Consider the following 57062-nt stretch of genomic DNA (forward strand, 5'->3'; position numbering starts at 1 on the left):
CCCGTCATGCGACAGGCGCTCCTATCCGGTATTAGACCCAGTTTCCCGGGCTTATCCCAGAGTCAAGGGCAGGTTACTCACGTGTTACTCACCCGTTCGCCACTAATCCACCCAGCAAGCTGGGCTTCATCGTTCGACTTGCATGTGTTAAGCACGCCGCCAGCGTTCATCCTGAGCCAGGATCAAACTCTCCGTAAAAAATTACAGAACGACACCCCGACGGCCGGAAATAACCATCAGGACATCCATTCGATTACCTGGCAGACCAGGTGCACAACGCACGGGGGTGCGGGCACGCTGGTCAACCAATGTGTTAAAACAATTGGCATCAAAAAACTTGGCACACTATTGAGTTCTCAAACAACAGACGCTTCCGGCTTCAGCACCGCTCATTCGCGGCGTTTCGCTCCGGAGCAACTTCTCCATTCTAGACCATCTGATTCAGACTGTCAACCCCGTCACCAGGATCGATCTCGAACCGTGATCCGTCATCGGAAGGCTTCACAACCTTACCACGTTCACGATCCGTGTCAACTCCGTTTCCGCAGTCGACACCAGCTGTTCATATCAGTGGGCCATCAGACCCTACCACACGATCCCAGCCAGTTGAACCAGATCATCTCTTCAGAAATACCGCTCCCCTCCCAAAGGAAGGAACCGGATGCCGTGGTGAACCCTGCCAGAAGAACTGCGATCATGCGCCAGATTCCCTAGCCTGTGGTCTGCTCACCGCGCCGCCCGTGTCACCGGACCGCGCCTCAGCACGAGAAAGAACTCTACACACCCTCCGGCCCCCACACCAAATCGAGAGTGCCCTCCGACGACGACGGCCCCGAGATCCGCATGTCCACGCGGATCCCGCGGCCTCGAGAGGGACCCGGTGGCGGCGTTCACCGACAGGACACCGCCATGACGTGGGTCACACTCAGGCCTCGTCCTCCCCCAGGCCCGTCAGATCGGCGGCCGCCATGTTCCTCTTGCCGCGGCGCACCAGCAGGTGTCGGCCGGCCAGGGCGTCCTCCCGTGTGTAGACCTGCTCCGGGTCCTGCACCTTCACGTTGTTCACCGAGGCGCCGCCCTCCTTGACGGTCCGACGGGCCTCCGACTTCGAGGACACCAGGCCCGTGGACACGAGCAGCTCGATCGCGCTGACGCCGTCCCCCTCCCCCGACCACTGGGTGCGGTCCGCCTGGGGCAGCTCGGCGAGCACGGCGGCCAGCACCTCGCCGTCGACCTCGGCGAGGTCTCCCCCGCCGAACACGGCCGCGGACGCGTCGATCACCTTCCGGGTGGCCTCCTCGCCGTGGGCCAGGGAGGTCACCTCCCACGCCAGGCGCTTCTGGGCCTCGCGGCGGAAGGGCTCCTCCGCCACCTTCCGCGCGTACCCCTCGATCTCGGCACGGGTCAGGAAGGTGAACACCTTGAGCCGGTCCACCACGTCGGCATCGGCGGTGTTGAGCCAGAACTGGTAGAAGGCGTACGGCGAGCACATGGCCGCGTCCAGCCAGATCGCGTTCCCCTCCGACTTGCCGAACTTGGTGCCGTCAGCATTGGTGATCAGCGGCGTCCCCAGCGCATGCACGTGCGCCCCCTCCACCTTCCGCACCAGCTCGGTGCCGGAGGTCAGGTTGCCCCACTGGTCCGAGCCGCCGGACTGCAGCGTCACGCCATGGCGCCGGTACAGCTCCAGGTAGTCGTTGCCCTGCAGCACCTGGTAGGAGAACTCGGTGTAGGAGATGCCCTCCTCCGAGTGCAGCCGCTTGGCGACGATCTCCTTCTTCACCATGGTGCCCACGCGGAAGTTCTTCCCGACCTCGCGGAGGAAGTCGAGGGCGGACATCTGGGCGGTCCAGTCCAGGTTGTTCACCATCCGCGCGGCGCTGTCCCCCTCGAAGGAGAGGTAGGGCTCTATCTGTGCCCGCAACGACTCGACCCACTCCTGCACGACCTCACGGGAGTTCAGCACACGCTCGGAGGTCTGCCGCGGGTCGCCGATCAGTCCCGTCGCCCCGCCGACGAGCGCCACCGGTCGGTGACCGGCCAGCTGGAGGCGCCGCATGAGCAGCAGCTGGACGAGGTGCCCCAGGTGCAGGGACGGCGCGGTCGGGTCGAAGCCGCAGTAGCAGCTGATCGGCTCCCCCGCCAGCGCCTCCTCGAGCGCGGCCGGATCGGTGGACACGTGGACCAGGCCACGCCACGTCAGCTCCTGCCACACGTTCTCGAAGGAGGGGTCGTTCGCCTGCGCGTGCAGGCGCTCTGCTCGGGGTTCGGTCTCAGCTGCCACCCGGTCAGCCTACCGAGCGCCACCATCGGGCGCGCGAGGACGCGCGGGCCGGCGTCGTCCTCTCCGGCACGACGCCGGCGCCGCCGCTCAGGCGGGGACGGGCACCAGGCCCGCGGGCAGCTCCGCCTCCGCGGCGGCGCTGACCACGCGGACGGACTGCGTGCAGCGGGTCAGGGCCACGTAGAGGTCGCCCACCACGCCCTCGGCGTCCGCCACGATGCGCTCCGGGGAGACGAGCACCACGCAGTCGAACTCGAGGCCCTTCGTCTCCCGGGCCGTGACGACGACGACCTCGACCCCGGGCACCGGCGTGCGGTCGGCGCGCTCCCCCCAGCGGGCGCGCTGCGCGTCCAGGTGCGCGGCGACGTCGTCCACGGGGACGATCACCGCGAGGAGCCCCTCGGGCACGCGGGCACGCTCCGCCTCCACGGCGGCCACGGCGAGCTCGGTGACGGACGCCCCCGGGACGACCGTCAGCTCCGGGGCGTGCTCGCCCTCGCGCACGGCCTCCGGGCTGCTGATCTCGAGTCCGGCGGCCCGCGCCACCTGCGCGGCCCAGCGGGTGATCCGGGCCGGCGAGCGGTAGTTCACCGTGAGTTCCTCGAGACGCACGCGGTCGCCGAAGTCCGGGGCCAGCACCTCCTGCCACGAGCGGGCGCCGGCCCGCCGGGAGGCCTGGGCGATGTCCCCCACCACCGTGAACGACTTCAGCGGGCAGCGCCGGGCCAGGAGGCGCCACTGCATCGGGGAGAGCTCCTGCGCCTCGTCCACCACCACATGGCCGAAGGTCCAGGTGCGGTCGTGCGCGGCCTGCTCGGCGGTGCTGCGGCGCACCCCGCGCACCTCGTTCGCGGCGGCCAGCTGCTCCGCGTCCACCACGCCGTCCACCCCCATCTCGAACAGGGTCTGGTGCATGTTCTCCAGGGACGCCCGCGCGTTCTCCAGGTTGCGCTGGTGCTGGGCGTCGGACTCGCCCACGCGACGCGGCGCCTCGAGCTCGCCGAGCAGCTCCGCCGCCTCGTCCAGCAGCGGCACGTCGGCCTCGGTCCAGGCGTCGGGATCCGTGCGCAGGAGGGCGGCCACGTCGTCGTCCGACAGCCACGGCGCGGCGGCCCGCAGCAGGGGCTCCCGGGTCAGCAGGTCCCCCACCAGCTTCTGCGGGGTGAGCGGCATCCAGCAGAGGTTGAGCGCGATCCGCACGTCCCGGGAGGTCCGCACGTCCTCCAGCAGCAGGTCCCGCTGGACCGGGACGCCCGAGGACTTCTCCAGCTTCTTCTTGAGCTTGTCCGCGAGCTCGCGGACGAGGATCTTGACGAACGTCACGCGGGCCTCGTTGTGGGGCTTGCCCGTGGCCCGGGCCCGATCCCGCGCCCGGCGCACCATGGCCGGCTTGAGCTTGACCGTGGTCCCCTCGATGTCCACCTGGCGCGTCTCCACGAGCAGACGCTGGCGCTGGGCGACGGCGTGCGCCACCACCTCGGCCATCTCCCGCCGGCCCTTGACCTCCGCCGCACGGGCGGAGCGCTCCGGGGTCGCGTGCACCCCGGGCATGAGGGTGCCGAGGGACGCCATCACGACGCCGGTCTCGCCGAGGGAGGGCAGGACGCGCTCGATGTACCGCATGAACGCGTCCGAGGGTCCCACCACCAGCACGCCCGACTTCGCGAGCCGGTCCCGGTGGGTGTAGAGCAGGTATGCGGCGCGGTGCAGCGCCACGGCTGTCTTGCCGGTGCCCGGACCGCCCTGCACCACGAGCGCGCCCGAGGTGTCCGCGCGGATCACCTCGTCCTGCTCCGCCTGGATGGTGGCCACGATGTCCCCCATCCGCCCGGTGCGGGCTGCCGTCACGGACGCGAGCAGCGCCCCCTGCGCCTGCGGACGGGCGTGGCCGCCCTCGAGGAGTCGCGGATCGAGGACGTCGTCCTCGAAGTCGCGGACCTCACGGCCACGCAGCAGCAGGTGACGACGCCGGCCCACGCCCTGGCGGTGCGCCGCCGTCGCCTGGTAGAAGGCACCGGCCTCCTGCGCGCGCCAGTCCACGAGGAGCCGGTCCTGGTGTTCGTCCGTGAGGCCGATGCGTCCGATGTAGCGCTCCTCCACCTGGCCCTCGGCGTCCGGGTCCAGGTCCAGCCGCCCGAAGACGAGGCGTTCGTCCACCGCGGTGAGCTGGGCCAGCCGATCCTCGTAGAGCGTGGCGAAGGCGTCCCGTTCCGAGTGGTTCTGCACCGACCCCTGCAGCCCGTCCCGGCGGACCCGGCGCAGCTGCTCCTCCTTCTCCGCCCGCAGCGCGTCCAGGCGGGCGTACCGCACGGCCACGCGCTCCCGCTCCAGCTCGAGCTCTGACTGACGGGCGGACACGGTGTCGGTCATCGGCGAGAACCTCGGGGAGCGGATCGGGGCACATCCTGGGAGGCGGCGTGCCGGGCGGAAGGGACCACCCATCGTATAGCCGGTGACATGAACGCGGCGTGTCCGCCAGGTGACCGGACCGAGGCGACGGTCAGCGCGCGTCCACCACCGACCCGGGGGTGTCGGCGAAGACCCGCAGCGGCTCGAGTGCGGCCTGCAGCGCCGAGAGCTGCTCGGCCACCGCATCCGGGGCGGTTCCGCCCTGGCCGCGACGGGCGTTCAGCGAACCCTCCGTGCTGAGGACCTCACGCACGCCGGGGGTGAGGTGCTCGGAGATCGAGGCGTACTCCTCGTCGGTGAGGTCCCACAGCTCGACGCCACGGCCCTCGGCGAGCTGGACCGCCTCCCCCGAGAGCTCGTGGGCCACCCGGAACGGCACCCCCTGCCGCACCAGCCACTCGGCGATGTCCGTGGCGAGGGCGAACCCCTGCGGGGCCAGCTCCGCCATGCGGCCCGTGTGGAAGGTGAGCGTGGCAATCATCCCCGAGACGGCCGGGAGCAGCAGCTCGAGGGTGTCGGCGGCGTCGAACACCGGCTCCTTGTCCTCCTGGAGGTCCCGGTTGTAGGCCAGCGGCATGGCCTTGAGCGTGGCCAGCAGACCGGTGAGGTCGCCGATCAGGCGGCCGGACTTGCCGCGCGCCAGCTCCGCGACGTCCGGGTTCTTCTTCTGCGGCATGATCGAGGACCCCGTGGAGTAGGCGTCGTCCAGGCGCACGAAGCCCGCCTCCTTGGTGGCCCAGAAGATGACCTCCTCGGAGATGCGGGAGAGGTCCACGCCGATCATCGCGGCCACCCACGCGAACTCGGCGTAGACGTCCCGGGCGGCGGTCCCGTCGATCGAGTTCCACACCGCGGAGGAGAAGCCGAGCTCGTGCGCGACGGCGTTCGGGTCCAGGCCCAGCGTGGAGCCGGCCAGCGCGCCGGAGCCGTACGGCGACACCGCGGCGCGCGCGTCCCAGTCCACGAGCCGCTGCAGGTCGCGGGCGAAGGCCCACGCGTGGGCGAGCAGGTGGTGGGACAGGAGCACCGGCTGCGCATGCTGCAGGTGGGTGCGGCCCGGCATCGGGGCGTACGGGTGCGCCTCGGCCTGGGCGATCAGCGCGTCCACCGTGGCGAGCACCCCGCGCGCGACGACGCGGGCGTGGTCCCGCAGGAACATGCGGCCGAGCGTGGCCACCTGGTCGTTGCGCGAGCGGCCGGCGCGCAGCTTGCCGCCCAGGTCCGCACCCGCGCGCTCGATCAGCCCGCGCTCGAGGGAGCCGTGCACGTCCTCGTCCGTGGCGGAGGGGACGTAGGCCCCCGAGCGCACGTCGGCCTCCAGGCGGTCCAGGGCGTCGATCATGCCGTCCCGCTCGGCGTCGGTGAGCAGGCCGGCCGTGTGCAGCACACGGGCGTGGGCGCGGGAGCCCGCGATGTCGTACGGGGCGAGCCGCCAGTCGAAGTGCGTGGACTTGCTGAGCGCCGCGAGGGCGTCGGACGGGCCGCCGGCGAACCGGCCGCCCCACAGCGCACCCTCGTTGGTCCCGTGGTGCTGGGTGCTCTTCTCGGTCACGTGGGTCTCCTCGGTCGGATGGTCGGGCGGACGACGGCGGCCCGGCCAGGAGAGGGGCCGGGCCGCCGCCGTCCCGTGGAGGGCGGCGCGTCAGTCGTTGGACAGGCGGGCGACGTCGGCGAGGTCCGCTCCGCCGTCCAGCCGCTGCTCCCGCTCGGACGCGGTCTTCGCGGAGAGCCCGTAGATGTCGATGAAGCCGCGGGCCGACGACTGGTCGAACGAGTCGCCCTCGTCGTACGTGGCGAGGTTGAAGTCGTACAGGCCGGTCTCGGAGCGGCGGCCCTGGACGGTCGCGCGTCCGCCGTGCAGCTCGAGGCGGATCTCACCGTTGACGTACTGCTGCGTGTCGTCGATGAACGTGTCCAGGTTCTTCTTCAGCGGCGAGTACCACTGGCCGTCGTACACCAGCTCGGTCCACCGCTGGTCGACGTGCTTCTTGAAGCGGGCCTGCTCGCGCTCCAGGGTGACGTTCTCCAGCTCACGGTGGGCGGCGATCAGCGCCATCGCGCCCGGAGCCTCGTAGATCTCCCGGGACTTGATGCCCACGAGGCGGTCCTCCACGATGTCGATCCGGCCGACGCCCTGGGCGCCGGCACGGCGGTTGAGCTCCTCGATGATCTCGAGCGGGGAGAGTGTGCGTCCGTCCAGCGCCGTGGGCACACCCCGCTCGAACGCGATGGTGACCACGTCCGGGGCCGGCGGGAAGGCCGGGTCGTCGGTGTAGTCATACACGTCCTTGGTGGGACCGTTCCAGATGTCCTCGAGGAAGCCGGTCTCCACGGCGCGGCCCCACACGTTCTGGTCGATGGAGAACGGGTTCTTCTTGGTGGTCGCGATCGGCAGGTCGTTGCGCTCCGCGTACTCGATGGCCTTCTCGCGGGTCAGGGCGAGGTCGCGGACCGGGGCGATGCACTTGAGGTCGGGGCCGAGGGTCTGGATGGAGACCTCGAAGCGGACTTGGTCGTTGCCCTTGCCGGTGCAGCCGTGGGCGACGGTCGAGGCGCCGAACTGACGGGCCGCGGCCACGAGGTGACGGGAGATCACGGGACGGGAGATCGCGGAGACGAGCGGGTACGCGTCCATGTAGAGGCCGTTGGCCTTGAGGGTGGGCATGCAGTACTGCTCGGCGAACTCGTCGCGGGCGTCCGCCACGTAGGCCTCCACCGCACCGCAGTCGAGGGCGCGCTGGCGCACGGTCTCGAGGGACTCGCCTCCCTGGCCCACGTCGACGGCGACGGCGACGACCTCGGCGCCGGTGGCCTCGCCGATCCAGCCGATGGCGACGGAGGTGTCCAGACCGCCGGAATAGGCGAGGACGATGCGTTCCTTCACGAGCTTCTCCTTATGTGCGGATGCGCCGGCGGGGTCGCGGACCCGCTCCTGCGGCGACCGGGCCACCTCGGCGGGGGCGTCGTGGCGATCCTAGCCGCACGTCGCATATCTATGCAAAGCGCCGAATATGAATCGAAGAGTCACGTCCGTGGTGCGCGACCTCACGCCCGACTCCTGCACAGCGGGCCTGAGCCCCTGCCTTCACAGTTTTTTCATTGCCATTTCGTGCCATTGCCACCGACCATCACGGTGGATCACGGACGCCCGGTCGGCCCCGTGTCCTCGGAGATACCGGACGGTAGATGACGTCTGGTAGAACCTGATGGCAATACGTCCACCGCGCGCGACTCGTCACTGGACATAATGGCAGCGACCCGCGTCAGGGGTGGGGTGTCACCGCGTCATCCACACCCCGATTTGACGGATCCCCTGACGGCGGCGTTGACTCTCTCGTAGCCGATTCGTGACCCAACCGTTATCGAGCACCGAGGACACCTCAGGAGCCCGTGACGATCGGACCGCGAACCGAAGCTCCATCGGGCGCCCGTCGAGGGTCGTCCCGCCCCGCTGGAGTCTTTGACCCGACCAAGGAGTGGACGACCGAACGGAACGCGCACCGCGTGGGCCGCAGACGGGATCTCGACACCTCTCTTCGATCATGACTCTCTTCTCTTCTTCTTCCCGCCGTGCCACCGCCTCCGTCGTGACCGGCATGACCCTGGCAGGCGCCGCCGCCGCCTTCGCCGCCCCGGCCCAGGCCGCCTCCGTCGAGACCTGGGACGCCATCGCGTTCTGCGAGTCCACCAACCGTTGGGACATCAACACCGGAAACGGCTTCTACGGCGGCCTGCAGTTCACGCTGTCGTCCTGGAAGGCCGTGGGCGGCGAGGGCTACCCGCACCACGCCTCCAAGGCCGAGCAGATCAAGCGCGCCGAGAAGCTGCAGGACCTGCAGGGCTGGGGCGCCTGGCCCGTGTGCTCCAAGAAGCTCGGGCTCTCCGGCGCTGACAACGCCCCCGACGCCTACGCCGCCGCTCCGGCCGCCACGGTCGAGCGTCAGTCCACCACCGACTGGGCCGCCGAGAAGCGCGCCGAGGAGGAGCGTGCCGCCGAGCGCGCCGAGGCCCAGCGTGCCGCCGCCGCCGCCAAGGTCTCCCAGACCGAGCTGGCCGCCGCCGAGAAGGCCAACAAGAAGAACGCCGCCGAGCTGGACCGGGCCGAGGACACCCTCTTCGTGAAGCCGGGCGACTCGCTGTGGAAGCTTGCCAAGAAGCACGACGTGCAGGGCGGCTGGCAGGCCCTCTACGAGGCCAACCAGGACATCATCGATGATCCGACGCTCATCTACATCGGCCAGGAGCTCGTGCTGCCCACCGCGTGATGTGCGCCCCAGCGGTCCCCTGACCGCCGGGAACGGCCCTCGACCTCGCGGTCGGGGGCCGTTCCGTGCATCCGGGAGTGGAGGGGCCGGTGCCTCCGCCGGTGGCCACCGGGCTCAGCCGGTGAGCGCCAGCAGGTGGGCGGCCACACCCGGGGCGTGCGCGCTGCCTGCGACGATCAGGAGGATGGTGTCGTCGCCTGCAATGGTGCCCATCACATTCTCCACGCGCGCCTGGTCGATCACCGAGGCGAGGAACTGCGCCGCCCCGGGTGGCGTCCGCAGGACGACGAGGTTCTCCGTGGGCTCGGCCGAGATGAGCAGCTCGCGGGCCATCGTGGCCAGCCGGCTCGCGTGCGCCTCCGTGGTGCGTCCGGGCACGCCGTCCTCCCCCTCGACCGGAACGGCGTAGACCATGCCGTCCACGCCGCGCATCCGCACGGCGCCGAGGTCGACGAGGTCGCGCGAGAGGGTCCCCTGCGTCACGGACAGGCCCCGCTCGTCGAGGGCTGCGGACAGCTCGGCCTGCGAGCGGATGGGCCGCGTGGCGAGCACGTCCCGGATCGCGGCCTGGCGGGCCGTCTTGGTGGTGGGAGCGGCCATCAGCGGGGGTCCTCCGCGAGTCCGGAGCGGTAGAGGAGCCACGCGATCAGGGCCTTCTGCGCATGCAGCCGGTTCTCCGCCTCGTCGAAGACCACGGACTGCGGCCCATCGAACACGTCCTCCGTGACCTCGTAGCCGCGGTACGCCGGCAGGCAGTGCAGGAAGATCGCGTCGTCCGCGGCGCGGGCCATCGCGGCTGCGTCCACCCGGTAGTCCGTGAACACCTCGAGACGCTCGGCCTTCTCGTCCTCCTGTCCCATGGACACCCAGGTGTCCGTCACGACGACGTCGGCGCCGTCCAGGGCCGCGGCGGCGTCCGTGGTGACGAGGACGGAGCCGGCCGTCTGCCGTGCGCGCTCCTCCGCGGCGTGGACGACGGCCGGGTCCGGCAGGTGGCCCGCCGGGCCGGCGATGCGCACGTGCATGCCGGCGGTGACGCCGGCCAGCAGGTAGGAGTTGGCCATGTTGTTCGCCGCGTCGCCGAGGTACGTCATCGTCAGGCCCTGCGTCCGGCCCTTGTGCTCACGCACCGTCAGCAGGTCGGCGAGCAGCTGACAGGGGTGGTAGTCGTCCGAGAGGGCGTTGATGACCGGCACGGAGGCATGCTCGGCCATCTCCTCGAGCCCGGCCTGCGCGAAGGTGCGCCAGACGATGACACCGACCATGCGCTCGAGCACGCGTGCGGTGTCCGCGACGGTCTCCTTGTGCCCCAGCTGCGACGCGCCCGGATCGACGATGAGGGGACTGCCGCCGAGTTCCGCGATGCCGACGGCGAACGACACGCGCGTCCGCGTGGAGGTCTTGTCGAAGAACACGATGCCCGTCCGGGGACCGGCGAGGGGGCGGTGCCGGAAGCGGTCGGCCTTCATCTCGGCCGCCAGGTCCAGCACCTCCGCCTGCTCGTCGGGGCTGAGGTCGGTGTCCACGAGGAAGTGGCGGACGGGCTCGGCGGCCCGCGCGGGTGCGGTCATGGGGTCTGCTCCTTCGGAACTGCGCGGGTCGTGGGGGCCGCGACGCCGGAGGAGACGGGCCCTCCGACCATGGCGGCGTGCACGAGGCCGGGGAGGGCCTCGGCGAAGCGGTCGAGATCGGCAAGGTCCACCACGAGCGGCGGGGCCAGGCGGAGCGTGCACGGACCGGTGGCGTTGAGGATCCAGCCGGCGTCCAGGCCGGCGCGGACGACGGCGGGCGCGAGGCCGCCCTCGACGGCACCGACGTTCCTGGGGACAGCGAGGTCGACGCCGATCCACAGGCCGTGGGCGCGCACCTCCGCGACCTCGTCCAACGCCGCCAGGCGCTCGGCGAGGCGGGCGCCGGCGGCCCGGACGTGCTCGAGCAGCCCCTCTCGGTCGATGGTCTCCAGGACGGCCAGACCCGCCGCCGTGGCCACCGGGTTGCCGCCGAAGGTGGTGCCGTGCTGGCCGGCGGTGAGGAGGCGGGACGCGCCGTCGCCGACACAGACGAGCGCGCCGATCGGCAGGCCGCCGCCCAGGCCCTTGGCCAGGGTGAAGGCGTCCGGCACGACCGGATCGTCCTGGCCGGTGACGGCCGGGTTCTGGAACGCGAACCACGTGCCGGTCCGGCCGATGCCGGACTGGACCTCGTCGAGGACCATCAGGGCCCCGGCCTCGCGGGTGGCCGCGCGGACGTCGGCGAGGTAGCCGGCGGGCCATCCGTGCACTCCGGCCTCGCCCTGCACGGGCTCGAGGACCACCGCGGCCACGATGCGCCCCTCGGCGTCGGGGGCGAGGGCGGCGCGCAGGGCCTCGGCGTCCCCGCCGGGGACGAACTCGACACCGCCCGGCAGGGGCTCGAACGGGGCCCGGTAGGCCTGCTTGTGGGTCAGGGCCAGCGCGCCCATCGTGCGACCGTGGAAGGCGTGCTCCATCGCCAGGACGCGGGTGCGCCCGCCCGAGGGGTCCTCTGCACCGTGCCGGCGCGCGAGCTTGAAGGCGGCCTCGTTCGCCTCGGCACCGGAGTTCGAGAAGAACACCGTGGAGCCCTCCGGCACGCCGGCGCGGTCCAGCAACGCCTCGGCGAGCCGGATCTGCGGCGCGGAGGTGAAGAGGTTGGACACGTGGCCGAGCGTGCCCAGCTGCGTGCTCACAGCAGCCACGAGCGCCGGATGGGCGTGCCCCAGGGAGTTGACGGCGATCCCGGCCAGCAGGTCCGTGTACTCGCGGCCGTCCGCGTCCCACACGTGGGCGCCCCGGCCCGCCACGAGGGCGCGAGCGGGTGCGCCGAACACCCCCGTCAGCGCGCCCGCGTAGCGGTCCAGCAGCGCCTGCTGCGGGGTCGGTCCGGCGCTCATGCGCTCCCCTCCTCGGGCCCGGAGGCGGACGGCCCGGGGCCGGGCACCACCTGGGTGCCGACACCGGCCGAGGTGAACACCTCGAGCAGCATCGAATGGGCACGGCGGCCGTCGACGACGTGCGCGCGCTCGACGCCGGCCGTGACCGCGTGCAGGCAGGCGGCCATCTTGGGGATCATCCCGGACTCGAGGTCCGGGAGCAGCCCGCGCAGCTGGTCCGCGGTGAGCGAGCTGATCAGGGAGGACCGATCCGGCCAGCGGGCGTAGAGCCCCTCGACGTCCGTCAGGAGCACGAGCTTGGAGGCGCCGAGGGCCACGGCGAGGGCCGCGGCGGCGGTGTCCGCGTTGACGTTGAGCACCGCACCCGTGGGCCGCCCGTCCGGGCCGATCTCGGGGGCGACCGAGGAGACCACGGGGATGCGCCCGGCATCGAGCACGTCCTGCAGCGCGCGGGGGTCCACGTCCGTCACCTCGCCCACCAGGCCGAGGTCGACCTCCTCGCCGTCCACGACGGTCCCCGTCCGCCGGGCACGGAACAGGCCGGCGTCCTCGCCGGAGGAGCCCACCGCGTAGGGGCCGTGGGAGTTGATGAGCCCCACGAGCTCGCGGCCGACCTGTCCGGTGAGCACCATGCGGACCACGTCCATGGACTCGGGGGTGGTGACGCGCAGACCGCCGCGGAACTCGGACTCCAGGCCCAGGCGGTCCAGCATGGCATTGATCTGCGGGCCGCCGCCGTGCACCACGACCGGTCGCACGCCCACGTGGCGCAGGAACACGACGTCCTCGGCGAAGGCCCGGCGCAGATCATCGGACACCATGGCGTTGCCCCCGTACTTGACCACCATGGTGGTCCCGGCGAAGCGGCGGATCCACGGCAGCGCCTCGATCAGCACCTCCGCCTTGGCGGCGGCGCTCTCGAGGCGTTCGGCGGTGGAGAGCACGGGCACGGAGGCCGTGGCGGGGCCCTCGGGAACGGCGGGGACGGTCATGGCGGTCACCTCAGGTGGAGTAGGCGGAGTTCTCGTGCACGTAGTCGTGCGTCAGGTCGTTGGTCCACAGCTCGACGACGGCGTCCCCCGCATGGAGGTCGATCTCCACCGTGACCTCGCGGCCGGAGAGGTCGACGCCGTCGCGGGGGTCCCCGACGCCGGCGGAGCGGCACACCTGCACCCCGTTGAAGGAGACGTCCAGGGCGTCGGCGTCGAACGGGGCGACGTCCTCGGGGACGGTGCCCACGGCGGAGATGACGCGACCCCAGTTGGGGTCCTGCCCGAAGATCGCGGCCTTGAAGAGGTTCGAGCGGGACACGGCGCGCGCCACGGCCTCCCCCGCCTCCTCCGACGACGCGTTCACCACGCGGATGAGCACGTCGTGGGCGGCTCCCTCGGCGTCGGCGACGAGCTGCCGCGACAGGTCCGCGCACACGGCGTGCAGGCGCTCCGCGAAGACCGCCGGCTCCGGCGCCGCGCCGGATGCGCCGGAGGCCATGAGCACCACGGTGTCGTTGGTGGACATGCAGCCGTCCGAGTCGACACGGTTGAACGTGGTGCGCACGGCCTCAGCGAGGGCCTCCTGGAGGGCCTGGGCCGGAAGGTCGGCGTCCGTGGTGATCACGCACAGCATGGTGGCCATGCCGGGTGCGAGCATCCCCGCGCCCTTGGCCATCCCGCCCACGGTCCACCCGTCCCCGGCGGAGACGGCGGTCTTCGCCACCGAGTCCGTCGTCTTGATGGCCACGGCGGCGTCCTGACCTCCGTCGGCGGACAGGGCCCGCACCCCCGCGTCCACGCCCGCCAGGAGCGTGTCCAGCGGCAGGCGCTCGCCGATCAGACCCGTGGAGCAGACCACGACGTCACCGGCGGAGACCCCGAGGGCCGCGGCCGTGTGCTCGGCGGTGCGGTGGGTGTCCTGGAACCCCGCGTGGCCCGTGGCCGCGTTGGCACCGCCGGAGTTGAGCACGACGGCGTCCGCACGCCCGTCCGTGAGCACCTGACGGGACCACAGCACGGGGGCCGCGGCCACGCGGTTCGCGGTGAACACGCCGGCGGCGGCGCGGGAGGGGCCGTCATTGACCACGACGGCCACGTCCGGCGCACCCGACGGCTTGAGGCCGGCGGTGACGCCGGCGGCGCGGAAGCCCCGGGCTGCGGTGACGCTCACGGTGCGACCCCCTGGATCTCGAGCCCGGTCTGCTCGGGCAGGCCCAAGGCGATGTTCATGGACTGGACGGCCCCGCCGGCGGTGCCCTTCGTCAGGTTGTCCAGGGCCGCGGTGACGATCACGCGGCCGACGTGCGGATCCACGGCGAGCTGCAGGACCACGTGGTTGGAGCCGAGCACGGCCTTCGTGGTGGGCCACTGCCCCTCGGGGAGGACGTGGACGAACGGTTCGTCCGCGTACGCCTCCTCCCACGCCGCGCGGACGCGGGCGGGCTCGACGTCGGAACGCAGCCGGGCGGTGGCGGTGGCCAGGATCCCACGCGGCACGGGCGCGAGCGTGGGCGTGAAGGAGACCTCCACGGGCTCCCCCGCGGCCTGGGAGAGGCCCTGCTCGATCTCCGGGGTGTGGCGGTGCCCGCCGCCCACGCCGTAGGGGCTCATGCCGCCCATCACCTCCGAGCCGAGCAGGTGCGGCTTGGCCGCCTTGCCCGCGCCCGAGGTGCCGGAGGCGGCCACGATGACGACATCCCGCGGCTCGAGCACACCGGCGGTGAAGCCCGGGGCCAGGGCGAGGATCGAGGTGGTCGGGTAGCAGCCCGGCACGGCGATGCGTCGCGCGCCCGCCAGGCGCTCCCGCTGGCCCGGCAGCTCCGGGAGTCCGTAGGGCCACGTCCCGGCGTGCTCCGACCCGTAGAAGCGCTCCCACGCCTCCCCGGACTCGAGGCGGTGGTCCGCCCCGGCGTCGATGACGAGGGTGCCCGGCGTGCGCTCCTCGAGCTCGGCGGCGAGTGCCGCGGAGGCCCCGTGCGGCAGGGCGAGCACCACGACCTCGTGCCCCGCCAGGACGTCCGCCGTGGTGGCCTGCAGGACGCGGTCCGCGAGCGCGGGCAGGTGCGGCTGCAGCGCCCCGAGGCGCTCGCCGGCGTTCGCATGGGCCGTGACGGCCCCGATCCGGACCTCGGGGTGGCCCGCGAGCAGGCGCAGGACCTCCCCTCCTGCATAGCCGGTGGCTCCGGCGACGGCGACGGCGTGTGTCATGCAGGTCATCCTATCCCATGTATTCCACTCTCGGAATATGTATGCATCTCGGAGCCCCCGGCCGCGCCCGGCCACCGGCTCGTAGAGTGCACCCATGAGCTCCCCCGCACCGACGCCCCGCACCCATCACGCCGTCGTCGCCGAGACCACGGGCGGCCCCGAGGTCCTGCGCTGGACGGAGGCGGAGGTCCCCCGCCCGGGGCCCGGGGAGGTCCTCGTGCGGACGGCGGCGGCGGGGCTGAACTTCATCGAGACGTACCAGCGCTCCGGCGTGTACGACGTGGCGCGCCCGTTCACCCCCGGCACGGAGGGCGCGGGCACCGTCGTCGAGGTCGGGGACGGCGTGGACGCCTCCCTGCGCGGCGCGCGGGTGGCGACGGCGGCCGGGCGCGCCACGTACGCCGAGTACTTCCTCGCCCCCGTGGACGGGCTGCTGGCGGTGCCGGAGGCGGTGGACCTCGCGGACGCCGCCGCCCTGCCGCTGCAGGGCATGACCGCCCACTACCTGTGCCGCTCGACCTTCCCCGTGCAGGAGGGTCAGACGGTGGTGGTCACCGCCGGCGCGGGCGGCGTCGGCCTGCTCCTCACCCAGCTGGCGGCCGCGCACGGCGCGCAGGTGGTGACCGCCGCCTCGACCGAGGCCAAGCGGAACCTCTCCCGCGCGGCGGGCGCCGCCGCATCGGTCGACTACACCGAACTGCGGGACGCCGTGGCGGACGCCACGGGCGGTGAGGGAGCGCACGCGGTCTTCGACGGCGTCGGCAAGGACACCTTCGAGGACTCCCTCGCCGCGCTGCGGGTGCGCGGCATGCTGGTGCTCTTCGGCGGCGCATCCGGTCAGGTGCCGCCGTTCGACCTGCAGCGCCTCAACGCCGGCGGCGCCCTCTTCGTGACCCGGCCCTCGCTCATGCACTACACGCGCACCGCCGAGGAGACCCGCTGGCGGGGGGAGGAGCTGTTCGGCGCGTGGGCGGACGGCCGGCTCGACGTGCGCATCGGCGCGCGGGTCCCGCTCGCCGAGGCCGGGCGGGCCCATGCGTCCCTGGAGTCCCGGGCGACCACGGGCAAGGTGCTCCTCACCCTGGACTGACGTCGCGGGTGCCCCCCCTGCGGCCCCGGGAGCAAGGTGAACAGCAGGTGAACTAGACTGGACCGGCTCGGCACCCGTGTGCCGGTGATCCGTCCGCTCGCCCCTCGCCCCACCGTCCTCGGAGGTCCCGTGACCGCACCGACGTCCCCCGTCCACCCGCCCCAGCTCCCCGGATCCGACCGCACGCCCCCGCCGCGCACGCTCATCGACGTCCTCGAGACCACCGTCCGGGCCCATCCGGACGCGCCGGCCCTCGACGACGGCGCCGCGGCGCTGACCTACGCCGACCTGCAGGAGCGGGTCTTCGCCTCCGCCCGCTTCCTCGCCGACCACGGCATCGGCGCGGGCGACCGCGTCGGCGTGCGGATCGCCTCGGGGACGGCCGGCCTCTACGTCTCGATCCTGGCCGTGCTGGTCGTGGGCGCCGCCTACGTCCCCGTGGACGCGGACGACCCCGACGAGCGCGCCCGCCTGGTGTTCGGCGAGGCCCGCGTCGCCGGCGTCCTGACGGGCGAGCGGCGTCTGGAGGCGCCGGAGGCCGCCGCCGGAGGGACGGGGACGACGGGCGCGGCCGACGGCCCCTCCGAGGCCCGGCCGCCCCGCCTGGACGACGACGCCTGGATCATCTTCACCTCCGGCTCGACCGGCACCCCCAAGGGCGTGGCCGTCTCCCACCGCTCCGCCGCGGCGTTCGTGGACGCCGAGGCGCGGCTCTTCCTCGCCGAGGACCCGCTCGGTCCCGGCGACCGCGTCCTCGCCGGACTCTCGGTCGCCTTCGACGCCTCGTGCGAGGAGATGTGGCTCGCCTGGCGGCACGGCGCGTGCCTCGTGCCCGCCCCCCGGGCGCTCGTGCGCTCCGGCATGGACCTGGGCCCGTGGCTCGCCGAGCGCCGCATCTCCGCGGTCTCCACCGTGCCCACCCTGGCCGCGATGTGGCCCACCGAGGCCCTGGAGAACGTGCGCCTGCTGATCTTCGGCGGCGAGGCGTGCCCCCCGGAGCTCGCGGCCCGCCTGGCCGTGCCCGGGCGGGAGGTCTGGAACACCTACGGACCCACGGAGGCCACCGTGGTGGCGTGCGCCGCGCCGCTGACCGGCCAGGGCCCGGTGCGCATCGGTCTGCCCCTGGACGGCTGGGACCTGGCCGTCGTCGACCCCGCCACGGGTGTGCCCGTGGCGGCCGGGGAGAGCGGCGAGCTGATCATCGGCGGCGTCGGGCTCGCCCGCTACCTCGACCCGGCGAAGGACGCGGAGAAGTACGCCCCGATGCCCACGCTGGGCTGGGACCGCGCCTACCGCTCCGGGGACCTCGTGGTGCACGACCCCGCCGGGCTCGTGTTCCTCGGCCGGGCGGACGACCAGGTCAAGGTCGGGGGCCGCCGCATCGAGCTCGGCGAGGTGGACGCGGCCCTGCAGAACCTGCCCGGCGTCCAGGGCGGCGCCGCGGCGGTGCGGACCACCCCGGCCGGCAACCAGCTGCTGATCGGCTACCTCAAGCCCACCGGCCCCCTCGAGGACTTCGACCTGGACGCCGCCCACGAGCGGCTGGCCGAGGAGCTGCCCGCGGCGATCGTCCCGCGCCTCGCGCTCGTGGACACGCTGCCCACCAAGACCTCGGGCAAGGTGGACCGCCACGCCCTGCCGTGGCCCCTGCCGGGCACCGCGGCGGACGCCGCCGACGCCCCCGACGAGAAGACCCCGGGCGGCTGGGTCCTGGCCCAGTGGGCCGCCGTGCTGGGTGCTGCGCCGGTCTCCGGCGACACCGACTTCTTCTCCGCGGGCGGCGGCTCCCTCGCCGCGGCCCAGCTCGTGGCCCGCCTGCGCGGCCGCCACCCCGCCGTGACCGTCCAGGACGTGTACCGCCACCCCACCGCGGACGGCCTCGTGGCCGCCGTCCTCGGGGACGACGCCGGCGGAGGCCCCCGCCTCGAGGTCCACGAGCGGGAGGTGGCCGCCACGCGCCGACGGACGCAGTGGACGCAGACCCTGGTCGGCCTGCCCGTCTTCGTGCTGCCCGCGCTGCGGCTGGGCGTGTGGACCGGCGTGGCGGTGAACCTCATCGCCCTCTCGGGGCTCATCCCCGGCCTGCCCACCGTGTCCTGGTGGGCCCTGCTGGCGGTCGGCCTCCTCGTGGTGGCCGCCCCCGGCCGGATGCTACTGGCCGCCCTGGCAGCCCGCCTGCTGCTGCGCGGCGTGGGCCCCGGCGCGCATCCGCGCGGCGGGCGCGTGCACCTGCGCCTGTGGCTGGCCCAGCAGGTCACCGACCTCGTGGACCCCTACTCGCTCGCGGGGGCCGGATGGATCCCCGCCTATGCACGCCTGCTCGGCAACGAGATCGGCCGCGACGTGGACCTGCACACGATCCCGCCCGTGACCGGGCTGCTCTCGGTCGGTGACGGCGCCTCGATCGAGCCCGAGGTCGACCTCTCCGGCTACTGGGTGGACGGCGACGTGGTGCGCATCGGCCGGATCCGCATCGGCGCGGGCGCCGTGGTCGGCTCCCGCTCGACGCTCCTGCCGGGCGCCCGGGTGGGCGCGGGCGCCCACGTCGAGGCCGGCTCGACCGTGGTCGGGCGGCTGCGCGGCGGACAGCGGCACGGTGGCTCCCCCGCCGCGAGGACCGGGAAGGTCCGCCGGGACCGGGGCGTCGAGGCCGCCCCGCCCCGGAGCCCGGGGTGGAGCGTGCTCTCCACCCTGGCGTCGACCGTCCTGGCCCTGCTGCCCCTGGTCGCCACGGCGGCCGCCGGCGGCGTGGGGCTGTGGTCGCTGACCTGGTGGCCGCCGGTGACCGGCGGGACGTCCGCCCCGGACGCCGTCGGCATCCTCACCGGCCGCCTGCTGGCGGCCAGCCCGCTGATCGCCGGCGTCTGGTTCGCGGCGCAGCTGCTGCTCGTGCTCGCGGCGGTCCGGCTGCTGTCCCTCGGCGTCACCGCCGGCCGGCACCCCGTGCGCTCGCGGATCGGATGGCAGATCTGGGCAATCGAACGGATCCTCGACGCCGCCCGGGACCAGCTGTTCCCGATCTACGCCTCCCGGCTGACCCCCACCTGGCTGCGCCTGCTCGGCGCGCGGATCGGCCGGGACGTCGAGGCCTCCACGGTGGTGCTGCTGCCGACCATGACGCAGGTGGGCGACGGCGCGTTCCTCGCGGACGACACGATGATCTCCTCCTACACGCTCGAGGGCGGCTGGATGCACGTGGCTCCCGCCAAGGTGGGGAAGCGGTCGTTCGTCGGCAACTCCGGCATGGTCCCCGGTGGCCGCACGCTGCGCCGCGACTCGCTCGTGGCCGTGCTGTCCACCGCCCCGGCCAAGACTCAGAGGGGCAGTTCGTGGATGGGCTCCCCGCCCGTGCGCCTGCGCCGCACCGAGGTCGACGCCGACGCGTCCCTCACGTACGCCCCGCCGGCCCGTCTCAAGGCCGCCCGCTCGGCCTGGGAGGCGCTGCGCGCGATTCCGGTGTGGCTGCACGTCGCCCTCACCATCGCCGTCGGCGGCGCTCTCGCGGGGCTCGCGGCCCTGGGCTCATGGTGGCTGGCCGCGCTGCTCGGCGGCGCCGTGCTGCTGCTGGCGGGCGCGGTGGCGGCACTGATCACGGTGGCGGCCAAGCGCCTGTTCGTGGGCCGCATCCGCGCGGGCGAGCACCCCCTGTGGTCCTCGTTCATCTGGCGCAACGAGGTGGCGGACACCTTCACGGAGTTCCTGGCGGCCCCGTGGTTCTCCCGCGCGGCCGCCGGCACGCCCGCCCTCGTCTGGTTCCTGCGCGCGATGGGCGCGCGGATCGGCAGCGGGGCCTGGGTGGAGTCCTACTGGCTGCCGGAGGCGGACCTCGTGACCCTGGGCGACGGCGCCACCGTGAACCGCGGCTGCGTGGTCCAGACGCACCTGTTCCACGACCGCGTCATGGCCCTGGACGAGGTGGTGCTCGACGACGGCGCCACGCTGGGTCCGAACTCCGTGGTCCTGCCCGCCGCGCGTCTCGGTGCGGGCACCACCGTGGGGGCCGGGTCGCTGGTGATGCGCGGCGAGCACCTGCCCGGCGGCACGTGGTGGCTGGGCAACCCCGTCTCCCCGTGGCGCCGCCCCGGCCGGACGCCCGGTGCCCGGCCCGTCGGGACCGGGTCCACGGCGGCCCCGCCGGTCGCGGACGACGCGTCCCCCGCCACCACCGACCCCACCACCGAAGGAGCCGACCGATGAGCACCGACCCCTACCTGCCCGGCGTCGGCACGGCCGCGGCGACCGTGGAGCACCTGCGGGTGGAGCTCGACGTCCGGCTGGCGGCGAACCGCGTGGCCGGCACGGCCGTCCTGCACCTGCGCCTGCTGTGCCAGACGGCCGAGGTCGAGCTGGACCTCCACCGCCTCGCCGTGGACGAGGCCCGCGCCGCGGTGGGCGGGCGCACCCTGCGCGTGCGGGCCACCCGTCCGCGGTCCCGCCCGCACCGGGTGGTGGTGGCCCTCGGCGAGTCGTTGCCCGCGGGCACCGCGGTGGAGCTGACCCTGCGCTATTCGGGCCACCCGGTCCCGCGCCGCAGCCCGTGGGGCACGATCGGCTGGGAGGAGCTGACGGACGGCGTGCTGGTCGCCGGCCAGCCCCACGGCGCGTCCACCTGGGTGCCGTGCATCGACTCCCCCGCTGTGCGCCAGACGGCGGACATCACCCTCACCACGGACGCCGGCTACCTGCCGCTGGCCAACGGCCGCGGGGAGCGGGTGCGCGCGCGCGGCTCCCGCGAGACATGGCGCTGGGTGCTGGACCGGCCCGTCCCCGCGTACCTGCTGACGGTGCAGATCGGCCGCTACCGTCAGGTGACCGCCCCGGGCAGCTCGGCCGCCCCGGGCGTGCCCCCGCTGCGGCTCGTGGTCTCCCCCCGCCACCAGGCGCGGGCAGAGCAGGCGATGTCCGCCCAGGCACGCATGATGCAGACGTTCGTGGCGGCCTACGGGCCGTACCCGTTCGCGGACTACGCGGCCGTGGTGGCCGACGACGTCCTGGAGATCCCGCTGGAGGCGGCCGGGCTGTCCCTGTTCGGCACCAATCACCTGGACGGCTCGTGGGAGTCGGAGCGGCTGATCGCCCACGAGATGGCCCACCAGTGGTTCGGCAACGCCGTCACCCTGGGCCGCTGGTCCGACCTGTGGCTGCACGAGGGCTTCGCCTGCTACTCGGAGTGGCTGTGGGCTGAGGCGACCGGCCGGTCCTCCGTGACGTCCATGGCGCGGCGGGCCTGGCGCGGCCTGCAGGCGCAGCCGGAGGACCTCGTCCTCGCCGACCCCGGACCCGAGCGCATGTTCGACGACCGCGTGTACAAGCGGGGCGCCCTGACCGTGGTGGCGCTGCGGCGGCTGCTGGGCGACGCCGCCTTCGGCGAGGCGGTGCGCGACTGGGTGGCCCGGCACGCGTTCGCCACCGTGGACTCCACGGGCCTGCGCGCGCACCTGCACGGCTGGGCGCCCCGCGCCGGGGTCACGGTCGGCGACGTCGACGCCGTCCTCGACGCCTGGACCCTCCGCCCCGAGCTGCCCGCCTTCCCGGGCTGAGCTCGGGCGCCGCCGGGCTCAGCGGCTCGGGACGCGCAGGGCGAGCGCCCCGAGCACGGCCGGCGGCAGCCCCGCGGCCCGGAGGACCTCCGCCGCCAGGTCGGCGACGGCGGCCCCCGGCACCGGCGTGAGCGCCGGCACCTGTGCCGGATCCGCGCGGAAGCCCGTCCCGGCGGCCTTGACCAGGGCCTCCTTGCGGGTCCAGAGCCGCGCGCGGGCGGCGGGCCGCGCGGCCGCGGCGTGGCGTTCGACCCACGCGAGCTCGTCCGCGGCGAAGCCGACCTCCCCCAGGGACTCCGACCCGGCGAAGGCGGAGGCGTCCGCACGCTCCACGTCGAGGCCCAGTCCCGCGACCGACGGTGCCGGGGCCGGTCCGCCCCCGCGCCGCCACGGACGAGGCGCGGGACCGGCCGGCCCGGCCCCCGGACCGGGCGTCCACCAGGCGGCCGCACGCAGGGGCGCGCCGTCGTCGTCGGCCACGCCGGACAGGGAGATCAACGCCTGCCGCCCCGCGGGCAGGCCGGTCAGCCGCGGGGCCCCGTGCTCCCCGGAGCCGCACGCCGGGCACCGCCGCGCCAGCCCGAGGGCGCCCGGGTCCTGACCCCACACCGCGGACAGGGCCGCGCGCACCCGGTCCAGGAGGACGCGGTCCCCCGCGGCGCGGCCGTCGTCCCCGCCTGCGGCGACGCCCGCCCCCGCGAGGGCGGGGACGGCCGTCGTCAGACCCCACACGCCCGGCAGGGCGTCGGCGGGGCGGGCGGTCATGCTCAGCGCTGGACGGCGCCGTGGCGCTCGGCCGCGAGCGCGGTGGCGGCGGCGCGGGCCTCGGACGCCTCGTCCGCGGTGAGCGTGCGGTCCGGCGCGCGGAACCGGAGGGTGAACGCGAGGGACTTGTGGCCCTCCGGCACGCCCGTGCCCTCGTAGACGTCGAACAGGGCGACGTCCTCGAGCAGGTCCCCGGCGCCCTCGGCCAGGGTGGCGCGGACCTCGCCCGCCACCACGTCCGAGGCCACCACGAGCGCGACGTCCTGGGTGGAGGCCGGGTAGGTGGACAGCGGGCGGGCCACCACGCGCTCGGCCGAGGCGGCCAGCACGGCGTCGAGGTCCAGCTCGAAGGCGCCCGTGCGCGCGGGCATGTCCGCGGCCTCGAGCCACGCGGGCAGCAGCTCGCCCGCCACGCCCACCGCGGTGCCGTCCGGCAGGGACAGCTCCGCGGTGCGGCCCGGGTGGAACGCCTGGTGCGCGCCCTGGGACACGGTCAGTTCCACGCCCACGGCACGGCCCACCGCGAGCGCCGCGGCGATCGGGTCCTGCCAGTCGAAGGCGCGCGGGGTGAACCCGGCGCCCGGGGCGGCCTCGTGCCCGGCGAACGCGCCGGCCACGTGGCGCGGCTGGTCCGGGATGCCGGCCTGCAGGCCGTCGAGGGTCTCGGCCGAGGGCTGCACCCCGATCGGCTCATTGGAGGGCGACCCGAGGGTCTGCCCCGGCAGGAACACGGCGCCCACCTCGTACAGGGCCACGTCCTTGAAGCCGCGGGAGGCGTTGCGCCGCACGGCCTCCAGCAGGTTCGGCAGCAGCGAGGTCCGCAGCCAGCCGAACTCGGAGGAAATGGGGTTGGCCAGGCGCACCATCCGCTGGGCCGCGCCCTCGGCCTCCGTGGCGGATCCGAACAGGCGGTTCTGCGCCTCGGACACGAACGGGTACGTCAGCACCTCGGTGAGACCGCCGCCGGCCAGCACGTCCGCCACGCGGCGGCGCTGGGCCTGGGCGCGGGTCAGTCCGCGCCCGGGCGGAGCGACGGGCAGGGTGGCGGGGATGCGGTCGAAGCCGTCCAGGCGGGCGACCTCCTCCACGTAGTCCTCGGGCACGCGCAGGTCGTGCCGCCACGAAGGCGCGGTCACGCGCAGCACGTTCCCGGCGTCCTCGACCTGCGCGCCGAGCATCTCCAGGAGCTCGACGACGCGCTCGCGCGGGTAGTCCACGCCGATGCGTCGCGACGGGTACTCCGGGTCCAGCTCGACGACGACGGGCGCGGGCCGCTCGCCGACGTCGGTGACGCCCGCGGCCGGCGTTCCGCCGGCGAGCTCGACGAGGAGCTGCACGGCGCGCTCGGCGGCCTCGTCGGCGATCTCCCAGTCCACGCCGCGCTCGTTGCGCTTGGAGGCCTCGGAGGGCAGGCGGTGGCGGCGCCGGGTGCGGGCGATCGACACCGGGTCGAAGTGCGCGGACTCGATCAGCACGCGCGTGGTGGTCTCGGAGACCTCGGTGGCGGCGCCGCCCATGACGCCGGCCAGCCCGATCGCGCCGGACTCGTCCGCGATCACGAGGTCCTCGGGGTCGAGGGTGCGCTCCTTGTCGTCCAGGGTGCGCAGGGTCTCCCCCGCGGCGGCGCGGCGCACCGTGATCCCGCCGGTCAGGCGGTCCGCGTCGTAGAAGTGCAGCGGCTGGCCGAGCTCCCACATCACGTAGTTGGAGACGTCCACGGCCAGGGAGTGCGGACGGATGCCGGCCAGGCGCAGGCGCGCGGCCATCCACGGCGGCGTGGCCGCGGCCGGGTCCACGCCCTCCACCACGCGTGCCACGAAGCGGTCGCACCCGTCGGTCCCGTAGATCGGGGCCTCGTCCGCGAGCGTGACGGACGGGCCGGCGTCGTCCGCGGCGGGCGGGGTGACGCCGGCGGCCGGGTCGGTGAACGCGGTGCCGGTGGCGTGGGAGTACTCCCGGGCCATGCCGCGGATGCTGAACCCGTACGAGCGGTCCGGGGTGACGTTGACCTCGGCAGCCTGCTCGCGCAGCCCGAAGAGGTCGAACACGTCCGTGCCGACCTCCGCGTCCAGGCCGAGGTCGGAGAGCACGATGATGCCCTCGTGGTCGTCGCCGAGGCCGAGCTCGCGCATCGAGGCCATCATGCCGGCCGACACGTGGCCGTAGGTCTTGCGCGGGGAGATCCGGAAGTCGCCCGGCAGCACGGCGCCGGGCAGGCACACGACCACCTTGTCCCCGGCCTCGAAGTTCTGCGCGCCGCACACGATGCCCTGCACGCCGGAGGGCTCCACGCCCTCGCCCGTGAGCGTCTGCTCGGCGCCCTCGGGCACCACGCGGACCTGGCACCAGTTGATGGTCTTGCCGTTCTTCTGCGGCTCGGGCTCCTTGGACAGCACCTGGCCGACGACGAGCGGGCCCGTGAGCCCGTCCGCGGGACGGTGCACGTCCTCCTCTTCGAAGCCGACCGTCACGAGGTCGGCGAGGACGTCCTCGGCGGTGGCGTCGGCCGGGACCTGCGCGAACTCGCGCAGCCAGTCAAGCGGGATACGCACGGGAAGATCAGAGCTCCATTCCGAAGTGCTGGGAGAAGCGGACGTCGCCTTCGATCATGTCCCGCATGTCCGGGACGTCGTTGCGGAACATGAGCGTGCGCTCGATGCCCATGCCGAACGCGAAGCCGGAGTACTCCTCCGGGTCGATGCCGGCCGAGCGCAGCACGTTCGGGTGGACCATGCCGCAGCCGCCCCACTCGATCCACTGCGGGCCGCCCTTGGCCTGGGGCTGCCACACGTCCATCTCGGCCGAGGGCTCGGTGAACGGGAAGAAGTTCGGACGCAGGCGGATGCGCGCCTCGGGGCCGAACATCTGCCGGGCGAAGGACTCGAGGGTGCCGCGCAGGTCCGCCATGGTGAGGCCTCGGTCCACGGCCAGGCCCTCGAACTGGTGGAACACCGGGGTGTGGGTGGCGTCCAGCTCGTCCGTGCGGAAGGTGCGGCCCGGGCAGAGCACGTACACCGGGGCGCCGCGCTCGAGCATGGAGCGCACCTGCACGGGCGAGGTGTGGGTGCGCAGCAGGAGGTTGGACTCGCGGGGCTCCACGAAGAAGGTGTCCTGCATCTCCCGCGCCGGGTGGTCCGGCGGGAAGTTCAGGGCGTTGAAGTTGAACCAGTCGTGCTCCAGCTCGGGGCCCTCGGCGATCTCCCAGCCCATGCCCACGAAGATGTCCGAGACGCGCTCCTGCAACAGGGACAGCGGGTGGCGGGCGCCGGTCAGGCGACGCGCGGCGGCCGCCGTGACGTCCACGGCCTCCTCGCGGAGCATGCGCTCGGCGTGCTCGGCCTCGAGGACCTCGGTACGGGCGGCGAGGGCCTTGGTGATGCGGCCGCGGGCGGCGCCCATGGTCTTGCCGGCGGTGGCCTTCTGGTCCTTCGGCAGGGTGCGGATGGACTTGTTCGCCAGCGTCAGCGGGGCGCGGTCGCCGGTGTGCGCCAGGCGCGCGGCCTTGAGCTCGTCGAGGTCCGCGGCGGCGGCGAACGCGGCGAGCGCGGCCTCCACGGCCGCGTCCACGGCGGCGGCGTCCACGGGGGAGATCTGCGGCGCGTCCACGGACGCGCCCGACTCGGGGCTGGATGTCATGGGTCAACGACCTTCACGGTGGGGGACGTCGGGCGCCGCCGACACCGGGGCGACGCGCGGCGCGCGCTCACCCGCACGTGCGGCGGCCTGCGGGCCAGTCTAGTGTCCGGCGTGGACGCCGGATCCGTAGGCTGTGCGGCATGACGGCCCCCTCCTCCGCTCCCCCGCCTCGGCCGTCGGGCGCCGCGGCCGCCGACGGTCCGCGCGTGCGCGGCGTCGACCTGGACCCGCAGACCCGGTGCGCCCACTGGCACACCGCGCTCGACGTCGTCGCCCTCCGGCTCGCCTGCTGCGAGCACTACTGGGCGTGCCGCGACTGCCACGACGCGCTCGCGGGCCACCCCGCGGTCCCCGTGCCGCGGGCGGGTTTCGACACCCCGCACGTGCTGTGCGGCGCCTGCCGGGCGGAGCTGACCGTGCGCGAGTATCGGACCGCCATGGCCGAGGACCGACCCGCGTGCCCGCGGTGCGGCGCCGGGTTCAACCCCGGATGCTCCCGCCACGACCACCTGTACTTCGCCCCGGGCGGTGCCCGGTGAGCGCCCTGGACCGGGCCCGGGGCCTGGGGAACCTGCTGAACCTGTCCACGCCGCTGGGGGTGGCGGGCGCCGCCGTCGCCGGATGTCCCCTGAGCCCCGGGCCCCACGGGCTGGTGCGGGCCGAGGGCTGGCGGCATGCGTTCCCGGGAGGGGCGGCGTTCACGGTCGGCGACGTGGTGTTCACCCGGCCGGGGCTCGAGATGACCGAGCAGCTGTGGCGGCACGAGCGCACGCACGCCGCGCAGTACGCCCTGTGTCTCGGCGTGCCGTTCCTGCCCCTGTACGGGCTGGCGGCCGCGTGGTCGACGTGGCGCACCGGCGATCCCGCCTCCCGCAACCCCTTCGAGCGGGGGGCCGGGCTGCTGCGCGGCGGGTACGTCCAGCGGGCCGTGCGCCGGGGCCCCGGGCGGGGTCGCGTGCGCGCCGCCCTCGGGGACCGGCGGGATGCGGCCCGGACCGCCCGGGGCGGCGGGGCCGCCTGACGGACCCGCCGCCCCCGGGCGTCAGTGGAGCGCGCCGCCGGGCACGGCGAGGTCGGGGTCGTCCTCGAGGGCGGCGAGCGCCGTCTCCGCCACCGCCCGGGCGAGCGCCTCGGCCGGCAGCGACGGCGTCGCGGGGTCCGGCCGGTGCTCCTCGTCCCACGGGACGTGCACGAACCCGGCGCGGCGAGCGGCGCCGGGGGCGTCCAGGAGCGCGTACATGACGTGATTGCACACGAACGTCCCGGCGGACAGGGACAGCTCGGCCGGCACCCCGGCCGCGCGCACTCGCGCCAGGGCCCGCTTGACCGGCAGGGTGCCGAGATGGGCGGCGGGCCCGTCCGCGCGCACGGGGAGGTCCACGGGCTGGGCTCCGGCGTTGTCCGGGATGCGGGCGTCCTGGATGTTGACCGCCACGCGCTCGAGGCGCACCCGCTCGGTCCCGCCCGCGAGCCCGACGGCGACGACCACCTCCGGCCGCGCCTCCTCGAGGGCCGCGAGCAGGGCCGGCCCGGACCCCGCGAAGGTGCACGGCAGCTCCACGGCGCGGGCGGGAACCCCACGCTGGGCGAGGAGGGCGGCGGCGTCACGGGCGGCGACGATCGAGGGGTTGTGGGGGTCGCCGCCGAAGGGCTCGAACCCCGTGAGCAGCACGCGGGCGGATGTGGTCATGGGGCCAGGGTAGGCGCGGTGACACGGTGGCCGCGGGGATTGCCGGCCGTTCGAACACCTGTTCTAATGGAGCCCTGCGATGGGAAGCGCAGAACCCGCGGCCGGGGGCGGAGCCGTGTGGGCGGGGTCCGGCACGCCGGCCGGACCACCCGCCCGTCGCCGCCCCCGGCCCCGCGGGACACCGGACCGCTCAGAGTCCGGTGCGCCCCGTCGCCACGAGGGCCAGGAGGGCATCGACGATCGGCCGGTCGGCCGGGATCCACCGCAGGGCATGCAGGTCCTCGCGCACGAGCGCCGTCCAGGCCAGCAGGTCGTGGTCCTGGAGCGGGCGCGGATCGGCGTCCGGAGCCACCAGCGCCCCGAAGAACACGCGCATCCGGGCGCCGTTGGCGAGCACCCACCCCTCCGGGTCCGCGGCGGCCACCTCGGCGCCCAGGCGCACCGCCACGCCCAGCTCCTCACGCACCTCGCGGACCAGCGCGTCCCGCGGCTCCTCCCCCGGCTCCACCTTCCCCCCGGGGAACTCCCACAGCCCCGCGAGGGCCGCGGGGGCGGACCGTCGCGCCGCGAGCAGCGACGTCGGCCCGGCCGGGGCGTCCAGGAGGGCCACCCCGACCACGGAGCGGGGGGCACGGAGGGCCGGTGTGTCGGAGCTCATGCCGCCAGCCTAGTCAGGGGCGCAGGGCAGACCCACCGCGCTCCGTAGGCTGGGTCGGTGTCCCCGCCGAGCCCCCTCCGTGACCCCCGCCCCCTGCCCGCCTCCCCCTCCGGCGCCGCCTTGCTGACCGACGGTCGGGGCACGCGCCTGCTGCCGGCCATCCTCGCGCTGGCGCTGGGCAGCTTCGCGATCGGGACCACCGAGTTCGCCATCATGGGCCTGCTGCCCGAGGCCGTGGCCGAGCTCGGCGTCGACCTCCAGGCCGGCGGTGTCCTCATCTCCATGTACGCGCTCGGCGTGGTGGTCGGCGCCCCCGTGCTGGCCGCGGGCCTGGCCCGCGTGGACCGCCGCACGTCCAGCATCGTGCTGATGGCGCTGTTCCTCGTGGGGCACGCCGGCTCCCTGATGGCCCCGACACTGGGCACGATGATGGCCGCCCGGTTCGTCTCCGGACTGCCCCACGGGGCGTACTTCTCCGCTGCCGCCCTCGCGGCCGCCCACCTGGCCGGCCCCGCCCGCCGGGGCCAGGCGGTCGCCTGGGTGATGGCCGGCCTGTCCGTGGCCAACGTGCTCGGCGTCCCCGCGGCCACCGCCCTGGGCCAGGCCGCCGGCTGGCGCTGGATGTTCGTGATCGTCGCCGGCTGCGCCCTGGCGTGCATCGTGGCCACCGTGCTGCTCGTGCCCCGGGTGCCCGCGCCGGAGGGGGCCTCGGTGGCCCGCGAGCTGCGCGGCCTGGCCTCGGGCCGCCTGTGGGCCACCGTGTCGATCGGGGTGATCGGCTTCGCCGGCATGTTCGCCCTCTACACCTACATCGCCCCGCTGCTGACGGACGTGGCCGGACTCGAGGCCCGCTGGGTGCCCGCCGTGCTGGCCCTCTACGGGACGGGCATGGTGATCGGCACGCTGGTGGGCGGCGCACTCACGGACCGGGACCCCGTGGCCACGCTGCGCCTGAGCTTCGCCGTCAGCGCCGCAGGGCTCCTGGGCGTCGGTCTCACCGCACCGTGGTGGCCCGCCCTGCTGGCCTGCATGCTGGTGGTGGCGCTCGCTGGATCGGGGATCGCCCCCGCCCTCCAGGTCCTGCTGGTGGACGCCGCGCCCGGCGCGCCCCAGCTCGCCGGCGCGCTCAACCACTCGGCCCTCAACATGGCCAATGCCATGGGCGCCTGGGTCGGCGCGGCGGCCATCGGGGCAGGCGCCTCCCTGCAGGCGCCCCCCCTGCTCGGCGCCGGGATCGCCGGCCTCGGCGTCCTGCTGTCCATCCTGCTCCTCCGCCGCGCATGACTGACGTCACCCGTGGAAACCCCTTGCAAGGCCTCACGTCGTCCCGGTAAGTTCAGGGCACGACCCTGTCATCACTCGAAAGGAACACCACCATGGGCTTCATCGGTTGGATCATCCTCGGCCTCATCGCCGGTGCCATCGCTCGCGCCATTCTCCCGGGCGACCAGGGCTCCGGCTGGCTCGGCGCCCTCGTCACCGGCATCCTCGGCGCCCTGCTGGGCGGCTGGCTCGCCTCCGCCCTCCTGGACATCAACGTGAACGAGCAGTTCTTCGACCTCGGCACCTGGATCTCCGCGATCATCGGCGGCGTCATCGTGGCCTTCATCTGGCAGGCCATCGCCGGCCGCCGCGGCACCCGCGTCTGATCGGCGACCGGCTCCTCTTAAGGAGCCGACCGCACCGAGAGGGGCGGGACATCGGTTCATCCGATGTCCCGCCCCTTTCGCATGTCCCGCCGTCGGACGCGGGGGGCGCCCCCGCCGCGGGGTCACCCGCGCCGCGGGGCGGCCATGGCCGACGCGTAGAGGCACACCGTGGCCGCCGTGGCCACGTTGAGGGACTCCGCCGCACCGTACAGGGGCACGGCCACCCGCCGGTCGGCCAGGGCGAGCTCCGCGTCGTCCAGGCCCTGGGCCTCGTTGCCGAAGAGCCAGGTGGTGGGTGCGCCGACGACGTCCCCCGCCAGTCGGTCGAGGCGGTCCGTCCCGTAGCCGTCCGCCGCCCAGACCTGCAGCCCCGCGGATCGCGCGTCGTCCGCGGTGCGGCCGACCTCCGCCCCGGTCAGCACGGGCAGGTGGAACAGGGACCCCGCCGTGGATCGCACCGCCTTCGGCCCGAACGGGTCGGCCGACCCCGCCGTGAGCACCACGACGTCGGCGCCGGCAGCGTCCGCCGCGCGCAGGACGGTCCCCGCGTTGCCGGGGTCCTGGACACGGCAGAGGACCGCGGCCAGCCGGACGTCCCGCCAGAGCTCCTCGGCCGGCACCGGCTCGGGGATCCGCGCCACCGCCACGATCCCCTGGGCCGTCACCGCGTCCGTCATGGCCGTCAGCACCTCGTCCGCGGCCTCGCGGACAAGGAGCCGGTCCTCTCCCTCGAGGTCGTGGGCCCGGGCCACGAGATCCCCCAGCTCCGGGTCCCGCCGAGCCAGGTCGGGGGACACGAACACCTGCGTCAGGACACGCCCACGACGCCACTGCCGCCGGGCCCGCTCCGGCCCCTCCCCCAGATGGGCGCGGAGGGCCTCGCGGCAGCCCTGCGGGCCCTCGACGAGGAAGGTCTCGGACCGACGCCGGGCCGTCCGGCCCGCCAGCGCGGCGACGGCGCGCACGCGCTCGGCGCGGGGGTTGTCCATGACGTCGGACGGTGTGAACGGACGGGTGTCGCGGGGCATGGCGGTCCTCCAGGGTCGGGGGCGACGAGGTGGGGCGGCGGAGGCCCGGTGACGCGGCGGCGTCGCCACGGGCACGACGAAGGGGCGGGCCCGTACGGGCCCGCCCCCTGCGGTCACGGCGCGCTCACGCGCGGCCGGTGGCTCAGCGCGAGGCGGCCGGGGCGTTGACGTCCGCCGGCAGCGCCGTGCGGGCGGTCTCGACGAGTGCCGTGAAGGTGGCGGCGTCGGAGACGGCGATCTCGGCCAGCATGCGGCGGTCCACCTCGACGCCCGCCAGCTTCAGGCCCTGCATGAAGCGGTTATACGTCATGCCGTTGGCGCGGGCGGCCGCGTTGATGCGGGTGATCCACAGGCGACGGAAGTCACCCTTGCGCTTGTGACGGTGCTGGTAGTTGTAGACGAACGAGTGGAGCAGCTGCTCCTTCGCCTTGCGGTACAGGCGCGAGCGCTGACCGCGGTAGCCCGAGGCGCGGTCCAGGATCGTCCGGCGCTTCTTGTGGGCGTTGACCGCCCGCTTCACACGTGCCACGTGTGTTCTCCAATCTGTGAGGTCCCCGGCGGCGCTGCACACGGCCGCGGCGGGAGGAAGGTCGGGACCGGCCCTGCGGGCCGGACGGGATCAGATGCCGAGCATCCGCTTGATCGTCTTGATGCTGCCCTTGGAGACGGCCTTGTCCCCGGCCAGACGACGCGTCAGGCGAGAGGACTTGTGCTCCAGGTAGTGGCGACGGTTGGCCTGCTGGCGCATGATCTTGCCGGAGCCGGTCACGCGGAAGCGCTTCTTGGCGCCGCTGTGGGTCTTCATCTTCGGCATGGCAGCCGTTCTCCTTCGTGGTCAGCTGCCCGCGCCCGTCGGACGCAGGTCAGTGCTGTTCGCGCCCGCCCCGTGCGGGGCGAGCCGGTCTGGGACCCGACGCGCGGTGCGCGCCGGGGTGGTTCAGCCGCGCTGGCCGGGCTTCGGCGCCCCCTTGCGGGGGGTGGCCGGCTTGGGCGGGGCGGGCATCGGCTTCGGCACCGGGGTCGGCTTGGGGGCCGCCGCGGGCTTCGGCGCGGAGGTGGGGGCCGCGGTCGGCTCGGCGGCCGGGGCCTGGGGGGCGGGCGCCGTGGGGGCAGCCGGGATCTTCGGAGCCGCCTGGCGGGGAACCGGCGCGGCCTTCTTCTCCACCGAGGCCGCCTGCTGCGGCGCCTCGGGGGCCCGCTTCGACTCCGCCGGAGCAGTGGCCCGACGCTCGGCCTCCTCGGCACGCTCGGCCGCGAAGGACCGCAGCTGCTCCGGGAAGGCATCGCCCACGGAGTTCTTCACCGGCGCGGCGTTGGCCTCGGCCTTGGCCGCCGCAGCGGCCTTGGCCTCTCGCGCGGCCTGGTCGCGGCGGGAACCGCCGCCCTTGCGCTCGCGCTGAGGGGCGGTGTCCTTGACCTGGTCCTCGCGGGCGTCGGCCTTGGTGCGCACCGGCCCGATGACCATCACCATGTTGCGGCCGTCCTGCCGCGGCTGGGATTCGACCGTGCCGAGCTCGGCCACGTCGGCGGCGAACTTCTCGAGCAGGCGGATGCCGAGCTCGGGACGCTGCTGCTCGCGGCCGCGGAACTGGATGATGGCCTTGACCTTGTCACCCTGGCTCAGGAACTTCATGGCGTGGCCGGTCTTGGTCTCATAGTCGTGCGAGTCGATCTTCAGGCGGAAGCGGACCTCCTTGAGGACCGTGTTCACCTGCTTCTTGCGCGACTCACGGGCCTTCACGGCCGCCTCGTACTTGAACTTGCCGAAGTCCATGAGCTTGCACACCGGAGGCTTGGCCGTGGGGGCCACCTCCACGAGGTCCAGATCGGCCTCGCCGGCGAGGCGCAGGGCGTCCTCGATGCGGACGATGCCGACCTGCTCGCCGTTCGGGCCGACGAGTCGGACCTCCGGAACGCGAATACGCTCGTTGATGCGGGGATCGCTGATGGTGCCACTCCTGTTTGCTGGACGATGGGGTCCCGCGCGGGCCGGAGCAGCCTCCATGAAGAAGGCCTCCCCTGCGTCACGCAGTCGGGAGGCCTCGAAACGGTCCCGGGACGGGACCCTTCGCCATGGGCGCCGGCTTCGCCGGTGTCGCGAGGACACCGGACGGCCGCCGCTCACGCGGTGACCCGGCAACTCGGCCCGGGGCTGCCGGGCATTCTGCTGACGCGGGTGGGAGGAGGCCTCCTCTTTCTGTCCCTCCGGATTGCACGACGAGGCGCCGACCGAAAGGGGTCTGTGAGAAGCTTACCACCATGACCGCAGAGAACCGCCACCCCCACGACGCCCCCGAGGCGCCCCCCCAGATCCGGGAGATCCACGAGGTCCCCGCTGCCGAGGTGATCACCACCACCGCCGTCCACCTGATGACCGCTTCCGCCGTGAAGGTCGGCCTGGCAGACGGCCCGGACGCCCGCGAGCTCGTCGACCTGGACGAGGCCCGCAAGCTGATCACGGCCCTCGCCGGCCTCGTCACGGCGGCGGCACCCGAGATCGGGAGCCAGCACGCCGGGCCGCTGCGCGACGGTCTGCGCTCCCTGCAGCTGGCCTTCCGCGAGGCCTCCCCGTTCCCGGACGGCCCGGGCAAGGGCCCGGGCGAGAAGTTCACCGGCCCGGTCAACTGACCCGACGGCGTCGGGCAGCTCAGCCCTCGGCGTCGGCCTGCCGCAGATGGGTGGACGCCGAGCGCGTGAAGACGGCGAGCAGGCCCGCCGTCGACACCGCCAGCAGCCCCACGCCCAGGGGCCCCGCGCCGATGCTGACCAGCCACCACCCGAGGACGGCGCCGAACAGCTGGACGGCCACCGCCGCCCCCCGGCTCCAGCCCCGGCCCCGCAGCATCCCCGCCGCGGCGGCGCCGACCCAGGCCGCCAGGATCAGGTAGATCGCCACCAGGAAGACCCGGGCGCCGAGCGGCAGGCCGCCGGAGCCGAACTGCAGGACCGCGTCCACGGCGAGGAGGAGCAGGGCCGCCGCCTCGAGCGCGAGCGCACCCGCGGCCACCAGGACGGCGGCGGGCAGGCGACGGCGTGGACGGCGGCCGCGATCCGGGGCGGACGGGCGGACGGGCGATGGGGTCATGGGCGGCCTTCCGGACGGGTCAGGGGGCGGTCGAGGGGCGGGTCGAGGCCGTCACGGGCACTCGCCGCCGCGGTCACGATGGCCCACGCTACGCGGCCGGCCGGAACGCTCCGACTGTGACGAAGGACTCACGCAGGGACCGATGATGTGATCCATTCATCCCTTGTTCACGTTACAAGCGCGTGCGAGGATCACTACAGATCAGTTTCACGCGGGGACCGTCTCGACCGATGCGGTCCCCGTTGCATTGTGACCCGGTCGTCCGCATCCCGGGACGGCGGCGCGTCGCGCGCCCCCGTGCCCGCCGCGGCCGCGACGGCCAGCATCCGGCGGCCCCGAGCCCCGCAACAGACACAGGAAGCGAGCATCACCATGGACTGGCGCAGCAAGGCCGCCTGCCTCGACAAGGACCCCGAGCTGTTCTTCCCGGTGGGCAACACCGGCCCCGCCCTCCTCCAGATCGAGGAGGCCAAGGCGGTGTGCCGTACGTGCGAGGTGATGGACACGTGCCTCAAGTGGGCCATGGAGTCCGGCCAGGACTCCGGCGTGTGGGGCGGCATGAGTGAGGACGAGCGCCGCGCCATGAAGCGCCGCGCCGCGCGCGCCCGGCGCTCCGCCTGACCTGTCCCTCCCCTCCGCGCTCCTCACTCCACCGGGATCCGCACCGACGCCCGCGTGCCGCCGTCGGACAGCCGCCGCCAGCGCAGGGTGCCGTGCAGGTCCCCGGTGACCAGGGTCTGCACGATCCTCAGCCCCAGCCCCGAGGGGGACGGCGCGGGCACGAACTCCTCGCCGTCGTCCTCCGGGCCGCCGATCCCATCCGTCACCGAGAGCACCAGGACGTCCCCCGCGGGGGTGCGCTCGCGGTGTGCCCGCAGGGCGACCCGCCCGCCCTCCGGACCGGTGCCGTGCTCCACCGCGTTCGTGGCGAGCTCGTTGACCGCGAGCGCGAGCGAGGTGACCACGTGCGAGGGCAGGGCCCCGAACTCGGCCTCCACCACGGACTCGAGCGGGCGGCCGTCCCCGGCCACTTCCACGGCCAGACGGAACTGCCGCGCCATGAGCGCGTCCACGGAGACCTCGGAGTCGAGCTGCTCACTGAGCGTCTGGTGCACGAGGGCGATCGTGTCCACCCGTTGCATGGCCTGCCGCAGGGCCCGCTGGGTCTCCGGAGAACCGGTACGGCGCGCCTGCATGCGCAGCAGGGAACCCACCGTCTGCAGATTGTTCTTCACCCGGTGGTGGATCTCGCGGATGGTGGCGTCCTTGCTCATCAGCCGCTGCTCCTGTCGACGCAGCTCGGTGACGTCCCGGAGGAGCATGAGCGCGCCGCGCCACCCCGCGGCGCCCCGGAGGGGCACACAGCGGACGGTGAGCGTGGCCCCGTGGGCCTGGACCTCGGCCCGTCCGGCGCGCTGACCGCTGAGCACCGCCCAGGAGCCCTCCTCGACGGGACGGCGCACGGCGTCGGCGCCGGCGAGCAGCTCCGTGAGGGAGTGCCCGGGCACGGTCGCGTTCACCCCGAGGCGCCGCAGCGCGGAGACGGCGTTCGGGCTCGTGAACCGCGCGGCCGAGTCGGGACCCAGGATCACGAGGCCGTCCCCCACGCGCGGGGTGCCGCCGATCCAGTAGGCCGGAGGGTCGTGGGGGTCGGGCCACCGGCCGTGCTGGACCATGTCCAGGATGGTGCCGGCCGAGGCGAGGTAGTTCTCCTCGATCGCCGAGCGTGCCGGCCGCGAGTGGGGGTCTTCGTGGGCGCTGACGACGCCGACCACGCGCCCCGCCCGCACGACCGGCCACAGCCGCACCTGGAAGGACGCGCCCGGCTCCACGAGTGGGCCCGCGCCGTCCGCGGGCGGCCCCGCGCGCCACACCCGGTCCAGCAGGGCGCGCAGGTCGGCTCGAGCCCGAGAGCCCACGATGTCGCGGTGGAACAGGGTGGGAGCGGTGAAGGGGCGCACCTGTGCCATCGCGATGTGACCGCCGCCCGCGTGGGAGGCGGGCGCGGGGTGCCAGAGAACGAGGTCCGCCAGGGCGAGATCCGCCACCAGCTGCCAGTCCCCCACCAGCATCTGCAGCCAGGCCCGGTCCTCGGGCGCCAGGTCCGGGTGGGTGCTCAGGGGGTCCGACGCGAAGGTGCTGGCCATGGGATCACCCTACGGCGCGGCTCGCGGCCACCGGCGCGCGGTCGCCCGGCGCGGCCCTGGGCTCCCGCGCTCGCCCTCGCGGCGACCTCGGGGTCCCGCAGCGCCAGCTCCCGCAGCGCGCGGCGCAGCGGACCGGACGGCGCGGCCTCGGCGAGCACCTGACCGCCGAACAGGGCACGGTCCGCCGCCTGCGGATCCCACGGCAGCTGGGCCACGAGCGGCAGGTCCGGTCCGTACCGAGCCCACACGCCGGCCACCTGGGCCTGCGGCGAGATCCCGGAGGCCTGGGGCCGCACACGGTTCATCACGACCTCGACCCGTTCCGTCGGAACCTCCTCCGGGAGCGTCTCGAGAGCACGCAGCAGACGCGGCAGGGAGACCGCGTCCGCCCCGCCCACGGCCACCACGCGGTCCGCGAGGGACAGCGCCAGCACGGCGGCGCCGTTGCGCTGCGGGGCCGGGACGTCGAAGGAGAGCTCCTCGTCCTGTTCCAGGTTGAAGCCCACGTCCACCACCACACGGTCCCACCCGTGCCGCGCCTCCGTGAGGACATGACGCAGCGCGGACGGGCGCAGCTCAGGCCACCGCTCGGGACGGGTCAGCCCGGTGAGCACGTCGAGCCGCCCGCCGGCCACCCGCACGCCCACCGCGGCGTCCACGAGGTCCTCGGTGGAGAGCGGACCGCGGTCCGCCCGGTGGGCGGCGCGCGCGACGCCCGCGGTCTCCTCCGTGAGACCCAGGTGCACGCCGACCGCCGGCCCGTAGGTGTCCAGGTCGACCACGAGCGTGCGCAGCCCGGACACCGCGTACTCGGCCGCCAGGTTCACGGCGACCGTGGTACGTCCTGGAGCACCGGTGGGCCCCCACACGACCACCAGGGCCGTCCCCGGGCGGACCGGCCTGCCGTGCTCCCCCGCGGCTCCGTCTCCCGGGTCGTCGTCCGGGGCGGGGACGCGCTCCTCCGCACGGTCGGTCGGGCGATCCGCGATGTCCGGCTCCGCTCCGCCCGGCAGGACCGGATCGGCGGGGTCGGCGAACAGCCCGGCCAGCTGCTCGTCCGTGACGACCGCGACGCCGGTGTCCTCGCCGGCGTCGAATGCCTCCCCCGAGAGGCCCGGGGCGGCCGGCGGACGCCCCGACGCACGGTCCGGGTCGGGGCCGGGCGCGTCCGAGGGTGCCCCGGACTCGGCGGGCACCTCCGCGGGGTCTCGGTCCTCAGGATCGACGGGCATGCCTGCGGTCCGGCCGGTGTGGGCCGCCCGGACCGCCTCCTGGACCGCGGCGGCCAGCGCGAGGGGCTCGACGTCCACCCGCAGGCATGGCACGCCCAGGGCGCGCAGCCGCTCCCGATCCTCGCGCACCTCGCTCATCGCCGAGACCCCCACGGGGCGGGGGGCACGGGCCATCTCCTCCAGCACACCGCGGCCCAGCTGGTCCGCCCCCTGCGCGACGAGCACCGCGTCCACGAGGCCGGAGCGGGCCACCGCGATCAGCTCGGCCAGGTCCGCCGCCCGCCGCACCACGGTGATCTCCGCCTGCGCGCGCTCGAGGGCGCCGACCAGGTCGGACCCCTCGGGAACCACGACCGCGAGCGAGACGCGCACGCTCAGCCCTCCCCGAGGGCGGGCACCACGGTGATCCGCGCGTCGGACGTCTTGGCGTCGAGCAGCCGCGGCAGCAGCTCCTCGTCCGCCATGAGCTGCAGGCGCGTGGTGGCCGTGCCGCCGAGGCCCCCCGCGTCCTCTGAGCGCTCGGCGATCTCCACGCCGGCGGCCAGCCGCTCGGGGGGCTGGTGGCCGCGCCCGTCCTTCTTCGGCGCGGCCGCCCACACGTCCACCCGGTCCCCGACGCCCACGCCTGTGGGCAGGGGCTCGGCCAGGGCCACCCCCACGGGACGGCGGCGCGCCGGATCGGCGGGCGCCATCACGCCGGCGGGGACGAGCTCTCCCCGCCGCACGACGGCCCCCACCACCTGCCCGGCCGGGGCGGGATGATCCGCGGTCAGGTACAGACCGGCGGCGTCTCCCAGCTGAGCCTCGGCGGGCACGAAGGCCGCGGCGTCCACGGGGGTGCCGGGCGCAAGGTCGCGGGCGGCCACCCAGTACGTCTGCGTGCGCTGTGCCGCGGCGAGCAGGGCGACGACGCCCGCCACCGAGGCGAGCACGAGCACGAGTCCCACCAGCAGGCGGGGATCGCGCCAGCGCGGGCGGCGCAGGCGGGCACCCTCGGCGGGCGCGGCGCGGTCGACGGTCATGGTGGGCTCCCCCTTCGCACGGGCCCGTCGCCGGGCCGCGCGGGCCGGACGCCCTGTCAGCGCCGCGCCCCCGCGCATGCCCCACAGTAGCCATCCGTGACGCCCTCGGCGGGCATCAGCGCCCCAGGTGTGGAAAAGTGTCCCAGGTCCGTCCGGCGGACGCTTCAATGGGGGTGCGGACGATCCCGTCCGCACCGTCTCGTCACCATCTCCGGGAGGATCCGTGCAGCGCTTTCTGACCCTGACCGACGTCGCCGAGGTCCTGAACGTGTCCGTGAGCCAGGTCCGGGCGCTGGTGCGCACGGGGGACCTGCAGGCCATCCAGGTCGGCGGGCGGGGCCAGTGGCGGATCGAGGAGTCCTGGCTGGACGAGTTCGTGGAACGTCAGCGCGCCGTCACGCGTGAGCGCGTGGAGCAGTGGACCCGAGAGGACGTCGGCGCCGACCGCTGACCCGGGGGCATCTCACGCGCCGCCGGCGTCCGCGACGAGGCCGAGAGCGGAGAACGGCACGGTGAGGCGGCCACGGACCGCCGACCGCCGACGGCCCTCGTCCCGCGGATGACGCGCGACGTCGAGGTGGTCCGCTCCGACGCGGTCCACCGTGCCCTCAGCCACCGTCGCACCGGTCAGGGACACCAGCCGGACCGCCGCTCGCGCCCGCGCCAGGCGGCGGAGGGCGGCCGCGAAAGGCACCCGAGCGGAGGGCCGGTCCGAGGCCTCGGTGGCCGACCCCAGGTCCCCCTCGACGGCCGCGAGGGAGGCGAGCGGGACCACGAGTCCGTCGCCCGCCTCGGTCATGCCGCCGATCCACCCCTCGCCCACCGACTCGAGGAGCACGTCCCGGTGCTCCCCCCAGATCAGGTGCAGGCGCGTCGGCCGACCGATCCCGCCCCGGAGCCGGTCGGCCAGGCCCAGCCGCGACCACTCCCCCCGTGTCAGCTCCGCCGCCTCGGCCACGAGTGCCCGGCGATCGAGCTCCGCCCACTGGGCCTCCAGGTCGTCGAAGAGTCCATCCCATCGCATGTGCACAGCCTAGGGCGCGTCCCGTGCAGAACTCCCCGATCGCGTAACTTCATCAAAACGCATCAAAAGGCACCATTGACAACGAGACGAGCCTTCCGCTTCACTGGGCAGGACACCATTCCAGGGCGGCTCAGGAGCCGTCCGGACGACGATCGGAGGGGATCATGTCCGCAGCCACGTCACACCCGCAGTCCCGGCCAGACCGGGCGACGTCGCCCGACCTCGCCGCAGCCGCCCTGCTCGCCGTGGCGGGCCCGGCACTCTTGGCCGCGTCCACGAGCCTGTCCCGGAGCGCTCCCACCACCCCGGAGGCCGTCGTACTGCGACTCCTGGCCCTGCTGGCGGGGATCGCCGGACTGCTCCTCCTGGCCTGGTGGGCCGTGGGCCTGCTCGGCCTCGTGCTCCAGGCGGCGGGGCGACGGACCGGGCGGACGGGATGGGAGCGTATCGGCCTGCGGCTGACCCCGCGCATGCTGCAGCGGGTCGGGGCCGCCGTGCTCGGCGCTCACCTGATCGCGGCGCCGGCGGCCCTCGCCGACACCGGGCCCCTCCGGCACGGCCCGATCGACGCGTCCTGGTCCGCCGCCGCTGCGGCCACCCCGGTGGACGCCGCGGACCGTGCGGGAGCGCACCGCCCGCCCAGTGCGGCGTGGACGCCGCGATCCCCCCAGACGCCGCCCCCCGGCGCGGCCCCGACCGGCCGCCCCACCGCGGAGCGCCCCACCGTGACGGTCCGCTCCGGCGACTGCCTCTGGGACATCGCCGCACGAGAGCTCGGACCCGACGCCACGCCACGGGAGGTGGACCGCCGGTGGCGGGACTGGCACCGCGAGAACGCGGACGCGATCGGTCCGGACCCGCACCTGCTCCTGCCCGGCACCGTCCTCACGGCGCCCGTCTTCTCCCCGCATGACGTGCCCGACTCCGGGCCCACGGCCCCATGAGCCCCGCCCCACGGGTCGCCGGGGCATCCCCCACCGGCGCTCACCCGCACGCCGACCCCGTCGCCGTCTCCCCCGCATCGCCCGCTTCCCACGCACACCACCAGGAGGACGCCATGACCGCTCCCGCCCCTGCCCCCGCCCGCCCGCACGCCCGCCCGACGGCCCGCCCCTCCGAGGGAGCCGCGCTCCTGCACGGCACGGCCCGACGCACCGCCGCCCTGCCGCGCGCCACGGACCTGCTGCGTCGCGCGGACCGCGAACAGGACCGGGAGGAGCTGCGACGGGTGCGCTCGCTGGCGGCCGTCGTCGCGGTGGCGGTCGTGGAGACGGAGTCGGGGCGGCGCCCGGTCCGCGACCTGGCCGGGTGGCTCGACCCGGAGGCCTTCGAGAAGATGAGCCGTCGGGTGGACCTGCTCGACCGCACCGGCACCCGCCCGCCCCTCGGCGCGGCCCCTCGGCCCGCCGGGGCACGGGTCTGCGAGGTGGCTCCCGGACGCGTCGAGGCCAGCGCCACCGTGGTCGTGGGCGGACGGGCCAGGGCGCTGGCGCTGCGCATCGAGCGGCGCCTGAGCCGCTGGAAGGTGACGGCCGTCGAGGTCGGCTGACTCCCGGTCCGCCACCGACGCCACAGGCCCGGGCGGCCGCGTCCTCGCGTGGCCGCCCGGGCCTGTGGTCGCTCCGCGGGACCGGTCAGTCCTGGCGGCGCTCCTGCCGGGCCTGGCGACGCCGAGAGGCGCGGTTGGTCCCCGCGTCGACCGTGCGTCCGTCGCCGGTGACGGCCTTCGCCTCCACCGCGTCCCCGTCCTCGGACGGGCCGATCAGGCGGAGCTGCGCCGGCTGGCGCGGGGTGTCCACGCCCTCGATCGAGATCTGGGGAGCCATCGTCGCCGCCCGCGCGTCCTTCACGCCGGGCAGCTGCGTGGGCGCCGGAGCGGCGGCGATCTGGGCGCGGAACAGGGTGCGCACGGACTCCTCGCGGATCGCCGCGAGCATCGCCTGGAACATCGTGTAGCCCTCACGCTGGTACTCCACGAGCGGCTCGCGCTGAGCCATCGCCCGCAGGCCGATGCCCTCCTTGAGGTAGTCCATCTCGTAGAGGTGCTCCTGCCACTTCCGGCCCACCATGGACAGCACCACGCGGCGCTCGGCCTCCCGGAGGTTCTCCGCCCCGACCTGCTCCTCGCGGTCGTCATAGGCCAGCAGCGCGTCGGACACGAGCTCGCGGCGCAGGTCCGCGGCCTTCAGACGCCCTCGCCCCCCGGCCTCCGTCACCACGTCCTCCGGGGTGATGCCCACGGGGTAGATGTCCCGCAGATCGGCCCACAGCTGGTCGAGGTCCCACTCGGTGGGACCGCCCTCCTCGGTGTGGGCGTCCACGACGGCGCCCACGGCCTCCGCCACGAACCCGCGCACCTTCTCCCCGAGGTTCTCCCCCTCGAGGATGGAGCGGCGGTCCGCGTAGATGGCCTCGCGCTGACGGTTCATGACGTCGTCGTACTTGAGGACGTTCTTGCGCTGCTCGGCGTTGCGGCCCTCCACCTGCGACTGGGCGTTCTGGATGGCCGAGGAGACCATCTTGAACTCGAGGGCCATGTCGTCCGGGATGGCGGCGGAGTTCATGATCCGCTGGGCCGCGCCGGGGTTGAAGTTGCGCATCAGGTCATCCGTCAGGGACAGGTAGAAGCGGGACTCGCCCGGATCGCCCTGGCGCCCGGAGCGGCCGCGCAGCTGGTTGTCGATGCGCCGGGAGTCGTGGCGCTCGGTGCCCAGCACGTAGAGGCCGCCCGCCTCGCGCACCCGCTCCCGGTCGTCGATCACGGCCGCCTCGGCCTGGGCCAGCACCTCGGGCCAGCGGGCCTCGTAGGCCTCCGGGTCCTGCGCCGCGTCGAGCCCCAGCTCCTGCATGCGCGCCACGGCGGTGAACTCGGCGTTGCCGCCGAGCATGATGTCCGTTCCGCGGCCGGCCATGTTCGTGGCCACGGTGACGGCGCCCGACCGGCCCGCCTGCGCCACGATTGCGGCCTCGCGCGCATGGTTCTTGGCGTTGAGGACCTCGTGGCGGATGCCGGCCCTGGACAGCAGGGTCGAGAGGTACTCGGACTTCTCCACGGACGTGGTGCCCACGAGGACGGGCTGACCCGTGGCGTGCCGCTCGGCGATATCCGCGACCACGGCGTCGAACTTGACCTTCTCGTTCTTGTAGACGAGGTCGTTGCGATCGACCCGGCGCTTCGGCTTGTTCGGCGGGATCACGACCACGCCGAGGCCGTAGGTGGACGTGAACTCCGCCGCCTCGGTCTCGGCGGTGCCGGTCATGCCGGAGAGCTTCTCGTAGCCGCGGAAGTAGTTCTGCAGGGTGACGGTGGCCAGGGTCTGGTTCTCCGGCTTGACCTCGACGCCCTCCTTGGCCTCGATGGCCTGGTGCAGCCCCTCGTTGTACCTCCGGCCCTTCAGGACGCGGCCGGTGTGCTCGTCGACGATCTGCACCTCGCCCCCGAGGACCACGTAGTCCTTGTCCCGCAGGAACAGCTCCTTGGCCTTCACCGCGTTGTTCAGGTACTGGATGAGGGTGGTGTTCTGCGCCTCGTACAGGTTCGCGATGCCCAGGTGGTCCTCGACCTTCTCGATCCCGGGCTCGAGCACGCCCACGGTGCGCTTCTTCTCGTCCACCTCGTAGTCGGTGCCCTTGTCCAGCTTCCGCACGAGGCGGGCGAACTCGCTGTACCAGCGGCTCGTGGCGCCCTGCGCGGGCCCCGAGATGATCAGCGGGGTGCGCGCCTCGTCGATGAGGATTGAATCCACCTCGTCCACGATCGCATAGTGGTGGCCGTGCTGGACGAGCTCGTCGAGGGACCAGGCCATGTTGTCCCGGAGGAAGTCGAAGCCGAACTCGTTGTTGGTCCCGTAGGTGATGTCCGCGGCGTACTGGGCACGGCGCGTGGCCGGGTCCTGGCCCGAGACGATCACGCCGGTCTCCATCCCCAGGAACCGGTAGACGCGTCCCATGAGCTCGGCCTGGTAGGAGGCCAGGAAGTCGTTCGTGGTGACCACGTGGACGCCTTGGCCGGACAGCGCATTGAGATAGGCGGGCGCGGTGGCCACCAGCGTCTTGCCCTCGCCGGTCTTCATCTCCGCGATGTTGCCCCGGTGCAGGGCGATCCCGCCGAGCAGCTGCACGTCGTAGTGGCGCTGGCCGAGGGTGCGACCGGCCGCCTCGCGGACCGCCGCGAACGCCTCGGGCAGCAGCAGGTCCAGCGACTCCCCCTCGGCGGCCCGGGCTCGGAGCGTGTCCGTCTCCGCGCGCAGCTCGGCGTCGGAGAGCGCGCGGAAGTCCTCTTCGAGGAGGTTCACGGCGTCCACCGTGCCCCGCATGCGGTTCAGGACGCGGTTGTCCGAGATCTTCAGGACGCGGTCGATGATCGAAGGCACTGGTTCTCTGCTCCCTTGCGGTGAGGCCCGGGCTCAGGTCGCGCACGACGGCGGCCGCCCGGTCCGGTACGCGGTCGTCCGCACAGTCTACGGTCCGGTCACCTGGGGCCGTCGTCGCGCAGGTGCGCACGCACGGTCCCCACGAGGTCCCCGGGAGCGTGCTCGTCCACCACGACGTCGGCCAGCCCGGCCCAGTGCGCGAGGCGGCGCAGCTCTGCCGCCAGCGCGTCGGCCACCCCCTCCACCGCCGGTGCGGCGTCCCGAGGGCCGGGCACCGCGGCCGGGTCCTCAGACCAGGCGCCGCGCACCCGCAGGACGGGCGGGTCCGCGCGGCGGTCCGCCTTGAGATCGGCCTGTGCCGTGAGCCGCTCTCCCTGCAGGAGCAGCAGGGGGTAGTAGCCGCGGTCACGGCGGGCGGCCGGGGTGTAGATGCCGATCCGGTACCGCACTCCGAACAGCCGCTCGACCCGGGGCCGGTGGAACACGAGCGGGTCGAACGGGTTCACGAGCGCCACGGCCTCGGCCGTGCGCGGTGTGCGCGCCCGTGGGTCGGCCCAGGCCTCCACCGGCCGGCCGGGACCCAGCCGCACCCGCACGGGCGCGGCCTCCCCCCGGTCTCGCAGCACCGCCAGGGCCCAGGCCGTGAGGGTGACGGGCAGCCGGTGGTAGTCGGCCACGGCCACCGTCGACGCCACCCCGAGGGCGCGCACCGCGGCGGCGGTCAGCGGGAGCGCCGCGGTCAGCGCGGGGTCGCCTGCGGCGCTCGGATCCGCCGGGACCGGCGCCAGCCCGCCGTGCCCCTGGGACCACAGCAGGGAGGGCAGCGCGTAACGCCGCTCGAAGGAGCCGGTGCGTCCGGCGACCGCCACCTCCCCGGTGGCGAACAGGTGCTCCAGCACGCGCTTGCCGCGCGACCAGTTCCACCCCCAGCCCGGGGCACGCGCTCCCGCGTCCACGCCCCGGGCCCCGACCTCCCGGGCCGTCAGCGGTCCATGGCGGGCCAGCAGGGCCAGGACCTGCTGGCGGGCCACCCGCAGCTCGTCCTCCGGCAGGTCCGCGGCCAGCGGCCACGTGCGCGACTGCAGGGCCACGAGCGCGGACCGCCGCTCGGCGGGGACGATCGACGCCTCATGCGCCCACGCCTCCGTGAACCGGTGGGGGCGGGCTGAGACGAGCCGGTCGACGTCGGCCGGGTCCACGCCCTCGAGGCGGGCGTGGAAGGGCATGAGGTGGGCGCGCGCGAGGACGTCCACCGAGTCGATCTGCACGACGCCCAGGCGTTCCATCACGGACCGCACCCGCCGCGCCGAGGCGGCCGGCCGGGGGCCGGCCAGCCCCTGAGCGGCGAGCACGACCCGTCGGGCGCGCGAAGCGGACCACACGGGGGCGGCACCGCCCGGGGGTTCCCCGGACGACGCCGCCCCGCCGCGCGCGGACGTGCCGCTCACGACTCACGCATCCGCGTCGGCCTCCGCGTCGGCCTCCGCACGGTACGGACGCTCCCCGCCGTCTGCCGAGTCAACGTAGTCCGCCGGCAGGTCCGGGTCGAGGGTGAGGACGCCGTAGCTCCAGCCGCGGCGGCGGTACACCACGGACGGGGTGGCCGTCTCCGCGTCCTGGAAGAGGTAGAAGTCGTGGCCCACGAGCTCCATGGCGTCCACGGCCTGCTCCACCGTCATGGGGGTGGCGGGGAAGGACTTGGCCCGGATGCTCACGGGGGTGCCGCTGGCCGGGACACCGGCGGCCTCCTGGGCCTCGACCTCGAGCTCCTGGCCGGTCGCGGGCAGCGGCGGGACGAACGCCACCTCGGCGACGCCGCGCGAGCTCGACGTCCCCTTGCCGTGGCGGCGGTCCTTGCGGCGGTCCCGCAAGCGGCGCAGCCGCTCGGCCAGGCGCGCCGAGGCCGCGTCGAACGCCGCGAGCTTGTCGTCTGCGTCCGCCTCGGAGCGCACCACCTCGCGGGCGCCGCGCACGGTGAGCTCCACGCGCACGGTCTCCTCCGAGTGGCGGTGGTGCGAGGCCTTGGTGACCTTGACCTCGAGGGTGTCGGCCCCCTCCGCAAGCTGCTCGATCCGTTCCCGGCGCTCCTCCACGTGGCCACGGAAGCGGTCCGTGAGGGTGAGGCCTCGGGCGATGTAGCTGACGTCCAGAGTCATGGTGTCCTCCTGAATCCGACTCACTCGGGCCCCGCGTGCGGGCCGGGAGGTCGCGACCCCCGTCCTCGGGGCCGCCGCGCGGGCGGTCCGGGTGAGAGGGGGCGATCCTCCTTCCGGCCGTCGGCGGGACGGGAGCAGCTGGCGCGTGCTCCGTGCCCGGCACACTACCCGCGCTCCGCGTCCGGGGACCAGGGACGTCCGGTGGGGCCCTCAGCCCTCCGCCCCGCCCGGTGCCCGGCGCGGGGGTGCGACGGCCGCGAGCACCACGGCGCCCACCGGCTCGGCCCCGGCCGCGCGCACCGCGGCGGCCAGCGCGGCGAGGGTCGCCCCCGTGGTCAGGACGTCGTCCACCAGGAGCACGGGGGTGCCCGGACGCACCCGCCCGGGGCGCGTCCGCCAGCCGCGGTCCCGGCCCCGGCGCTGCCGCGCGTCCGCCCCGGCGTGGGCGGATCCGGCGCCGGCCTCCCACGGCGGCCGCGGCAGGCCGAGCCGTGGGGCGACGACGAGGTCCCGCCGCACCCACGCCGGCGGCAGGGCGTCGGTGAGTTCGCCGAGCGGGTCGTAGCCGCGCCTCCGGTGCCCGGCCGCCCCGCCGGGCACCGGCACCAGCAGGGCGGGCGCGGCCGCGGGCACCGACGGGTCGAGCCGGGCCGCGGCGACGGTGCGGGCGAGCCCGTCGGCCAGCAGGGGGCGCAGCACGAGGGCGTGGTGGTCCTTGAAGGCGAGCACCGCGGTCGCGAGCTCCTCGGCGTACGTCCCGGCCGCCGTGACCGGCAACGGAGCCCCGTCCGCTCCCAGCGGCAGCGCGGGCGCCGCCTCCTCCGCTCGGCGGGGCACGGCCAGCCGGCGCCCCACCTCGGCCGCGCACCGGTTGCACAGGCGGATCCCGGGGCGGGCGCACACTGCACAGTCGGCAGGGAGCACGAGGTCCACGAGCCCCTCGAGCAGGGAGGGCCGCGTCGGCGGGTCGGTGCCTGTCATGGCCGCAGTCCAGCACGGGAGGGGGGCCCGGGTTCGCCGCAGACCCCACCTGTGCGGGGCGGTCGCCGGTGCAGGAGGCGGCGGGACCGAGGACCGCGCCGCACCGCCGCGCGGGCGGGCGCGGCTCAGCCGGGGAAGGACAGGTCCCGCACGGGCTTCTGGAGCTCCTGGGCGCGCCACGAGGAGCCCACGAGCAGGAACACGTCGTCCGCCGTCTCGGCGTAGAGCGCGCCGTCGTCGCCGGAGGAGATCCCCTGCAGCCCGGCCAGCGGGTTCAGCACGCGCGAGGTCCCGTCGAGGGAGACGACCTCCGGCCGCACCCGGTCCTCCGCGTCGGACGCCACGCGGGTGACCACCACACTGTCCTCGCCAGCCCAGAGCGCCAGGTCGGGCGGCACCTGGGTGGGCACCCGCACCGGCTCCGTGAGGGCGGTGGGCACGGCGTCGTCCCCTCGCACGACCCCGGCCACGCGCAGGGAGCGGTCGCCGCTGCCGTCGGTGACGACGAGGGCGGCCCGCGCCCCGCTGAAGCCCACGTGCAGGTCGACGATGCTCTCCCCTTCCTCGAGCCACGGGGCGCTGACCACGCGGCGCGGACCGGAGGCGTCCGCCGGCACGGCGTAGACGCGCGAGTCCGCCCCGCGGTCCACCGTCCAGGCCCAGCCGTGCGTGTCCATGCTGGGAGACGTGAGGGCGGAGCCCTGGAGGACGGCGGACCGACCGCCGTCCGCGATGGCGAGGTGCAGCGCTGTCCGGGACGGGTCCAGGAAGGCGAAACGGGTGCGGTCCCGGTCCATCGTCGGCTCCACGGGGCGCAGGTCGGAGACGTCGGGGACGCCCCCGACCGGCGAGACGGCCAGCCCCTGGAACAGCACCAGGTCGTCGGTCGCGGGGTCCACGCCGACCTGCACGGTCCCCGCGGACGCCTCCGTCAGCGCCGCCGGCGGCGCCGTGCCACCACTCGCCGGCGTCAGGGAGCGGCCGTCGACCATCACCTCCACACGCTCCACGCCCGTGACGCCCGTGAGGGTCAGCTCCAGCTGCTCCCGCATGCGGAACAGCTGTTCGGTGTCCGCCCCCTCCACGGTGGCCGGGGTGAGGTCGACCGATGCGACCCCGGCCTCCGACACCGGGACGGAGGGGCTCGAGAGGTCGCCGCCCGTGCGCAACGGGAAGGCCGTGTCGACGGCACCCGTGAGGTAGGGCGCCGGGCCGTGCAGGAGGGCGCGGGCGAGCGAGGTGACGGTGCCGCGGCGGTTGACGAACCAGCGGATGTCCGGGACCGCGTAGGTGCCGGTCTGGTCGTAGAAGTACAGGGCCTGGGGGGAGAAGAGCTGGGTGAACTGCGTGATGGACAGCAGCGTGCCGTCCGGCAGGGAGGTGATGCGCGGCTCGCCGCCCACCTCCTCCACGGTGACCTCCCAGCCCCGCGTGGTGCCGGTCGGCGCCTCGGTGCGCAGACCGTACTCGTCCACCTCCGCGGCCACCTCGAGCTGCAGCTCCCACGTCCCCTCGGTCTGGCCCCGGACCAGGGTGGGCTCGCCGGAGTACACGACGGTGGTGCGGGCGGGGTCCCACCCGTCCACGGCCTTGCCTCCCAGATGCTGGCGCGCGATCGCGTAGCCGTCCTCGGGTGCCGTCCCGGCCAGGACGAACCCCCGCACCACCTGCTCGGCCGAGGCTCCCTCGGCCGGGCCCGGCGGGTGGAACTGCGGCACGTCCTCCGGGCCGCCGCCGGTGTCCAGGGGGGCGCCGCTGCGCACCGCCGAGGACTGCGGCACCTGGGCGCAGCCCGAGAGGGCCAGCGTCAGCGCCAGGACGGCCGCCGCCGCGGCGGACCGGCGCCGACGGGGGGCGGGAGGAGAGGCGGGAGGGTTCATCCGAGCTCCTGTTCACGCGCGCGGTCGACGGCGCCCGGCGGGAGGTCCGCCCGGGGGGCCGGCTTCTCCTGGTGGTCCACGGGCACCGGAGCGTGCAGGTCGGCGGCCAGCCGGCGGTCGGCCAGGTCATACTCCGGCGGGATGGGCAGGGCCGCGCGACGCACGGGCGCCGGCTCGCCGCCCTCCCCCGCGGTCCGGATCCGGGGCACCGTGACCATGAACACCGAGCCCACGCCGAGCTCGCCCCAGGCCTCGAGCCGGCCGCCGTGGAGTCGGGTGTCCTCCATGGCGATGGCCAGGCCGAGTCCCGAGCCCCCCGTGGTCCGCTTCCGGGAGGGGTCGGCGCGCCAGAACCTGTCGAACACGCGCTGGACCTGCTCGGGGGTCATGCCGATGCCGCGGTCCACCACCGCCACGGACACCACCTCGGCGTCGGAGGCCACCAGGACGTCGACGGGCGCCCCCTCGGCGTGCTCGATCGCATTGTTCACGAGGTTGCGCAGGATGCGCTCGATCCGCCGCGGGTCGACGCTGGCCTGGTGCCCGGCGTCGTCCTCCGCGCGGAACGGCACGAGGTAGACCGGGACGCCGGCCTGCTCGGCCAGGGGCTGGGCGGTCAGCACCACGTCCCGGGCGAGCTCGAGCAGATCCGTGTCCTCGACGGCGAGCTGCGCGGCGCCGGCGTCGAACCGGGTGATCTCCAGCAGGTCCGCGAGCATCGTCTGGAAGCGGTCCACCTGGTGATAGAGGAGCTCGGTGGAGCGGCGGTTCACCGGGTCGAAGTCCTCGCGGGAGCCGTAGAGGACGTCGGCGGCCATCCGCACCGTGGTCAACGGCGTCCGCAGCTCGTGGGAGACGTCCGAGACGAACTGCTGCTGCATCCGGGAGAGCTGGGCCAGCTGGGTGATCTGCTCCTGGATGTTGTCCGCCATTCGGTTGAACGAGGTGCCCAGACGGGCCATCTCGTCCTCCCCGCGCACCGGCATCCGCACGGCGAGGTTGCCCCCCGAGAGCGACTCGGCCGCCGTGGCGGCCTGCTGGACCGGACGGACCACGCTGCGCGAGGCCCACCATGCCACGAGGGCGTTGACCACCAGGAAGCCGCTGCCGAACAGCAGCAGCACGCCGAGCACGGAGTCGAGGGACTGCTGGACGTCGGAGAGGTCGTACACCAGGTAGAGGGCGTACGAGGCGCCCGGAGGGAGCACCACCTGCGTGGCGAACACCAGCCCCGGACGCGTGGCGCCGCCCCCGTTGGGCAGCGCCACGGAGGCGTCGAACACGCCGGGGCCGGAGGCGACGGCCTCACGCAGGTCCTCGGGGATGACGTCCGGGTCCAGCCCCTGGGAGGAGACGGTGCCCACGTAGGTGGCGCCGGAGCCGGGCAGGGGCTCGAGGTGGAAGCGTCGCCGGATGGTGGTGCCGGTGTCGCCCTCGAGGGCGCGCATGGTCTGGCTCACCAGCGCGTCCGTGGTCTGCTCATCGGTCGAGGCAGCGGATGCGAAGGTGTCCTGGACGAGCGACAGGCCGCGGCGGGCCTCGGCCTCGATCTGCGCGTGGCGGGCGTCGAAGAGGGCCTGCGCCACCTGGTGGGTCAACAGGCCCGCGACGGCGAGGCTCGCCACAAGCGTCAGCAGTCCCGCGACGACGGCGGTGCGCAGCTGGAGCGAGCCTGTCCACCGGCGGCGGAGCCTGCGGTGCCACGGCTCAGGCGGGCCGGCCGCTGCGGGAGCGGCCGGCGCCGCGGTCTCCGCCGGCGCAGGGGCGTCGGGCGCGGCGGTCACCGCCTCAGCCCTGGCCGGCCTTGTAGCCGACGCCGCGGACGGTCAGCACCACCGTCGGGCTCTCCGGGTCCGGCTCGATCTTGGAGCGCAGCCGCTGGACGTGCACGTTGACGAGGCGAGTGTCCGCCTGGTGCCGGTAGCCCCAGACCTCCTCGAGGAGCATCTCGCGGGTGAACACCTGGCGGGGCCGGCGGGCGAGCGCCACGAGGAGGTCGAACTCCAGGGGGGTCAGGGCGATCGGCACCCCGCCACGGGTCACCTGGTGGCCGGCGACGTCGATCTCCACGTCCCCGATGCGCAGGGTCTCAGCCGGGCGGACCTCGCCCTCGCGCAGGCGCGCGCGCACGCGGGCCACGAGCTCAGCGGGCTTGAAGGGCTTGGGGACGTAGTCGTCCGCGCCGGACTCCAGGCCGCGGACCACGTCCTCCGTGTCCGACTTCGCGGTGAGCATGATGATCGGCACGTCGGACTCGGCGCGGATCTGGCGGCAGACCTCGAGCCCGTCGATGCCGGGGAGCATGAGGTCCAGGAGCACCAGGTCGGGGTGGGACGAGCGGAAGGCAGGCATGGCGGACGTGCCGTCGGCGGCGAACGAGACCTCGTAGTCGTCATTGCGCAGCACGATGCCGATCATCTCGGCGAGCGCCTCGTCGTCGTCGACCACCAGGATCCTGGCCCTGCTCATCCGCGTTCCTCCTCCATCGCCGCACGGCGCTCCCCCGTGTCCGGACGGGGGCTGTCCGGTCTGACCGGACACCACCGGATCGTAGTCCCCGCCCGGGCCGGCGCGGGCCCGTGACGCGGGTTCCACCGATCTCGTCACCGATTCGTGACCCGCGCCGCCCGGGGCGGGGGCGCCGCGCCCGGAGATCGTCGAGGTCCCCTGGCGCCCGGCGCTCAGCCGAGGAGCTCGCGGACCCGCGCCTCGAGCTCCTCGGCGTCCTGCCGCAGCCGCCGCAGGCCCGCGGCGGTGGCCGGACCGGCGTCGGCCAGGTCGAGCCCGGCGGCCAGCGCGGGGTCCAGGCCCAGCCGGTCCCATGTGCGCAGCAGCTCCGCCGGCCGCACGCCGCGCAGGGCGAGGCCGCGGCCGGCGTCGATCCAGCCCGCCACCACGTCCCACGCGCGCGGGGTGGCGGCCGGCGACCCGGCGGGCGGGCGCCCGTCCCGGCCCGGCGCGGCCGCCTCCAGGGCGCCCACGGACAGGGACAGGCGGACGGGTGGGGCGTCGTCGGCATGCGGCAGGGACTCAGTGGCCAGCAGCGCCAGGTCGACGACGACGGCCTCCCCCGCGTGCGGGTCCAGCCACAGCTGGTCCACGCCGGCGCCGACCAGGTCCTCGAACGTGTCCCGCCAGGCGGCGCGGGCCTCGTCCCGGGGCATCGAGCGCACCGTGCGGTAGCCACTGGCGGTGGCCAGCTCCCCGGCGAGCACGGCGGCGGCGAACGGCTCATCCACCACCACGCCCACCTGCGCGGCGCCCGTGGCCGCGCGCCACCGGTCGACCGCGGAGGCCAGCCCCTCCCGGTAGGAGCCGACGACGTCCCGGCGCGCCCCGGCGTCCACGAGCACGCGCTCCCCGCCGGGCAGCCACAGGGAGCCGAGCAGACTGAGCGGGCCCAGCACCCGGACTGCCAGCGGAACGGCGGTCAGCCCCTCGGCCCCCGCGGTGTCCGTCCACCGCAGCAGGTCCTCCCGCCAGAAGGACTGCGCCCGGCGGCGGTCCATGCCGGAGGACACGGCGGACGGCGGGCTCACGCGCCACCCGTGGGGCTGCAGGTCCACGGACAGCTCTGTCAGCAGCGCCGCGGACCGCCCTGCGGCGTCGGCGCCCGGACCGCGGTCCGGCAGCTCCGGGAGCACGGGTCGGTGCCTCTCCGTCAGCTCGCCGAGGGTGATGGTCACGGCCTCCGCCGCGTCCGCCCCCCGCCACGGGGTGCCGCCGAGGGCGCGCGGACGGGGCGTGCGAGGCAGGGCGGTCTCAGGCATCGGCGTCGACCTCGGCCGTGACGGTCTCATCGGCGGCGATCGCCCGGTGGTGGCGGATGACCTCGGCGATGATGAAGTTCAGGAACTTCTCGGCGAACTCCGGCTCGAGGTCGGCGTCGCGGGCCAGCGCGTGGAGCCGCTCGATCTGCGCGGACTCGCGCCCGGGGTCGGACGGCGGGAGGGCGTGACGCGCCTTGAGTCGGCCCACGCGCTGGGTGAACTTGAACCGCTCGGCCAGCAGGTACACCAGGGAGGCGTCGATGTTGTCGATGCTCCCGCGGATGGCGTAGAGCTCCTCGAGGACGTCGGAGTCGGCGGTGCCCGCCAGGGAGCTGGCGTGGGGGTCGTAGTCCGGGCTCATGGCCACACCCTACGCACCGGACCCGGCGGCCAGGCGGGCGTTGCGGGCGGTGTCGATCGTCGCCTGGCCCAGCACCCTCGTCCCGCGGTAGAGCACCGCGGACTGGCCCGGTGCGACCCCGCGCAGGGGGCGGGCCGGCTCGATCTCCCAGGCGACGGCACCCTCCCCCGCCTCGGTGGCGGGGACGCGATCGACGGGGGTGCGGACGACGCGCGCCCGGGCAGGGGCGATCTCCCCGTGGGCGCGGAACTGGAGCTCGCAGTCGAACCATGCACCGGTGGCGTCCTCGGCGAGCGGGGCACCTGCCCACGACGGGCGGATCGCCGTGATGCGGTCCACGTCGAGCAGCTCCCTGCCGCCGACCACCACGGTGTTCTCCTTGGGGCGCACCTCGAGCACGAAGCGGGGCCTCCCGTCCGGGGCGGGGCGGCCGATCGCCAGGCCCTTGCGCTGGCCCACGGTGTACGCCTGCGCGCCGGCGTGCCTGCCGAGCTCGACGCCGTCGGCGTCCACGATCGGCCCGGGCGCCAGCTCGATGCGCTCGGCGAGCCAGCCCCGGGTGTCGCCGTCCGGGATGAAGCAGATGTCGTGCGAGTCCGGCTTCTGCGCCACCGACAGCCCGCGCTCGGCGGCCTCGGCACGCACCAGGTCCTTCGACGGGGTGTCCGCAAGGGGGAAGAGGCAGTGCTCCAGCTGGTCCTCGCGCAGCACGGCGAGGACGTAGGACTGGTCCTTGGCGTCGTCGGCGGCGCGGTGCAGCTCCACCCGGCCGTCCGGTGCGCGGTCGACGCGCGCGTAGTGGCCGGTGGCGACGGCGTCGAACCCGAGCTCGAGCGCCCGGTCCAACAGGGCCTCGAACTTGATCTTCTCGTTGCAGCGCAGGCACGGATTGGGGGTGCGGCCGGCGGCGTACTCGGCCACGAAGTCGTCCACCACGTCCGCCTGGAACCGCTCGGAGAAGTCCCACGTGTAGAAGGGGATGCCGAGCACCTCGCACGCCCGCCACGCGTCCGAGGCGTCCTCGATGGTGCAGCAGCCCCGGGAGCCCGTGCGCAGCGTGCCCGGCATGCGGGACAGCGCCAGGTGCACCCCGACGACGTCGTGCCCCGCCTCGACGGCGCGGGCGGCGGCGACCGCGGAGTCCACTCCCCCGCTCATGGCGGCCAGGACCTTCATCGGCCATCCTCCCCCGTCGGCGCTGCGGCCGACCCGCCCGTCCGCAGCACCTGCGGCAGCCCGGCGAGCAGACGCTCGACGTCATCCTCGGTGGTGGTGTGCCCCAGGGTGAGGCGCTGCGTCCACCGGGCCCGCTCCCCCAGGCCCATGGCCTCGAGGACGTGGGACGGCTCCGCGACCCCCGCCGTGCACGCCGAGCCGGAGGACGTGTCGAATCCGGCCATGTCGCACCGGAACAGCAGGGCGTCGGCGCTGACCCCGTCCACCGTGACGTGCACGTTGCCCGGCAGCCGCCGCGTCCCGGCCGGCAGGCGCTCCCCCGTCAGCGGGTCGACGTCGCGGGCGCCGCTGACGCGCACCCCCGGGAAGCCCTCGACGGCGGCCAGCACCCGGTCCCGCAGCGCACCGAGCCGCTCCGCCTCGGCCGCGCGCCCGGCCACCGCCTCCTCGAGCGCGGCGGCGAGCGCGGCGGCCAGCGCCACGGACACGGTCCCGGAACGCAGCCGCCGCTCCTGGCCGCCACCGTGTGCCACAGGCTCCAGCGTCACGTCCCGCCGCACCAGCAGCGCCCCCACGCCGACGGGCGCGCCGAGCTTGTGGCCGGACAGGGCCAGCGTGGCCGCCCCCGCGTCGGCGAAGTCCACCTCCAGCGACCCCACGGCCTGCACCGCGTCGGTGTGGAACGGCACCCCGTGCTCCGCGGCCAGACGCGCGGCATCGACGACCGGCTGCACCGTCCCGACCTCGTTGTTGGCCCACATCAGGGTGGCCAGGGCCGTGCGCTCAGGGGCCTCTTCGAGGGCCGCCGCCCAGGCGTCCAGGTCGACGACGCCGTCGTCGTCCACGGGGACCAGCACGGACTCTGCGCCCTCGTGGGAGGCCAGCCAGGCGATCGTGTCCAGCACGGCGTGGTGCTCGATCCCCGTGTGGACGATCCGCGTGCGCGCCGGCTCCGCACGCCGCCGCGCCCGGTACAGCCCCTGCACCGCGAGGTTGTCCGCCTCGGTGCCGCCCGAGGTGAGCACCACCTCGGAGGGATGGGCGCCCATGGCCGCGGCGACGCGCTCGCGGGCCTGCTCGAGCACGAGCTTGGCGCGGCGCCCGGCGGCGTGGAGAGAGGCGGGATTGGCCCCGAGCGCGGCGGCCTCGGCGAACGCCGCGAGCGCCGCCGGGCGCACCGGCGTGGTGGCGGCGTGGTCCAGGAGGACGCGGTCGGTCGGCGGCATCCCCCCAGTCTAGGGAGGGAGCCCCCGGCGGCTCAGCCCTCGTCCAGGAACGCCTCCACCTCGCGGGTGGGCCCGATCAGCAGGAGTGTGTCCTCCGGGCCGACGACGTCGTGGCCCACCGGGTACCGCCAGGAGCCGGCGCCGCGCATCGCGGCCACCCGCACGCCGGTCTCCCCGGCCAGGCCCAGGCTGCGCAGGTCGCGGCCGTAGAGGCGGCGCGGCGCGGCCGCCCGCACCATGGCGAAGCCGTTCTCGACCGCCACGAAGTCCTGGAGCGAGTTGCTCACGAGGTGCGCCACGCGCCGGCCCATGTCCCGCTCGGGGTGGACCACGTGCTCGACGCCGAGCTGCCGGAGGATCTCCTCGTGGCGCTCGTCGTTGGCCTTGGCCCACAGGTGCTCGATCCCGAAGCGGATCATGAGGGAGGCGGCGAGGATGGAGTCGGCGAGGTCCCCGCCGATCGCGACGACGACGCGCTCCATCTCGTGCACGGCCAGCTGGCGCAGGGCCTCCTCGTCCGTGGCGTCGGCGCGCACCACGTGGGTGAGCCGGCCGTTGAGGTCCTGGACGGCGCGCTCGTCCGCGTCGACGCCGAGCACCTCGAAGCCGGACTCCATCAGCTCGAGGGCGACGCCGCGCCCGAACCGGCCGAGGCCGAGCACGGCCACGGGCGTGCGGGACCGGCCGCCGCGGCGGCCGGCGGGGAACAGGGAACGGGGGTGGTCAGCCAATGAGGGGCCTCTCCTTCGGATATTCAAAGTGTCGGGTGCGGGGGGTGAGGGCGAGACTGCCGGCCACGGTGGCCGGTCCGACGCGCCCGAGGAGCATGAGGACCATCAGGATCATCTGCCCGGCCGGGGGCAGCTGGGCGGTGATCCCGGTGGACAGGCCGACCGTGGCGAACGCGGAGACGGCCTCGAACAGGAGCTGGTCCGTGGTGAACGCGGTCATGCCCATGAGCATCGCGGTGGCCGTGACCACCACGAGCACGGAGAGCAGCACCACGGTGATGGCCTCGCGGTGGGTGGACCGGGACAGGCGCCGCCCGAACGCGTGGACCGCGCCCTGGCCCCGGATCTCGGTGAGGACGATGAAGAACAGCACCCCCGCCGTCGTGATCTTGATGCCGCCGGCGGTGCCCGCCGGGCCGGCGCCCAGGAACATGAGGACGTCCGTGGCCAGCAGCGTCACGGGGTGCATCTGCCCGTAGTCCAGGGAGTTGAAGCCGGCGGTGCGGGTGGTGACGGACTGGAAGAACGCCGCCAGGACGCGCTCGGCGGGCGGCAGGGCGCCGAGCGTGGCGGGGTTGGCCCACTCCAGGAGGAGGTACATGACCGTGCCCGCGGTCAGGAGCACCGCCGTGCCCACCAGGACGAGCCGCACCGTGAGCGACCACCGCTCGGGGTGGCGCCCGTGCCGCCGCAGCGCGGCCACCACCGGCAGGCCCAGGCCGCCGCTGATGATCGCCGCGGCGATCGGCAGGCACACGAGGGGGTCGCCGACG

50 protein-coding genes and 1 rRNA gene (1 of these 51 running past the window's edge) are annotated in these 57062 nt (G+C 74.6%); 13 read left to right on the top strand and 38 right to left on the bottom strand.

Annotation, left to right across the window (positions count from 1 at the left end):
• From MA879_RS08520 to MA879_RS08540, 5 genes are all read right to left on the bottom strand, one after another.
• Nucleotides 1-198, bottom strand: a 16S ribosomal RNA gene (locus MA879_RS08520); the annotation flags it as partial.
• A 727-nt stretch (nt 199-925) separates the two neighbouring features.
• Entirely contained in the window at nt 926-2284 is a 1359-nt protein-coding gene (gene tyrS / locus MA879_RS08525) for a tyrosine--tRNA ligase (RefSeq protein ID WP_248125152.1), read from the bottom strand.
• Nucleotides 2285-2371: 87 nt separating this feature from the next.
• Nucleotides 2372-4654, bottom strand: coding sequence for a HelD family protein (locus MA879_RS08530; RefSeq protein ID WP_248125153.1), 2283 nt, complete (start codon nt 4652-4654; stop codon nt 2372-2374).
• A gap of 130 nt (nt 4655-4784) precedes the next feature.
• Nucleotides 4785-6245 carry an argininosuccinate lyase gene (gene argH, locus MA879_RS08535; RefSeq protein WP_248125155.1) on the bottom strand — a complete coding sequence of 487 codons (1461 nt, stop codon included), beginning with the start codon at nt 6243-6245 and terminating at the stop codon, nt 4785-4787.
• Between the two features lie 90 nt (nt 6246-6335).
• Nucleotides 6336-7577 (bottom strand): argininosuccinate synthase, encoded by a 1242-nt coding sequence (locus MA879_RS08540; RefSeq protein ID WP_248125157.1) that lies wholly within the window; start codon nt 7575-7577, stop codon nt 6336-6338.
• A 658-nt stretch (nt 7578-8235) separates the two neighbouring features.
• Here MA879_RS08540 and rpf point away from each other — a divergent pair.
• On the top strand, nt 8236-8958 hold the full coding sequence (gene rpf / locus MA879_RS08545; protein ID WP_248125159.1) for a resuscitation-promoting factor Rpf: 723 nt from the start codon (nt 8236-8238) through the stop codon (nt 8956-8958).
• A 114-nt stretch (nt 8959-9072) separates the two neighbouring features.
• Here rpf and argR read toward each other — a convergent pair whose 3' ends face one another.
• From argR to argC, 6 genes are read right to left on the bottom strand one after another with little or no spacing between them, the layout of a single operon-like run.
• Nucleotides 9073-9558: an arginine repressor gene (argR, locus tag MA879_RS08550; protein WP_248125160.1), complete on the bottom strand. Its 486-nt coding sequence runs from the start codon at nt 9556-9558 to the stop codon at nt 9073-9075.
• Nucleotides 9558-10529 (bottom strand): ornithine carbamoyltransferase, encoded by a 972-nt coding sequence (gene argF, locus MA879_RS08555; RefSeq protein ID WP_248125161.1) that lies wholly within the window; start codon nt 10527-10529, stop codon nt 9558-9560. Before argF ends, argR begins: the two co-directional genes overlap by 1 nt.
• Nucleotides 10526-11869 (bottom strand): acetylornithine transaminase, encoded by a 1344-nt coding sequence (locus tag MA879_RS08560; RefSeq protein ID WP_248125162.1) that lies wholly within the window; start codon nt 11867-11869, stop codon nt 10526-10528. The genes argF and MA879_RS08560 overlap by 4 nt, the downstream gene beginning before the upstream one ends.
• Complete coding sequence (argB, locus tag MA879_RS08565) at nt 11866-12861, bottom strand: acetylglutamate kinase (RefSeq protein WP_248125163.1); 996 nt, start codon at nt 12859-12861, stop codon at nt 11866-11868. Before argB ends, MA879_RS08560 begins: the two co-directional genes overlap by 4 nt.
• A gap of 10 nt (nt 12862-12871) precedes the next feature.
• Nucleotides 12872-14032: a bifunctional glutamate N-acetyltransferase/amino-acid acetyltransferase ArgJ gene (argJ, locus tag MA879_RS08570; protein WP_248125164.1), complete on the bottom strand. Its 1161-nt coding sequence runs from the start codon at nt 14030-14032 to the stop codon at nt 12872-12874.
• Nucleotides 14029-15069 carry an N-acetyl-gamma-glutamyl-phosphate reductase gene (gene argC / locus MA879_RS08575; protein WP_248125165.1) on the bottom strand — a complete coding sequence of 347 codons (1041 nt, stop codon included), beginning with the start codon at nt 15067-15069 and terminating at the stop codon, nt 14029-14031. Before argC ends, argJ begins: the two co-directional genes overlap by 4 nt.
• A 94-nt stretch (nt 15070-15163) precedes the next feature.
• Between argC and MA879_RS08580 the strand changes: the two genes are divergently transcribed.
• From MA879_RS08580 to MA879_RS08590, 3 genes are all read left to right on the top strand, one after another.
• On the top strand, nt 15164-16159 hold the full coding sequence (locus MA879_RS08580) for a quinone oxidoreductase family protein (RefSeq protein WP_248125166.1): 996 nt from the start codon (nt 15164-15166) through the stop codon (nt 16157-16159).
• Between the two features lie 129 nt (nt 16160-16288).
• Nucleotides 16289-20356 (top strand): Pls/PosA family non-ribosomal peptide synthetase, encoded by a 4068-nt coding sequence (locus MA879_RS08585; protein ID WP_248125168.1) that lies wholly within the window; start codon nt 16289-16291, stop codon nt 20354-20356.
• The gene (locus tag MA879_RS08590; RefSeq protein ID WP_248125170.1) at nt 20353-21699 is read left to right on the top strand and encodes a M1 family metallopeptidase; all 1347 of its coding nucleotides are present in this window, start codon (nt 20353-20355) and stop codon (nt 21697-21699) included. Before MA879_RS08585 ends, MA879_RS08590 begins: the two co-directional genes overlap by 4 nt.
• An 18-nt stretch (nt 21700-21717) precedes the next feature.
• Here MA879_RS08590 and MA879_RS08595 read toward each other — a convergent pair whose 3' ends face one another.
• The 3 genes from MA879_RS08595 to pheS are packed head-to-tail and all read right to left on the bottom strand — an operon-like array spanning nt 21718 to nt 26100.
• Nucleotides 21718-22464 (bottom strand): 4'-phosphopantetheinyl transferase superfamily protein, encoded by a 747-nt coding sequence (locus MA879_RS08595; RefSeq protein WP_248125171.1) that lies wholly within the window; start codon nt 22462-22464, stop codon nt 21718-21720.
• Between the two features lie 2 nt (nt 22465-22466).
• The gene (gene pheT, locus MA879_RS08600; RefSeq protein WP_248125177.1) at nt 22467-25016 is read right to left on the bottom strand and encodes a phenylalanine--tRNA ligase subunit beta; all 2550 of its coding nucleotides are present in this window, start codon (nt 25014-25016) and stop codon (nt 22467-22469) included.
• Nucleotides 25017-25023: 7 nt separating this feature from the next.
• Nucleotides 25024-26100, bottom strand: a complete 1077-nt coding sequence (pheS, locus tag MA879_RS08605) for a phenylalanine--tRNA ligase subunit alpha (RefSeq protein WP_248125179.1) — start codon at nt 26098-26100, stop codon at nt 25024-25026.
• A 140-nt stretch (nt 26101-26240) separates the two neighbouring features.
• Here pheS and MA879_RS08610 point away from each other — a divergent pair, with 140 nt between their 5' ends.
• Both MA879_RS08610 and MA879_RS08615 read left to right on the top strand, forming a co-directional pair.
• Nucleotides 26241-26639 carry a CHY zinc finger protein gene (locus MA879_RS08610; protein WP_248125180.1) on the top strand — a complete coding sequence of 133 codons (399 nt, stop codon included), beginning with the start codon at nt 26241-26243 and terminating at the stop codon, nt 26637-26639.
• A complete protein-coding gene (locus MA879_RS08615; protein ID WP_248125181.1) occupies nt 26636-27121 on the top strand; it encodes a hypothetical protein in 486 nt (161 codons plus the stop codon). The genes MA879_RS08610 and MA879_RS08615 overlap by 4 nt, the downstream gene beginning before the upstream one ends.
• Nucleotides 27122-27142: 21 nt before the next feature.
• Here MA879_RS08615 and MA879_RS08620 read toward each other — a convergent pair whose 3' ends face one another.
• Both MA879_RS08620 and MA879_RS08625 read right to left on the bottom strand, forming a co-directional pair.
• Nucleotides 27143-27790 (bottom strand): pyroglutamyl-peptidase I, encoded by a 648-nt coding sequence (locus MA879_RS08620; RefSeq protein ID WP_248125182.1) that lies wholly within the window; start codon nt 27788-27790, stop codon nt 27143-27145.
• Nucleotides 27791-27980: 190 nt separating this feature from the next.
• Entirely contained in the window at nt 27981-28448 is a 468-nt protein-coding gene (locus MA879_RS08625; protein ID WP_248125183.1) for a (deoxy)nucleoside triphosphate pyrophosphohydrolase, read from the bottom strand.
• Nucleotides 28449-28505: 57 nt separating this feature from the next.
• Between MA879_RS08625 and MA879_RS08630 the strand changes: the two genes are divergently transcribed.
• Together MA879_RS08630 and MA879_RS08635 are read left to right on the top strand one after the other, a co-directional pair.
• Nucleotides 28506-29732, top strand: a complete 1227-nt coding sequence (locus MA879_RS08630) for an MFS transporter (RefSeq protein WP_248125187.1) — start codon at nt 28506-28508, stop codon at nt 29730-29732.
• Between the two features lie 92 nt (nt 29733-29824).
• Nucleotides 29825-30097 (top strand): GlsB/YeaQ/YmgE family stress response membrane protein, encoded by a 273-nt coding sequence (locus MA879_RS08635; RefSeq protein WP_248125188.1) that lies wholly within the window; start codon nt 29825-29827, stop codon nt 30095-30097.
• Between the two features lie 122 nt (nt 30098-30219).
• Here the strand turns inward: MA879_RS08635 and MA879_RS08640 are convergent, their stop codons facing one another.
• The 4 genes from MA879_RS08640 to infC all read right to left on the bottom strand — a co-directional run bounded on the left by MA879_RS08640 (nt 30220) and on the right by infC (nt 33130).
• Nucleotides 30220-31125, bottom strand: a complete 906-nt coding sequence (locus tag MA879_RS08640) for a TrmH family RNA methyltransferase (RefSeq protein WP_248125189.1) — start codon at nt 31123-31125, stop codon at nt 30220-30222.
• 142 nt (nt 31126-31267) lie between these two features.
• Nucleotides 31268-31654: a 50S ribosomal protein L20 gene (gene rplT, locus MA879_RS08645; RefSeq protein WP_248125190.1), complete on the bottom strand. Its 387-nt coding sequence runs from the start codon at nt 31652-31654 to the stop codon at nt 31268-31270.
• Nucleotides 31655-31744: 90 nt separating this feature from the next.
• Entirely contained in the window at nt 31745-31939 is a 195-nt protein-coding gene (gene rpmI / locus MA879_RS08650) for a 50S ribosomal protein L35 (protein ID WP_135029525.1), read from the bottom strand.
• 123 nt (nt 31940-32062) lie between these two features.
• A complete protein-coding gene (gene infC, locus MA879_RS08655; protein WP_248125191.1) occupies nt 32063-33130 on the bottom strand; it encodes a translation initiation factor IF-3 in 1068 nt (355 codons plus the stop codon).
• A gap of 254 nt (nt 33131-33384) precedes the next feature.
• Here infC and MA879_RS08660 point away from each other — a divergent pair, with 254 nt between their 5' ends.
• A complete protein-coding gene (locus MA879_RS08660; RefSeq protein WP_248125192.1) occupies nt 33385-33753 on the top strand; it encodes a DUF1844 domain-containing protein in 369 nt (122 codons plus the stop codon).
• A 19-nt stretch (nt 33754-33772) separates the two neighbouring features.
• On the opposite strand, the gene MA879_RS08665 is transcribed toward MA879_RS08660, so the two are convergent.
• Nucleotides 33773-34210 (bottom strand): hypothetical protein, encoded by a 438-nt coding sequence (locus MA879_RS08665; protein ID WP_248125193.1) that lies wholly within the window; start codon nt 34208-34210, stop codon nt 33773-33775.
• Nucleotides 34211-34582: 372 nt separating this feature from the next.
• Between MA879_RS08665 and MA879_RS08670 the strand changes: the two genes are divergently transcribed.
• Nucleotides 34583-34831 (top strand): WhiB family transcriptional regulator, encoded by a 249-nt coding sequence (locus MA879_RS08670; protein ID WP_248125200.1) that lies wholly within the window; start codon nt 34583-34585, stop codon nt 34829-34831.
• A 23-nt stretch (nt 34832-34854) separates the two neighbouring features.
• Here MA879_RS08670 and MA879_RS08675 read toward each other — a convergent pair whose 3' ends face one another.
• From MA879_RS08675 to MA879_RS08685, 3 genes are read right to left on the bottom strand one after another with little or no spacing between them, the layout of a single operon-like run.
• Nucleotides 34855-36357 carry a sensor histidine kinase gene (locus MA879_RS08675; protein ID WP_248125202.1) on the bottom strand — a complete coding sequence of 501 codons (1503 nt, stop codon included), beginning with the start codon at nt 36355-36357 and terminating at the stop codon, nt 34855-34857.
• Complete coding sequence (locus MA879_RS08680) at nt 36327-37961, bottom strand: CpaE/TadZ family protein (RefSeq protein WP_248125204.1); 1635 nt, start codon at nt 37959-37961, stop codon at nt 36327-36329. The genes MA879_RS08675 and MA879_RS08680 overlap by 31 nt, the downstream gene beginning before the upstream one ends.
• A 2-nt stretch (nt 37962-37963) precedes the next feature.
• Nucleotides 37964-38611, bottom strand: coding sequence for an SAF domain-containing protein (locus MA879_RS08685; protein WP_248125207.1), 648 nt, complete (start codon nt 38609-38611; stop codon nt 37964-37966).
• A 223-nt stretch (nt 38612-38834) separates the two neighbouring features.
• On the opposite strand from MA879_RS08685, the gene MA879_RS08690 reads away from it, so the two are divergent.
• On the top strand, nt 38835-39062 hold the full coding sequence (locus MA879_RS08690; protein ID WP_248125213.1) for a helix-turn-helix domain-containing protein: 228 nt from the start codon (nt 38835-38837) through the stop codon (nt 39060-39062).
• Between the two features lie 12 nt (nt 39063-39074).
• Here MA879_RS08690 and MA879_RS08695 read toward each other — a convergent pair whose 3' ends face one another.
• Complete coding sequence (locus MA879_RS08695; RefSeq protein WP_248125214.1) at nt 39075-39635, bottom strand: hypothetical protein; 561 nt, start codon at nt 39633-39635, stop codon at nt 39075-39077.
• 164 nt (nt 39636-39799) lie between these two features.
• Between MA879_RS08695 and MA879_RS08700 the strand changes: the two genes are divergently transcribed.
• Both MA879_RS08700 and MA879_RS08705 read left to right on the top strand, forming a co-directional pair.
• Nucleotides 39800-40579 carry a LysM peptidoglycan-binding domain-containing protein gene (locus MA879_RS08700; protein WP_248125215.1) on the top strand — a complete coding sequence of 260 codons (780 nt, stop codon included), beginning with the start codon at nt 39800-39802 and terminating at the stop codon, nt 40577-40579.
• A gap of 113 nt (nt 40580-40692) precedes the next feature.
• Nucleotides 40693-41184, top strand: a complete 492-nt coding sequence (locus MA879_RS08705; protein WP_248125216.1) for an Rv3235 family protein — start codon at nt 40693-40695, stop codon at nt 41182-41184.
• Between the two features lie 85 nt (nt 41185-41269).
• Here MA879_RS08705 and secA read toward each other — a convergent pair whose 3' ends face one another.
• The 13 genes from secA to MA879_RS08770 form a co-directional block, all read right to left on the bottom strand.
• Nucleotides 41270-44008, bottom strand: coding sequence for a preprotein translocase subunit SecA (gene secA / locus MA879_RS08710; protein ID WP_248125222.1), 2739 nt, complete (start codon nt 44006-44008; stop codon nt 41270-41272).
• 98 nt (nt 44009-44106) lie between these two features.
• Nucleotides 44107-45456 carry a winged helix-turn-helix domain-containing protein gene (locus MA879_RS08715; protein WP_248125224.1) on the bottom strand — a complete coding sequence of 450 codons (1350 nt, stop codon included), beginning with the start codon at nt 45454-45456 and terminating at the stop codon, nt 44107-44109.
• Nucleotides 45457-45459: 3 nt separating this feature from the next.
• Nucleotides 45460-46164 carry a ribosome hibernation-promoting factor, HPF/YfiA family gene (gene hpf / locus MA879_RS08720; protein WP_248125226.1) on the bottom strand — a complete coding sequence of 235 codons (705 nt, stop codon included), beginning with the start codon at nt 46162-46164 and terminating at the stop codon, nt 45460-45462.
• A gap of 210 nt (nt 46165-46374) precedes the next feature.
• The gene (locus tag MA879_RS08725) at nt 46375-47145 is read right to left on the bottom strand and encodes a ComF family protein (protein ID WP_248125228.1); all 771 of its coding nucleotides are present in this window, start codon (nt 47143-47145) and stop codon (nt 46375-46377) included.
• 125 nt (nt 47146-47270) lie between these two features.
• The gene (locus MA879_RS08730) at nt 47271-49025 is read right to left on the bottom strand and encodes an LpqB family beta-propeller domain-containing protein (protein WP_248125230.1); all 1755 of its coding nucleotides are present in this window, start codon (nt 49023-49025) and stop codon (nt 47271-47273) included.
• Nucleotides 49022-50809 (bottom strand): MtrAB system histidine kinase MtrB, encoded by a 1788-nt coding sequence (mtrB, locus tag MA879_RS08735; RefSeq protein WP_248125238.1) that lies wholly within the window; start codon nt 50807-50809, stop codon nt 49022-49024. Before mtrB ends, MA879_RS08730 begins: the two co-directional genes overlap by 4 nt.
• A 4-nt stretch (nt 50810-50813) precedes the next feature.
• Nucleotides 50814-51494, bottom strand: coding sequence for an MtrAB system response regulator MtrA (mtrA, locus tag MA879_RS08740; RefSeq protein WP_248125246.1), 681 nt, complete (start codon nt 51492-51494; stop codon nt 50814-50816).
• Between the two features lie 212 nt (nt 51495-51706).
• A complete protein-coding gene (locus tag MA879_RS08745) occupies nt 51707-52795 on the bottom strand; it encodes a hypothetical protein (protein WP_248125248.1) in 1089 nt (362 codons plus the stop codon).
• Nucleotides 52788-53156: a chorismate mutase gene (locus tag MA879_RS08750; RefSeq protein WP_248125250.1), complete on the bottom strand. Its 369-nt coding sequence runs from the start codon at nt 53154-53156 to the stop codon at nt 52788-52790. The genes MA879_RS08745 and MA879_RS08750 overlap by 8 nt, the downstream gene beginning before the upstream one ends.
• A gap of 9 nt (nt 53157-53165) precedes the next feature.
• Nucleotides 53166-54332, bottom strand: a complete 1167-nt coding sequence (gene mnmA, locus MA879_RS08755; protein ID WP_248125251.1) for a tRNA 2-thiouridine(34) synthase MnmA — start codon at nt 54330-54332, stop codon at nt 53166-53168.
• Nucleotides 54329-55558, bottom strand: coding sequence for a cysteine desulfurase family protein (locus MA879_RS08760; RefSeq protein WP_248125252.1), 1230 nt, complete (start codon nt 55556-55558; stop codon nt 54329-54331). The genes mnmA and MA879_RS08760 overlap by 4 nt, the downstream gene beginning before the upstream one ends.
• Nucleotides 55559-55590: 32 nt before the next feature.
• Entirely contained in the window at nt 55591-56289 is a 699-nt protein-coding gene (locus tag MA879_RS08765; protein WP_248125253.1) for a potassium channel family protein, read from the bottom strand.
• Nucleotides 56282-57062 carry the 3' portion of a TrkH family potassium uptake protein gene (locus MA879_RS08770; RefSeq protein WP_248125254.1) on the bottom strand. The gene runs 578 nt beyond the window's last position, so only the last 781 of its 1359 coding nucleotides appear in the window; its start codon lies beyond the right edge, outside the window; the stop codon is at nt 56282-56284. Before MA879_RS08770 ends, MA879_RS08765 begins: the two co-directional genes overlap by 8 nt.

Origin of the sequence: Micrococcus lacusdianchii (genome assembly GCF_023155805.1) — a bacterium.
Lineage (GTDB): Bacteria > Actinomycetota > Actinomycetes > Actinomycetales > Micrococcaceae > Micrococcus > Micrococcus lacusdianchii.

Excerpts from the sequence above, each read along its gene's own strand:
- MA879_RS08530 (WP_248125153.1), bottom strand. The coding sequence starts at position 4,654 with ATGACCGACACCGTGTCCGCCCGTCAGTCAGAGCTCGAGCTGGAGCGG.
- rpf (WP_248125159.1), top strand. The coding sequence starts at position 8,236 with ATGACTCTCTTCTCTTCTTCTTCCCGCCGTGCCACCGCCTCCGTCGTG.
- argR (WP_248125160.1), bottom strand. The coding sequence starts at position 9,558 with ATGGCCGCTCCCACCACCAAGACGGCCCGCCAGGCCGCGATCCGGGAC.
- argF (WP_248125161.1), bottom strand. The coding sequence starts at position 10,529 with ATGACCGCACCCGCGCGGGCCGCCGAGCCCGTCCGCCACTTCCTCGTG.
- MA879_RS08560 (WP_248125162.1), bottom strand. The coding sequence starts at position 11,869 with ATGAGCGCCGGACCGACCCCGCAGCAGGCGCTGCTGGACCGCTACGCG.
- argB (WP_248125163.1), bottom strand. The coding sequence starts at position 12,861 with ATGACCGTCCCCGCCGTTCCCGAGGGCCCCGCCACGGCCTCCGTGCCC.
- argC (WP_248125165.1), bottom strand. The coding sequence starts at position 15,069 with ATGACACACGCCGTCGCCGTCGCCGGAGCCACCGGCTATGCAGGAGGG.
- MA879_RS08580 (WP_248125166.1), top strand. The coding sequence starts at position 15,164 with ATGAGCTCCCCCGCACCGACGCCCCGCACCCATCACGCCGTCGTCGCC.
- MA879_RS08590 (WP_248125170.1), top strand. The coding sequence starts at position 20,353 with ATGAGCACCGACCCCTACCTGCCCGGCGTCGGCACGGCCGCGGCGACC.
- MA879_RS08595 (WP_248125171.1), bottom strand. The coding sequence starts at position 22,464 with ATGACCGCCCGCCCCGCCGACGCCCTGCCGGGCGTGTGGGGTCTGACG.
- pheS (WP_248125179.1), bottom strand. The coding sequence starts at position 26,100 with ATGACATCCAGCCCCGAGTCGGGCGCGTCCGTGGACGCGCCGCAGATC.
- MA879_RS08610 (WP_248125180.1), top strand. The coding sequence starts at position 26,241 with ATGACGGCCCCCTCCTCCGCTCCCCCGCCTCGGCCGTCGGGCGCCGCG.
- MA879_RS08620 (WP_248125182.1), bottom strand. The coding sequence starts at position 27,790 with ATGACCACATCCGCCCGCGTGCTGCTCACGGGGTTCGAGCCCTTCGGC.
- MA879_RS08625 (WP_248125183.1), bottom strand. The coding sequence starts at position 28,448 with ATGAGCTCCGACACACCGGCCCTCCGTGCCCCCCGCTCCGTGGTCGGG.
- MA879_RS08635 (WP_248125188.1), top strand. The coding sequence starts at position 29,825 with ATGGGCTTCATCGGTTGGATCATCCTCGGCCTCATCGCCGGTGCCATC.
- MA879_RS08640 (WP_248125189.1), bottom strand. The coding sequence starts at position 31,125 with ATGCCCCGCGACACCCGTCCGTTCACACCGTCCGACGTCATGGACAAC.
- rpmI (WP_135029525.1), bottom strand. The coding sequence starts at position 31,939 with ATGCCGAAGATGAAGACCCACAGCGGCGCCAAGAAGCGCTTCCGCGTG.
- infC (WP_248125191.1), bottom strand. The coding sequence starts at position 33,130 with ATGGAGGCTGCTCCGGCCCGCGCGGGACCCCATCGTCCAGCAAACAGG.
- MA879_RS08660 (WP_248125192.1), top strand. The coding sequence starts at position 33,385 with ATGACCGCAGAGAACCGCCACCCCCACGACGCCCCCGAGGCGCCCCCC.
- MA879_RS08665 (WP_248125193.1), bottom strand. The coding sequence starts at position 34,210 with ATGACCCCATCGCCCGTCCGCCCGTCCGCCCCGGATCGCGGCCGCCGT.
- MA879_RS08670 (WP_248125200.1), top strand. The coding sequence starts at position 34,583 with ATGGACTGGCGCAGCAAGGCCGCCTGCCTCGACAAGGACCCCGAGCTG.
- MA879_RS08675 (WP_248125202.1), bottom strand. The coding sequence starts at position 36,357 with ATGGCCAGCACCTTCGCGTCGGACCCCCTGAGCACCCACCCGGACCTG.
- MA879_RS08685 (WP_248125207.1), bottom strand. The coding sequence starts at position 38,611 with ATGACCGTCGACCGCGCCGCGCCCGCCGAGGGTGCCCGCCTGCGCCGC.
- MA879_RS08695 (WP_248125214.1), bottom strand. The coding sequence starts at position 39,635 with ATGCGATGGGATGGACTCTTCGACGACCTGGAGGCCCAGTGGGCGGAG.
- MA879_RS08700 (WP_248125215.1), top strand. The coding sequence starts at position 39,800 with ATGTCCGCAGCCACGTCACACCCGCAGTCCCGGCCAGACCGGGCGACG.
- MA879_RS08705 (WP_248125216.1), top strand. The coding sequence starts at position 40,693 with ATGACCGCTCCCGCCCCTGCCCCCGCCCGCCCGCACGCCCGCCCGACG.
- hpf (WP_248125226.1), bottom strand. The coding sequence starts at position 46,164 with ATGACTCTGGACGTCAGCTACATCGCCCGAGGCCTCACCCTCACGGAC.
- MA879_RS08725 (WP_248125228.1), bottom strand. The coding sequence starts at position 47,145 with ATGACAGGCACCGACCCGCCGACGCGGCCCTCCCTGCTCGAGGGGCTC.
- MA879_RS08730 (WP_248125230.1), bottom strand. The coding sequence starts at position 49,025 with ATGAACCCTCCCGCCTCTCCTCCCGCCCCCCGTCGGCGCCGGTCCGCC.
- mtrA (WP_248125246.1), bottom strand. The coding sequence starts at position 51,494 with ATGAGCAGGGCCAGGATCCTGGTGGTCGACGACGACGAGGCGCTCGCC.
- MA879_RS08745 (WP_248125248.1), bottom strand. The coding sequence starts at position 52,795 with ATGCCTGAGACCGCCCTGCCTCGCACGCCCCGTCCGCGCGCCCTCGGC.
- MA879_RS08750 (WP_248125250.1), bottom strand. The coding sequence starts at position 53,156 with ATGAGCCCGGACTACGACCCCCACGCCAGCTCCCTGGCGGGCACCGCC.
- mnmA (WP_248125251.1), bottom strand. The coding sequence starts at position 54,332 with ATGAAGGTCCTGGCCGCCATGAGCGGGGGAGTGGACTCCGCGGTCGCC.
- MA879_RS08760 (WP_248125252.1), bottom strand. The coding sequence starts at position 55,558 with ATGCCGCCGACCGACCGCGTCCTCCTGGACCACGCCGCCACCACGCCG.